Source organism: Clostridium sp. AM49-4BH (genome assembly GCF_003478335.1).
GTDB lineage: Bacteria > Bacillota > Clostridia > Lachnospirales > Lachnospiraceae > Butyribacter.
This window is the reverse complement of the sequence record NZ_QUFB01000013.1, coordinates 1-57671: the sequence shown is the minus strand read 5'-3', so window position 1 is coordinate 57671 and position 57671 is coordinate 1. Positions and strand designations below refer to the sequence as shown.

General features: G+C 42.2%; 57 protein-coding genes, 1 tRNA gene and 2 pseudogenes (1 of these 60 running past the window's edge). 5 read left to right on the top strand and 55 right to left on the bottom strand.

Annotated features, from left to right (window positions below):
• A protein-coding gene (locus tag DW981_RS05630; protein ID WP_022024925.1) for a hypothetical protein crosses the window boundary here: on the bottom strand, window positions 1-494 show its 5' portion. Its footprint begins 199 nt before the window's first position; 494 of the gene's 693 nt are visible here — the first part of the coding sequence; the start codon lies at window positions 492-494; its stop codon lies beyond the left edge, outside the window.
• 268 nt (window positions 495-762) lie between these two features.
• Between DW981_RS05630 and DW981_RS05625 the strand changes: the two genes are divergently transcribed.
• Window positions 763-1989 (top strand): UDPGP type 1 family protein, encoded by a 1227-nt coding sequence (locus tag DW981_RS05625; RefSeq protein WP_118507047.1) that lies wholly within the window; start codon window positions 763-765, stop codon window positions 1987-1989.
• Window positions 1990-2186: 197 nt separating this feature from the next.
• On the opposite strand, the gene DW981_RS05620 is transcribed toward DW981_RS05625, so the two are convergent.
• The 11 genes from DW981_RS05620 to DW981_RS05570 all read right to left on the bottom strand — a co-directional run bounded on the left by DW981_RS05620 (window position 2187) and on the right by DW981_RS05570 (window position 12138).
• A complete protein-coding gene (locus DW981_RS05620; protein WP_118507046.1) occupies window positions 2187-2429 on the bottom strand; it encodes a hypothetical protein in 243 nt (80 codons plus the stop codon).
• Entirely contained in the window at window positions 2426-3184 is a 759-nt protein-coding gene (locus DW981_RS05615) for a hypothetical protein (protein WP_118507045.1), read from the bottom strand. Before DW981_RS05615 ends, DW981_RS05620 begins: the two co-directional genes overlap by 4 nt.
• A gap of 203 nt (window positions 3185-3387) precedes the next feature.
• The gene (locus DW981_RS05610; protein WP_182434148.1) at window positions 3388-4287 is read right to left on the bottom strand and encodes a bifunctional riboflavin kinase/FAD synthetase; all 900 of its coding nucleotides are present in this window, start codon (window positions 4285-4287) and stop codon (window positions 3388-3390) included.
• A gap of 319 nt (window positions 4288-4606) precedes the next feature.
• Complete coding sequence (truB, locus tag DW981_RS05605; RefSeq protein ID WP_022025169.1) at window positions 4607-5521, bottom strand: tRNA pseudouridine(55) synthase TruB; 915 nt, start codon at window positions 5519-5521, stop codon at window positions 4607-4609.
• 96 nt (window positions 5522-5617) lie between these two features.
• Window positions 5618-5989, bottom strand: coding sequence for a 30S ribosome-binding factor RbfA (rbfA, locus tag DW981_RS05600; protein ID WP_022025168.1), 372 nt, complete (start codon window positions 5987-5989; stop codon window positions 5618-5620).
• Window positions 5990-6077: 88 nt separating this feature from the next.
• Window positions 6078-8981 (bottom strand): translation initiation factor IF-2, encoded by a 2904-nt coding sequence (infB, locus tag DW981_RS05595; RefSeq protein WP_118507043.1) that lies wholly within the window; start codon window positions 8979-8981, stop codon window positions 6078-6080.
• Window positions 8982-8996: 15 nt separating this feature from the next.
• Entirely contained in the window at window positions 8997-9299 is a 303-nt protein-coding gene (locus DW981_RS05590; protein WP_022025166.1) for a ribosomal L7Ae/L30e/S12e/Gadd45 family protein, read from the bottom strand.
• Window positions 9289-9579 (bottom strand): YlxR family protein, encoded by a 291-nt coding sequence (locus DW981_RS05585; protein WP_022025165.1) that lies wholly within the window; start codon window positions 9577-9579, stop codon window positions 9289-9291. Before DW981_RS05585 ends, DW981_RS05590 begins: the two co-directional genes overlap by 11 nt.
• Before the next feature lie 57 nt (window positions 9580-9636).
• Window positions 9637-10701, bottom strand: a complete 1065-nt coding sequence (gene nusA / locus DW981_RS05580) for a transcription termination factor NusA (RefSeq protein WP_022025164.1) — start codon at window positions 10699-10701, stop codon at window positions 9637-9639.
• A 17-nt stretch (window positions 10702-10718) separates the two neighbouring features.
• Entirely contained in the window at window positions 10719-11216 is a 498-nt protein-coding gene (gene rimP / locus DW981_RS05575) for a ribosome maturation factor RimP (protein ID WP_118507057.1), read from the bottom strand.
• 172 nt (window positions 11217-11388) lie between these two features.
• A complete protein-coding gene (locus tag DW981_RS05570) occupies window positions 11389-12138 on the bottom strand; it encodes an N-acetylmuramoyl-L-alanine amidase (RefSeq protein WP_347474510.1) in 750 nt (249 codons plus the stop codon).
• Between the two features lie 181 nt (window positions 12139-12319).
• Here DW981_RS05570 and DW981_RS05565 point away from each other — a divergent pair.
• Window positions 12320-13928, top strand: a pseudogene (locus DW981_RS05565) (peptide chain release factor 3).
• Window positions 13929-14040: 112 nt separating this feature from the next.
• On the opposite strand, the gene DW981_RS05560 reads toward DW981_RS05565, so the two are convergent.
• The 11 genes from DW981_RS05560 to DW981_RS05510 all read right to left on the bottom strand — a co-directional run bounded on the left by DW981_RS05560 (window position 14041) and on the right by DW981_RS05510 (window position 22455).
• Window positions 14041-14112, bottom strand: a tRNA-Glu gene (locus tag DW981_RS05560).
• 83 nt (window positions 14113-14195) lie between these two features.
• Window positions 14196-14501 (bottom strand): late competence development ComFB family protein, encoded by a 306-nt coding sequence (locus DW981_RS05555; protein ID WP_118507042.1) that lies wholly within the window; start codon window positions 14499-14501, stop codon window positions 14196-14198.
• Window positions 14502-14521: 20 nt separating this feature from the next.
• Window positions 14522-15139, bottom strand: a complete 618-nt coding sequence (locus DW981_RS05550) for an N-acetylmuramoyl-L-alanine amidase (RefSeq protein WP_243034664.1) — start codon at window positions 15137-15139, stop codon at window positions 14522-14524.
• Complete coding sequence (locus tag DW981_RS05545) at window positions 15130-15507, bottom strand: hypothetical protein (RefSeq protein ID WP_147352612.1); 378 nt, start codon at window positions 15505-15507, stop codon at window positions 15130-15132. The genes DW981_RS05550 and DW981_RS05545 overlap by 10 nt, the downstream gene beginning before the upstream one ends.
• The gene (gene lepB, locus DW981_RS05540; protein WP_243034663.1) at window positions 15504-16247 is read right to left on the bottom strand and encodes a signal peptidase I; all 744 of its coding nucleotides are present in this window, start codon (window positions 16245-16247) and stop codon (window positions 15504-15506) included. Before lepB (DW981_RS05540) ends, DW981_RS05545 begins: the two co-directional genes overlap by 4 nt.
• A 32-nt stretch (window positions 16248-16279) precedes the next feature.
• The gene (locus tag DW981_RS05535) at window positions 16280-16654 is read right to left on the bottom strand and encodes a DNA-directed RNA polymerase subunit omega (protein WP_022025157.1); all 375 of its coding nucleotides are present in this window, start codon (window positions 16652-16654) and stop codon (window positions 16280-16282) included.
• Between the two features lie 111 nt (window positions 16655-16765).
• Entirely contained in the window at window positions 16766-17386 is a 621-nt protein-coding gene (gene gmk / locus DW981_RS05530) for a guanylate kinase (protein ID WP_118507039.1), read from the bottom strand.
• Window positions 17379-17639: a DUF370 domain-containing protein gene (locus DW981_RS05525; RefSeq protein ID WP_022025155.1), complete on the bottom strand. Its 261-nt coding sequence runs from the start codon at window positions 17637-17639 to the stop codon at window positions 17379-17381. Before DW981_RS05525 ends, gmk begins: the two co-directional genes overlap by 8 nt.
• 34 nt (window positions 17640-17673) lie before the next feature.
• Window positions 17674-18552: a YicC/YloC family endoribonuclease gene (locus DW981_RS05520; RefSeq protein WP_022025154.1), complete on the bottom strand. Its 879-nt coding sequence runs from the start codon at window positions 18550-18552 to the stop codon at window positions 17674-17676.
• 120 nt (window positions 18553-18672) lie between these two features.
• Entirely contained in the window at window positions 18673-20160 is a 1488-nt protein-coding gene (locus DW981_RS05515; protein ID WP_182434147.1) for an AI-2E family transporter, read from the bottom strand.
• A gap of 186 nt (window positions 20161-20346) precedes the next feature.
• The gene (locus DW981_RS05510) at window positions 20347-22455 is read right to left on the bottom strand and encodes a glutamine synthetase III (RefSeq protein ID WP_118507037.1); all 2109 of its coding nucleotides are present in this window, start codon (window positions 22453-22455) and stop codon (window positions 20347-20349) included.
• A 609-nt stretch (window positions 22456-23064) separates the two neighbouring features.
• Here DW981_RS05510 and arcC point away from each other — a divergent pair.
• Window positions 23065-24000, top strand: a complete 936-nt coding sequence (arcC, locus tag DW981_RS05505) for a carbamate kinase (protein ID WP_118507036.1) — start codon at window positions 23065-23067, stop codon at window positions 23998-24000.
• Between the two features lie 216 nt (window positions 24001-24216).
• Here the strand turns inward: arcC and DW981_RS05500 are convergent, their stop codons facing one another.
• From DW981_RS05500 to DW981_RS05460, 9 genes are all read right to left on the bottom strand, one after another.
• The gene (locus DW981_RS05500; RefSeq protein WP_118507035.1) at window positions 24217-25554 is read right to left on the bottom strand and encodes a VanW family protein; all 1338 of its coding nucleotides are present in this window, start codon (window positions 25552-25554) and stop codon (window positions 24217-24219) included.
• Between the two features lie 243 nt (window positions 25555-25797).
• Window positions 25798-26145: a 50S ribosomal protein L19 gene (rplS, locus tag DW981_RS05495; protein ID WP_022025149.1), complete on the bottom strand. Its 348-nt coding sequence runs from the start codon at window positions 26143-26145 to the stop codon at window positions 25798-25800.
• A 128-nt stretch (window positions 26146-26273) separates the two neighbouring features.
• The gene (locus DW981_RS05490; protein ID WP_118507034.1) at window positions 26274-29474 is read right to left on the bottom strand and encodes a DEAD/DEAH box helicase; all 3201 of its coding nucleotides are present in this window, start codon (window positions 29472-29474) and stop codon (window positions 26274-26276) included.
• Between the two features lie 22 nt (window positions 29475-29496).
• Window positions 29497-31140 (bottom strand): polysaccharide biosynthesis protein, encoded by a 1644-nt coding sequence (locus DW981_RS05485; RefSeq protein ID WP_118507033.1) that lies wholly within the window; start codon window positions 31138-31140, stop codon window positions 29497-29499.
• An 18-nt stretch (window positions 31141-31158) separates the two neighbouring features.
• A complete protein-coding gene (gene ybeY / locus DW981_RS05480; protein WP_022025146.1) occupies window positions 31159-31665 on the bottom strand; it encodes an rRNA maturation RNase YbeY in 507 nt (168 codons plus the stop codon).
• Between the two features lie 76 nt (window positions 31666-31741).
• Window positions 31742-32962 carry an HDIG domain-containing metalloprotein gene (locus DW981_RS05475; protein WP_118507032.1) on the bottom strand — a complete coding sequence of 407 codons (1221 nt, stop codon included), beginning with the start codon at window positions 32960-32962 and terminating at the stop codon, window positions 31742-31744.
• 19 nt (window positions 32963-32981) lie between these two features.
• Window positions 32982-34010 carry a PhoH family protein gene (locus tag DW981_RS05470; RefSeq protein WP_022025144.1) on the bottom strand — a complete coding sequence of 343 codons (1029 nt, stop codon included), beginning with the start codon at window positions 34008-34010 and terminating at the stop codon, window positions 32982-32984.
• Window positions 33985-35253 (bottom strand): sporulation protein YqfD, encoded by a 1269-nt coding sequence (locus DW981_RS05465; protein ID WP_182434146.1) that lies wholly within the window; start codon window positions 35251-35253, stop codon window positions 33985-33987. The genes DW981_RS05470 and DW981_RS05465 overlap by 26 nt, the downstream gene beginning before the upstream one ends.
• Before the next feature lie 177 nt (window positions 35254-35430).
• A complete protein-coding gene (locus DW981_RS05460) occupies window positions 35431-35766 on the bottom strand; it encodes a YabP/YqfC family sporulation protein (protein ID WP_243034662.1) in 336 nt (111 codons plus the stop codon).
• Window positions 35767-35909: 143 nt separating this feature from the next.
• Here DW981_RS05460 and DW981_RS05455 point away from each other — a divergent pair, with 143 nt between their 5' ends.
• Window positions 35910-36533 carry a DUF1836 domain-containing protein gene (locus DW981_RS05455; RefSeq protein WP_022025141.1) on the top strand — a complete coding sequence of 208 codons (624 nt, stop codon included), beginning with the start codon at window positions 35910-35912 and terminating at the stop codon, window positions 36531-36533.
• A gap of 119 nt (window positions 36534-36652) precedes the next feature.
• On the opposite strand, the gene scpB is transcribed toward DW981_RS05455, so the two are convergent.
• From scpB to DW981_RS05370, 17 genes are all read right to left on the bottom strand, one after another.
• A complete protein-coding gene (scpB, locus tag DW981_RS05450; RefSeq protein ID WP_022025140.1) occupies window positions 36653-37222 on the bottom strand; it encodes an SMC-Scp complex subunit ScpB in 570 nt (189 codons plus the stop codon).
• Window positions 37223-37263: 41 nt separating this feature from the next.
• A complete protein-coding gene (locus tag DW981_RS05445; RefSeq protein WP_022025139.1) occupies window positions 37264-38055 on the bottom strand; it encodes a segregation/condensation protein A in 792 nt (263 codons plus the stop codon).
• A gap of 45 nt (window positions 38056-38100) precedes the next feature.
• Window positions 38101-39390, bottom strand: a complete 1290-nt coding sequence (gene obgE, locus DW981_RS05440) for a GTPase ObgE (protein WP_118507030.1) — start codon at window positions 39388-39390, stop codon at window positions 38101-38103.
• 175 nt (window positions 39391-39565) lie between these two features.
• Window positions 39566-39853 (bottom strand): 50S ribosomal protein L27, encoded by a 288-nt coding sequence (rpmA, locus tag DW981_RS05435; RefSeq protein ID WP_022025137.1) that lies wholly within the window; start codon window positions 39851-39853, stop codon window positions 39566-39568.
• Between the two features lie 4 nt (window positions 39854-39857).
• Window positions 39858-40193: a ribosomal-processing cysteine protease Prp gene (locus DW981_RS05430; RefSeq protein WP_118507029.1), complete on the bottom strand. Its 336-nt coding sequence runs from the start codon at window positions 40191-40193 to the stop codon at window positions 39858-39860.
• Between the two features lie 11 nt (window positions 40194-40204).
• Window positions 40205-40510, bottom strand: coding sequence for a 50S ribosomal protein L21 (gene rplU, locus DW981_RS05425; protein WP_022025135.1), 306 nt, complete (start codon window positions 40508-40510; stop codon window positions 40205-40207).
• 193 nt (window positions 40511-40703) lie between these two features.
• Complete coding sequence (locus tag DW981_RS05420; RefSeq protein ID WP_022025134.1) at window positions 40704-40973, bottom strand: hypothetical protein; 270 nt, start codon at window positions 40971-40973, stop codon at window positions 40704-40706.
• Window positions 40974-40991: 18 nt separating this feature from the next.
• Entirely contained in the window at window positions 40992-42038 is a 1047-nt protein-coding gene (locus DW981_RS05415; protein ID WP_022025133.1) for a nucleoid-associated protein, read from the bottom strand.
• A 19-nt stretch (window positions 42039-42057) separates the two neighbouring features.
• Window positions 42058-43149, bottom strand: a complete 1092-nt coding sequence (locus DW981_RS05410; protein WP_243034661.1) for an iron-containing alcohol dehydrogenase family protein — start codon at window positions 43147-43149, stop codon at window positions 42058-42060.
• Between the two features lies 1 nt (window position 43150).
• On the bottom strand, window positions 43151-44365 hold the full coding sequence (locus DW981_RS05405; protein ID WP_118507028.1) for a ribonuclease E/G: 1215 nt from the start codon (window positions 44363-44365) through the stop codon (window positions 43151-43153).
• 12 nt (window positions 44366-44377) lie between these two features.
• A complete protein-coding gene (locus DW981_RS05400; RefSeq protein ID WP_118507027.1) occupies window positions 44378-45181 on the bottom strand; it encodes a TIGR03936 family radical SAM-associated protein in 804 nt (267 codons plus the stop codon).
• A gap of 17 nt (window positions 45182-45198) precedes the next feature.
• A complete protein-coding gene (locus DW981_RS05395; protein WP_022025130.1) occupies window positions 45199-47064 on the bottom strand; it encodes a TIGR03960 family B12-binding radical SAM protein in 1866 nt (621 codons plus the stop codon).
• A gap of 68 nt (window positions 47065-47132) precedes the next feature.
• A complete protein-coding gene (locus tag DW981_RS05390; protein ID WP_147352610.1) occupies window positions 47133-47609 on the bottom strand; it encodes a hypothetical protein in 477 nt (158 codons plus the stop codon).
• A complete protein-coding gene (locus DW981_RS05385) occupies window positions 47575-48588 on the bottom strand; it encodes an NAD(P)H-dependent glycerol-3-phosphate dehydrogenase (RefSeq protein ID WP_022025128.1) in 1014 nt (337 codons plus the stop codon). The genes DW981_RS05390 and DW981_RS05385 overlap by 35 nt, the downstream gene beginning before the upstream one ends.
• Window positions 48581-49225 carry a glycerol-3-phosphate 1-O-acyltransferase PlsY gene (gene plsY, locus DW981_RS05380; protein WP_243034660.1) on the bottom strand — a complete coding sequence of 215 codons (645 nt, stop codon included), beginning with the start codon at window positions 49223-49225 and terminating at the stop codon, window positions 48581-48583. Before plsY ends, DW981_RS05385 begins: the two co-directional genes overlap by 8 nt.
• Before the next feature lie 22 nt (window positions 49226-49247).
• On the bottom strand, window positions 49248-50567 hold the full coding sequence (gene der, locus DW981_RS05375; protein WP_022025125.1) for a ribosome biogenesis GTPase Der: 1320 nt from the start codon (window positions 50565-50567) through the stop codon (window positions 49248-49250).
• A 76-nt stretch (window positions 50568-50643) separates the two neighbouring features.
• On the bottom strand, window positions 50644-51714 hold the full coding sequence (locus tag DW981_RS05370; protein WP_147352609.1) for an FKBP-type peptidyl-prolyl cis-trans isomerase: 1071 nt from the start codon (window positions 51712-51714) through the stop codon (window positions 50644-50646).
• Between the two features lie 274 nt (window positions 51715-51988).
• Between DW981_RS05370 and DW981_RS05365 the strand changes: the two genes are divergently transcribed.
• The gene (locus tag DW981_RS05365; protein WP_347474512.1) at window positions 51989-53176 is read left to right on the top strand and encodes a ribose-phosphate pyrophosphokinase; all 1188 of its coding nucleotides are present in this window, start codon (window positions 51989-51991) and stop codon (window positions 53174-53176) included.
• Here DW981_RS05365 and pgeF read toward each other — a convergent pair.
• The 6 genes and pseudogenes from pgeF to DW981_RS15030 form a co-directional block, all read right to left on the bottom strand.
• Window positions 53154-54092: a peptidoglycan editing factor PgeF gene (pgeF, locus tag DW981_RS05360; protein ID WP_118507024.1), complete on the bottom strand. Its 939-nt coding sequence runs from the start codon at window positions 54090-54092 to the stop codon at window positions 53154-53156. The two genes, DW981_RS05365 and pgeF, sit on opposite strands and share 23 nt — an antisense overlap.
• Window positions 54093-54106: 14 nt before the next feature.
• On the bottom strand, window positions 54107-54466 hold the full coding sequence (locus DW981_RS05355; protein ID WP_022025121.1) for a YraN family protein: 360 nt from the start codon (window positions 54464-54466) through the stop codon (window positions 54107-54109).
• 137 nt (window positions 54467-54603) lie between these two features.
• Window positions 54604-54942: an EscU/YscU/HrcU family type III secretion system export apparatus switch protein gene (locus DW981_RS05350; protein ID WP_022025120.1), complete on the bottom strand. Its 339-nt coding sequence runs from the start codon at window positions 54940-54942 to the stop codon at window positions 54604-54606.
• Between the two features lie 8 nt (window positions 54943-54950).
• Window positions 54951-55715, bottom strand: coding sequence for a ribonuclease HII (locus DW981_RS05345; protein WP_022025119.1), 765 nt, complete (start codon window positions 55713-55715; stop codon window positions 54951-54953).
• Window positions 55716-55736: 21 nt separating this feature from the next.
• Complete coding sequence (gene lepB, locus DW981_RS15570; RefSeq protein ID WP_243034659.1) at window positions 55737-57158, bottom strand: signal peptidase I; 1422 nt, start codon at window positions 57156-57158, stop codon at window positions 55737-55739.
• Window positions 57080-57671: pseudogene (locus DW981_RS15030) on the bottom strand (hypothetical protein); the annotation flags it as partial. The pseudogene DW981_RS15030 and the gene lepB (DW981_RS15570), both read right to left, overlap by 79 nt.

Sequence of the window (57671 nt, the reverse complement as noted above, 5' to 3'; positions counted from 1 at the left end):
GCCTCTGCCTGCTCGATCCGCTCTGTATTGTCAGATAGCTCTGTATAACATACCTGCATGCAGGCAATCAATAATTCATGATTTTTTGCTGCTATTTCTGCAGGAAATTGAAACTTATCTTCTTTTGCTTTGGCGATCTTATCATTGATTTCTTCGATCAACTGCTTATTCTTTTCTTGTTTGCGCACACGGATCGGGCTGTCAAACTCATGACCATCTGTCATATTATCAATAACATTCTGCATCAATACCTTCTTTGCCTTTTTGTAATCCAACAGATCATTGGCAGTCTGCCCCTGCTTTTCGATCAAACGGTTTAGTTCTTTTTCCAAGCGCTTAATCTCTCTTGTTTTGCGAAAATCCGGAAACAACGCATGCCATTTTGCATCTAACGTCAGCAATGGAATCTTCTTACCCTGCAATGCCTGCATATATCGTAAGGCTCGCTCTGCGTCTTCTGCCTGCGCCTTGCGTCTGCGTCTTCGATCTGCCATAATCTTCCCCCATTTCTGCGCTTGTAAAAAAGCAAAGCAAACGCTTTGCTTTGCAAGAATTGCTAAAGCAATTCTTGGTGGCATATCACCACACTACGAGCATTGTCTTATAAACTAAATAACGCCAAATTATCTGCTCTTTATTATAAAACTGCCTATCCAATAAGTCAAACTTGCCACCCCAATTTATTTCCTGTATAATTAAGTTAGATACTTTTGCTCAGATACGAGCATCAATACGAAAATAAGAAAGGTTAGGTATTCATTCATGACATTAGAATGTGCAAAGCAAAAATTACAGCAGTACGGTCAGGAACATCTTCTGAAATATTTTGACACATTATCTGAGACACAAAAAGAAGCTTTATTACAGCAAATTGAAGAAACTGATTTTTCAGTACTGAATAAGATTGGCAGCAACGAAGAAGAATCTTCTACCGGTACGATCACACCGATCCGTGCACTCAGACTGCAGGAAATCCATGCAAACGAGGACAAATACCGTGAAACCGGTCTGTCAGCGATCCGCTCCGGCAAAGTCGGTGCTGTTTTATTGGCTGGCGGCATGGGTACACGTCTCGGCTCTGATAATCCAAAGGGAATGTATGATATTGGCGTCACCAAGCCAATGTATATCTTTGAACGTCTTATCTGCAATCTGATGGATGTTGTTCGGGAAAGTGGTGAGTTTATCCATTTATTTGTAATGACCAGCGATAAAAACCATACAGCGACAACGACATTTTTTAAGGAACAGAACTTCTTTGGTTACAAAGAAGATTATATTCATTTCTTTAAGCAGGATATGGCACCTGCTGCTACGTATGATGGAAAGATCTTTTTGGAAGAGCCTTACAAATTAGCCACCTCTCCAAACGGCAACGGCGGCTGGTTCTCTTCCCTCAAAAATGCCGGATTATTAGATCTGATCCATGAAAATGGTATTGAATGGCTCAATGTATTTGCAGTGGATAACGTATTACAGCGCATTGCTGACCCATGTTTTGTCGGTGCAACGATCACAGAAAACCGCAGCGTTGGTGCTAAGGTAGTCTGCAAAAATCATCCGGATGAAAAAGTTGGCGTTATGTGCTTAAAAGACAATCATCCATCTATCGTTGAATATTATGAATTGACACCGGAACTTCGTGATGCTGTCGATGAAAACGGCGAGCCTGCATATAACTTTGGTGTCATCCTCAATTATTTGTTCAAGGAGTCTGAATTGGAAGATATTTGCGAAAATACGCTTCCGCTCCATATTGTCGAGAAAAAGATTCCATATATTGATGATGCCGGAACATTGATCAAACCGGAAGAACCAAACGGTTACAAATTCGAGACGTTGATCTTGGATATGATCCAGATGATGGACACCTGTCTTCCATTTGAGGTAGAGCGCGACAAAGAGTTTGCTCCGATCAAAAATAAGACCGGTATTGATTCTGTGGAATCAGCCCGTGCTCTATTAGCAAAAAATGGTGTTACTCTGTAATGCGATTCCATATATCGAATCATTGATCAAAAGAGCAAAACGCAACATAACAGCAATTTCCTATTCCTAAAAAAGATTCGACAGGATGTAAAGACATCCTGTCGAATCTTTTTCTGCACATATCGTAACTCAACAAATCGAGTCATTCTATTATCACATAATCATAATATAACAAATAATCACTAATTGCAATCCTTTTATTCGTCTAAAAATGTATCTGAATAGTATTTATCTGCCAAATATTCCAAAAAGGCAACTTCTTCATTTGGAAATTCATGAAGAAGACTCTGACGGATATGAGAAGTGATCGCAAGATCGTTTTCCATCTCTGTAACGCTGTCATCCGTCCATTTTTCGATAAATGCATCCGTAATGTTCTCAGAAAGCCATTGGGTGATTTTCTCCGTCTTTTCCTGCTCTTGCGGGATTAACAGTTTCATCTTAGATGCTTGGCACAATTCACAATTCCTAACAGTACAAATCCGGCAAATAAAGCACAGATCACGATAAATACAAATGTGTTGTACTTGATCGGGATAATGTCCAGTTTGCATAATGCCAAATACACTGCTCCTAATATTCCAAATACGATAAATGTAATGCCTGAATATTTTGTATCCTTATAAGCATCTTCTTTTGTCTCGTAATTGCCTTCACTGGCATAAAGCAGATCTTCCGGATTTTCATCAATATCTTCCTCTGACACAAGCTGCTCTGCCTCTTCAAATTCTTTTTCCGTCTCTTTGTACGGCGTCTGGTCGGCCTCATCCTCTTCATCATCCCAATCGTATTCCCGATTTTCGTTGTCTTCTTCGGATTGTGCTGCCACAGATTCTTCGTCTGCATTCTGTGCAGATTCTTCTGTTGGCTGTGCCACCTGTTTCGGCGCAATCTTTTCTTCTTCCTCTTCTTCCATTGCTAATAAAAAGCCACGGTATAATTTCTCTGCCTTTTTTTCCATCTTGGTAGGCACGGTGATGGAATAAGTTCCATCCTCATTTTCCTCCTGCTGCGCATCTGCAATCCCAGAATACTCTAAATATTCTAAAAATTTTGCTGCCGTCTTCTCTTCCTTAAACGTACTAAGATCAATACGGTCAAAATCTTCTGCGCTTCCTTCTACTAACGGTGTTCCACAATCAGCACATACTGTAATGCCATCGCGGTATTCCGTCTTACATTTTGGACACCACATAACGTTTCCTCCTAAGTTTTATAATCTACGCTTTTCTCGCGAATAAGAACCAATGGATCACTTTGAATCATAGGTTAATCTGTCCGCTCTATCCAGTATACCAATATATCCCACAAATTACAATTTTTTCACAAACTCTTCACAATATCCGATGCAGCTGTTTTATGCTGCAATACTATGACCAGCCCACTCTCTGCCCATAGTTATAACCGGGCACCCTTCAGATTGGTCTGCGCGGTCTTTTTATCGTGTTCCATCTGCGCACGCAATGCCTCAATGGAATCGAATTTCTGCTCTGCACGTTGAAATTCTAATAAATCGACACGCACTGTTTTTCCATAAATATTTTGATCGAAATCAAATAAAAAGCTTTCCAAACTGATCGCTTTGCCTCCAACCGTTGGTTTTTTACCAAGATTAGAAACGGCACCAAAACGTCTTCCACCAACGGTAACGACAGAAGTATACACACCTAATGGAGGAAGCACCTTTTCCGGTGGAGGTAATATATTGATCGTTGGCATCTGAATTGTCCGCCCCAGCGCTTGTCCATGTTTTACCGTACCCAAATAGAAAAAATTTCTACCGAGCAGCTTTGACGCTTCCTGCATTTGCCCTAAACGGATCAATTCGCGTATTCTGGTGCTGCTGATCACACCCTGTTCATCCTTCCGCTTTGGAAATACCCGCAGTGCACATCCATGTTTTTTACAAGCTCTCTCAAGCATTGCTACATCACCCGCACGTTTACAGCCAAACCGATAGTCTTCCCCCACACAGATCAACCTTGCGTCCAAAGAATCCCATAACATATTTTGTATGAAACTTTCCGGTGACATTATTTTCGTCTGGTCATTAAACGGAAATAATATTTCCCGCTCAATCCCCATCTGCTCTAACAAATATTGTTTTTCCGCTTCCGAATAGAGCAAACTTTCCGGCTCAGTCTTCATCCCTTCAAACGTAAATACTGTTGGGACCAGATCTTCTTGCTTTATAATCTCATTCATCAACAATTGATGTCCTAAATGAATTCCATCAAATTTACCAAGAGATACGGCACTCTTTTTTTGATGAAATGTAACTCCTCTAAGTATCTCCATACTCGACCTCATTCCTACCTGTATATATTTTTGCTGTATAATGCCCTACGCCATAACAAATATCTTATTCAAACTTCGCACATCCGAAGCTGCCACCTGGTCACATATTGCTTATTATGTCGATAGTTTAATTATATTTTGCAGCCACCATATTGTGGGTTCTGCCATGAAGAAACTATAGCAATTGCCTTGCCGCAATTAGTTTTCACAGTGATTTCTAGATTTTGTTGTCTCTGATTTATGATTTACATAATAAGCAATATGTGACAACATGGTAATTATTGATGTGCGAAGTTTGAGTATCTTATAAGTACATCTTCTAAAACATCTTTACAACACGATAATAGTTACCACGTAGTTCATATATAGCACGAAATTCGCCATTTTCATTATATACAAGTACGCGACTCTTATTCTGATATTTTTTTACTTCATTGAATGACTTCAATTTGCCAATCGTGATCGGATTCCCATTGCGGAGCATTTTAGCAGCCTCTTCATCTGCCACCTGCATTTTTGGATACTGTGTAAACAGCTGGTCTACCGGCAATACAAAACTGCGATCTTCTTGTTGAATTCGCTCCTCGATCTGTGCTAAAGTAAGCGCCTGATCAACCTCAAATATCGACACCTTTGTTCGAAGTAACTGATCCATTGCTGCGCCTACACCAAGCTTTTCGCCAATATCATGGCATAATGTACGGATATAGGTTCCTTTTGAGCAGGTAACATCCATCGTAAAGCTGCCATTTTCCAAATCTATGTCCTTGATATCAATTGCATAAATTGTGACCGGTCTTGGTTTCCGCTCAATTTCCTTTCCCTCGCGTGCCAGTTCGTATAACTTCCTGCCACCTACTTTGATCGCCGAATACATTGGTGGAATCTGCATGATATCGCCCACAAAGGATTGTATCGTATCAGACAACTCATCCTGTGTTACGCCGGATATATCCTTTGTTTGTAAAACTGTTCCTGTCGTATCCTGCGTGTCTGTTATAACTCCAAGTTTACATACTGCCCGATAACTTTTTTCTTTATCGGTAAGCAGTTCACACACCTTGGTCGCCTTGCCACAGCATACCGGAAGGACTCCCGTCGCTGCCGGATCCAATGTTCCTGTATGGCCGATCTTTTTTTGATGTAAAATGCCACGCAGCTTAGCCACTACGTCATGCGAAGTAAACCCGGCTTCTTTATATACATTTATAATTCCGTTGACTTCTTCTGCCATTGTTTGTAACTCCTTCCCACAGACGTAAGGCTGGTAGAAATGCCCCTTGCACTCACTACCAGCCCATTCCATTTATGCGTATTGGAAACGCATATATTATTCTTCTGTTTCTGATGTATGATGTGTCAACTCATCAATACGCTTCGACATATTTACACCATACTCAATCGAATCGTCAATGACAAAGTGAAGTTCCGGTGTATTGCGCAGGTTCAAGGATTTTGCCAATTGAGATCGAATATGTGAGGAAGCACTTGCAAGTCCCTCTCGTGTATTTTCACGATCCATCTCATCACCCAAAACGCTGACATACACCTTGGCAAATTTAAGATCCGGTGTAACTTCCACAGACACAACTGATGTCATCGGATGAATCCGTGGATCTTTGATCTCTCGGGAAATGATACGGCTAAGTTCTCGCTGTACCTCTCCATTTATTCTCGAATATTTTATACTGTTTTTTTTCATGTTTACCTCCATACTTCCAACTGCTTGTAATGAAGAAACCAGCCGGTGTCACATTACAAGACAGTTTGCATTTGCTGAATGGTTACGATCAAGTACGAGGAACTTCTACCATGATGTAGGCTTCAATCTGATCTTCTACCTGAATACCGTTAAAGTCTTCAAATACCAGACCACATTCATAACCGGCAGCTACTTCTTTTACATCATCCTTAAATCTCTTCAAAGATGCCAGTTTACCGTCGAAGATCTGCTCGCCCTCACGGGTAATACGAACCTTGCAGTCGCGAACAATCTTACCATCCAGTACATAGGAACCGGCGATGATACCAACACCGGATGCCTTGAACGTCTGACGAACTTCTGCGTGACCGGTTACTCTCTCTTCGTATTCCGGATCGAGCATACCCTTCATGGCAGCCTCTACATCTTCAATCGCATTGTAAATAACTTTATACAGACGAAGATCAACTTTCTCACGGTCTGCAATTTCTTTTGCAGTATTATCCGGTCTTACGTTGAAACCGATGATGATCGCATTCGATGCACTTGCAAGCGATACATCAGACTCGTTGATCGCACCAACACCACCATGAATGATGCGTACGGCAACCTCATCGTTGCTAAGCTTAACCAAACTCTGTTTTACTGCTTCTACAGAACCCTGTACATCCGCCTTAACAATGATATTTAATTCTTTGATATTACCTGCCTGGATCTGTGAGAACAGACCATCCAAAGTAAGTTTAGACTTCGTATCATCTAACAGTTTTTCACGGCTCTGATTAATATAAGTCTCGGCAATATTTCTTGCTTCTTTATCATTCTCGGTTGCCATAAAGATCTCTCCTGCATCCGGTACGGCATGCAGACCAAGAATCTCTACCGGTGTAGATGGTGTTGCCTCTTTTACGCGCTGACCCTTGTCATCCATCATAGCACGGATCTTACCGTAAGCAGCACCGATCGCAATGTTATCACCTACATGGAGTGTACCTTTCTGTACCAATACGGTTGCAACAGGTCCTCTTCCTTTATCAAGCTGTGCCTCAATAACAACACCACGTGCTTTACGATTTGGATTGGCTTTGTATTCATTCACTTCTGCAGTAAGAAGGATCATTTCTAAAAGCTGATCGATACCTTCCTTAGTATGTGCAGATACAGGAACAAAAATAGTATCTCCACCCCAGTCTTCTGCAACTAATTCATATTCTACCAATTCCTGTTTAACACGCTCTACATTAGCACTTGGTTTATCAATCTTATTCACTGCAACAATGATCTCCACGCCTGCTGCTTTCGCATGACTGATTGCCTCCACAGTCTGTGGCATAACACCATCATCTGCTGCGACTACGAGAATTGCAATATCGGTAGACTGTGCACCACGCATACGCATGGAAGTAAATGCCTCATGACCAGGTGTATCTAAGAATGTGATCTTCTCGCCATTTAACTCAGTAACATATGCACCGATATGCTGTGTAATTCCACCTGCCTCGCGCGAAGTAACATGTGTCTCGCGGATTGCATCCAACAGAGACGTTTTACCATGATCGACATGACCCATTACACAGACAACCGGAGGACGTTTCACCATTAAGGATTCATCTTCTTCATCCTCTTTGAGAAGCTCTGCAACAAGATCGACCTTCTCTTCCATCTCAGCGATACAGTTATACTCTAATGCAATCTCCTCTGCCTCTTCATAGGACAGCTCATGATTCATCGTAACAACATTACCCTTCATAAACTGTGCTTTGATCAATGTAGCCGGTGGAATCTTAATAATGTCTGCTAACTCTTTGACAGTCATCTTCTCCGGCAGTGTGATCGTTCTGATTCCATCTTCCGGCTCAGCAGGCTTTACAACCGGCTCCGGCTTGATAAATGCACCCTTACGGTTTGGATCTTTCTTCTTGCGTGCATTTTTGTTCTGGAACATATCGTCTTCATAATCATCACGATTTCTTTCCTTACCATAGCGCTGTTTTGCACTTCTGGAATCTTTATTGGCACGCTGCTGACGGGACTGCTTTACCTCTGGCTTCATTGTGTCCATTGGCTGTGCACTGCGTCCGCCACCAAAACCATTGCGATTGTTGCTACCACGATTATTATTCTGGCCATCTCTACGATTATTGTTGTCTCTACGATCGTTTCCACGGAAACCACCATCTCTACGGTCATTTCCGCGATTACCATTCTGACCATCTCTGCGGTTATTATCTCTTCGGTCATTTCCGCGGAATCCACCATCTCTTCGGTCATTTCCACGGTTACCGTTCTGACCATCTCTACGGTTATTATCTCTTCGGTCGTTTCCGCGATTTTGACCATCTCTACGATCACCACCACGGTTGCCATCTCTACGATCGCCGCCACGATTCTGTCCATCTTTACGGTTATTATCTCTACGATCATTTCCGCGTCTGTCATCTTTGCGATCATTTCCATGATTATTATTCTGTCCGTTTTTACGTTCCTGATCATGTGCTTTTGATGCTTTGTCCTCTGTTTTAACAGGCTCTTTTGTTTGTGCACTGTTATCTTCCTTGGTTTCTGCCGCAGCAACAGGTTTCGTTTCCTCAGTCTTCTTTACAGACTCTTCCGGCTTTTTCTCTACTTTATCTTTCTCAGAAACAGTCACTGATTCCTCTTTCTTCGTAGTTTCTTTCTTCGTAGTTTCTTCCTTCTTCGTTTCTTCTACTTTTTTCTCTTCTTCCTGTGCCTTTTTCTTTTCCTGATTCTTCTTCACATTAGATTCACGCTTCACAGGAACAGTATACGCCGGCTCCTCTTCTTTCTTAGGTTCCGGTTTGCCATTAAAGTGCTTCAGCAAAAAAGCGATCGCTGCATCTTCAATGCTGCTCTGTGGTGCCTTTACATCAAAATTATTTTCCTGCAAAAGCTTCACCAAATCTTTTCCCTTAATATCCGGATATCTTTCCTGTAAACTTCTTGCGAATTCATATATCTTCATTTTAGCCATATACTTACATGCCTCCTAGTCCATTTTCTTCATAATTGCTTGTGCTAATCCCTCATCATTAACTGCCAAAGATGCTCGAAATTCTTTTCCGATCGAATGTCCTAATACATCTTTGATGCCAAACTCATACATTGGGACTTCATAAAACTCACACATGTTGCGAAACTTCTTCTTCGTGTTGTCGGATGCATCTGTCGCGACAATAACCAATGCAGCCATCCCCGTTTTTACGGAGTTTTCTGTCATAAACTCACCGCTGGCAACTTTTCCGGCTTTTGCTGCCAGACCCAACATACGAAGGGCCGGATCAATCTGCATGATTCATCATCTCCTTTTCAAGTTGTTGATACACGTCTTCTGGAATTGTCATATTCAATGCCCGGTCAATTGCTTTTTTCTTTCTCGCCTTTGAAAGACAAGAGATCGAATCACAAAGATAGGCACCTCTTCCATTTTTCTTACCGGTAACATCTAATACAATCTCTTCATCCGGAGTCCGAATAATGCGTATCAAGTCCTTTTTCTCTTTCTTTTCGCCACATCCCATACATTGACGCATTGGGACTTTTTTAGGGCGAACACCTTTTGTTACTGCCAAATACCGACATCTCCCTTCACGAATAGTTTCGTTTTCACCTGCAATTACTTGTTAATCTTATTCGCACTTAATATCAATCTTGTATCCGGTCAATTTCGCTGCAAGACGGGCATTCTGTCCCTCTTTACCAATTGCCAGTGAAAGCTGATTTTCAGGTACGATCACTCGTGCTGTCTTTTCATACTCATCAATGCTGACATCCATAACCACCGCCGGACTAAGTGCATTTTCAATAAATATCTCCGGCATATCGCTCCAATTTACTATATCAATCTTCTCGCCTCGAAGCTCATTTACGATTGCATTAACACGACTTCCGTTCATACCTACACAAGCACCTACCGCATCTACATTAGGATCAACGGTGCTTACGGCAATCTTTGTACGAGATCCGGCCTCACGTGCAATGCTCTCAATCGTAACGATACCGTCCTGTATCTCTGTAACTTCTTCCTCGAACAGTCTCTTTACAAATTCCGGATGGGAACGTGAAACAGTAATTCGTGGTCCCTTTGGTGTATCCTTAACTTCTACGACATACAGCTTAATATGTTCTGTTGGTCGGAAATGCTCACCGCGAACCTGCTCACTCTCCATTAAGATGGCATCAACTCTGCCAAGATTAATGCAGACATTTTTGCCACTGTAACGCTGGACAATACCTGTGATCACTTCACGTTCTTTTTCCAAATACTGTACATACAACACTTTGCGTTCTTCCTCACGGATTTTCTGCACTACAACCTGTTTTGCTTTCTGTGCGGCAATACGACCAAAATTCTTTGGTGTTACCTCGGTGCTGACTTTCTCACCAACCTCAACATCATCACGGAAACGCAGTTTTGCTTCAGTAATTCCAATCTGAAGTGCATCGTCTTCTATCATGTCGTCTTCTACCACTTCATAGTCGGCAAACACTTTTACTTCGCCAGTCTCTCTGTCGATGTTGACACGTATATTTTCTGATTTACCAAACTGATTTTTGCACGCAGCCAATAAGGAGTTTTCAATCGCTTCCAAAATGATATCTTTGCTGATCTGTTTCTCCTTCTCGATCGCATTTAATGCTTCAATAAGCTCTGTGCGATCTGCCTTTGTACTCTTTGTTTTTCTTGCAGCCATTGCTCTTTCCTCCAAATCTAAAAATCAATCGTTAAGTTTACTTTGGAAACTTCGGACCGGTTCACCACATATTCCGGTGCGAAATCCGTTTGTATCGTTATCGTATCCGTCGTAAACGCTAAAAGCGTTCCCGTCAGATCCTTCACAGTGACTTCCTTGCCATTTTTCCCTCCGGGTATTTTCTGCCCTTTGTAAAAATGTAAGTCAATATCTTCTCCAATGCTTCTCTTGAAGTCCTTTTCCTTCTTGAGCTGTCTTCCCAACCCCGGGGAGCTAACCTCCAAAATGTAGGCATCCTCAATGAAATCATCCGCATCCATCATATCACTCCAGGCGCGGTTGACGAGTTCACAATCGTCCAGAGTAATTCCACCCTCTTTGTCTACGTAAGCACGCAGATACCAATTTCCGGCTTCCTTGACATACTCTACATCCACTAATTCAAATCCATGTTCTTCCATTAAAGGAGTAAGCATCTGCTCTGCCTTAGCTTCATATTCTTCCCTTCTTGTCAAAAACATAACCTCTTTTCTTCAAAATGAAAGAGTGGACTTTTTCGCAGTCCACTCTTCATTAACATCTATTACAAAGCATATTCTAACACTCTGCCGTCAAAAAAGCAAGAGTTTTTCGCTGTTTTTTCGCATATTTCGGGCATTTCATGCCTTTTTTTCGTATTTTGACCAATTATTGTTCTCCCACACAGGTGATTCTAGTCTCATATCCAGCCAAAAAAAGCTTTTCTTCCATTTCCCTGGCTCTTTCCTTATCCGCAAAAGCACCATGGCAGACAATAAAATAACTTCCCTGTGGTTCAATATAGCAGGATATGCCATCTTCCTGTAGATTCGCAGCTAATGTCTCTGCATTTTTCTTATGTCGAAACATTCCCATTTCGATACGGTACACGACCGCTTCGTTCGCCGTCACATCTGCTCCCTGCACAGTCTGCATAATACCATTTGCTATCGCCTGCGCCATTTCCGGAAATTTCAGATCAAAGATCTGATTATCCTGATCGGTATTAATAAATCCAACCTCTACTAATGCGGCCGGCATCCTAGTCCCCCGAAGGACAGCTAGATTTGGTCTTTCTTCTGTCCCTAGATTTGCAAATCCGATCCTTGCAAGCTCGTTGTTGATGTTTTGCGCAAATACTGCCGGTATTCCGCTGTCCCGATAGACCAACGTTTCTACTCCGGAATATGTGTTTGGATCCGGGCTGGAATTACGATGAATGGAAATAAAGTAATCCGCATCACTGCGATTCGCAATCCCCGCTTTTTCATTTGGACTCTGATAAACATCGGTAGTACGTGTGTATAACACATCGACACCATTATTTTCTAATATCGTTCCAACTGCCAGCACAAGACTTAGTGTATCGTTTTTTTTCGTATCGATCTCCATAAACAGCTCCGCTGTCATATCCCCCATGACCGGCATCTAACATTACTGTAGCCATCTACTTTCCTCCATTATTTTCACGCATGACTTACGCTATTGTATGCCGCCTGTATTTCATTTAGAACTTCTCGGTTGAAACCCCGCCCCTTTTCCCGTATAATAAAAAGATGGTCACGCATTGTTTTATCAATGCCGTGAACAAATTATGGAAATGGAGACGAATCATATGTCGGAAGAATTAACAAACGAAATCAAAAAAAGAAGAACATTTGCAATCATTTCCCACCCGGATGCCGGTAAAACCACATTGACTGAAAAGTTTCTGCTTTATGGTGGTGCGATCAATACAGCCGGCTCTGTCAAAGGAAAAGCAAATTCCAAATATGCAGTGTCAGACTGGATGGAAATCGAAAAAGAACGTGGTATTTCTGTTACCTCTTCGGTATTGCAATTTAATTATGATGATTTTTGCATCAACATCCTGGATACACCGGGACATCAGGACTTCTCAGAGGATACGTATCGTACCTTGATGGCTGCAGATTCCGCAGTCATGGTCATTGATGCTTCCAAAGGTGTCGAAGCTCAGACGATCAAATTGTTTAAGGTTTGCGTTATGCGCCATATTCCAATCTTTACGTTTATCAATAAAATGGACCGAGAGGCGAGGGATTCCTTCGAATTGCTGGATGATATCGAGTCCGTACTCGGCATCCGCACCTGTCCGGTAAACTGGCCAATTGGATCCGGAAAACGTTTTAAGGGCATTTATGACCGCCGTGCCAAAACCGTCCGCACTTTTGAATCAGTATCTACCGGTGGTGCAAAATCGGCTGCAGAGACAGATTATGACATCAACGATCCTGCACTCAAAGAGCTGGCAACCGAAGAACTCTACGATCAACTGATCGACGAGATCGAACTGTTAGACGGTGCGAGTGATCCATTGGATCTGGAACAGGTTCAAAAAGGTGAATTATCACCGGTATTTTTTGGCTCTGCACTGACTACCTTTGGAGTTGAAACCTTTTTGAAATACTTTTTGGAAATGACAACTTCTCCACTGCCTAGAATGTCTAACAAAGGCGAAATCGATCCACTGACCAATGATTTCTCAGCCTTTGTATTTAAGATTCAGGCCAACATGAATAAAGCACACCGTGACCGTATTGCTTTCCTCCGTATCTGCTCCGGTAAGTTTCAGGCAGACAAGGAGTATATCACGTACAGAGCGGTCGTAAGCTGCGTTTATCACAGCCACAGCAGATCATGGCTCAAGATCGCCAGGTTATCAGCGAAGCCTATGCCGGTGATGTGATCGGTGTCTTTGATCCAGGACTGTTTTCTATTGGTGATACGATCACAATGCCTGGCAGCAAATTTGAGTATGAAGGGATCCGACCTTTGCTCCTGAACATTTTGCACGTGTTATCCAGCTTAATTCGATGAAACGTAAACAGTTTGTCAAAGGAATCACACAGATTGCACAGGAAGGTGCTATTCAGATCTTTCAGGAATACACCGCCGGAATGTCGGAGATCATTGTCGGTGTTGTCGGTGTATTGCAATTTGATGTACTGAAATATCGATTAGAAAATGAATATGGCTGTGAAATCCGCTTAGAATCACTTCCTTACGGATTTATTCGCTGGGTTGGAGATCCAACTACCGATGTAACAAAATTAAAACGAATGAATAACGTCAAAGCAGTTAAAGATATGAAAGGAAATCCTCTCTTGCTCTTTGTCAACGACTGGATGATCCGCATGGTATTAGAAGATAATGAGGGCTTAGAGTTATTAGAATTCAAGAAAAACTAATACAAATGCCGAAGAACGCAAAATCCCTTTCAAAAAAGTTTATAGCAAATTAAAAGAACCTGTATTCTTACAGGTTCTTTTAACGGGTTGAGCTGTTTTACAAAAAACATAGCAGTCTGTAGGGGAATCGAACCCCTGTTTTCGCCGTGAGAGGGCGACGTCTTAGCCGCTTGACCAACAGACCTCATTGTGCGCATCTCATTGACGCGCCAACAAAAAATACTATACAACATATTCCAACAAAATGCAAGCATTTTTTTTATTTTTTTAATTTTTTTGATCAGAATCAGTATTCGAACTCTCAAAAACCTCATGATTTGGGCATTCTCCGACCATTTGAATCGCACGGTATACACATGCTGTAATCTCCGCATCCGACTGCGTGGTCAAGGAATCAAATTTATGTAACACCGCTCCTGCATTGGTTGTCACATACCGCGTTGGCAAATGGTTCAAAGAATAACAAGCTATATCCAATCTGCACCGATCGCACATACAATAATTTGTCTGTGGCCATAAGCTGTCAATTTTTTCCAACACAGTGTCTTCCATAAGATTTTTTAACATTTGCATCGAATTACTGCCCCCAATCTTTAGTATCCAAAATACGCATCAACGCCATTTGCCATTCCAACTGCCATTTTCTTTTGGAAACTTTTATTCTGCAGTTTTCGATCCTCAGACGGATTACTTAAAAATCCACACTCAATTAAAGTAACTGGAATTTTGCTCCAATTGGTTCCCGTTAGATCATCTCTTCCACTACAACCTCTTTTCTTGATTCCCGTCTTTTTGCAATAAGCATTTAATAATTTCTTAGATAAACGCTTTGAAGATCGACTCAGCCTTGATACATAAGGATTTCTAGCCGATGGATAAAAAATACTGGCACCTTTTACTCCTCTGGAACCACTACTGTCCCCATGTATACGAATATAAATATCTGCACCACTCTTATTAGCAAGCATTGCTCGTTTTTTGTTACTGATATTTACATTATTTTTGGTACGAACCATATATACCTCATAGCCGCGTTTCTTCAATTCTTTTTGAAGACGTTTGGCTACAGACAATGTAAATTTATACTCCGGAACTCTGCTTGCAACACCGGTTGCACCACCTGCAACGCGTGCTTTTCTTACAGAAGAACCAGGTCCTACCGGTTCTTTACGAGAATCACCACGAGACTGATGTCCGGCATCTAATGCAATTTTCTTTTTACCGGCAATATGGAGTTTTCGTTTGATCTTCTGACCTTGATAACTGCCACGATAGTTGCGTTACCAATCTTTTTGCCTGTCACGACTCCATTGTGATCAACAGATGCATAAGCATTAGCCGAAGCAAGATCTGCTGTTGCAGCATTTTTGCCTGCGACAGACCACTGAACCTTGGACGCCTCTACATTCACAGTAAGTGCGACACGTTTCTTAACCTTTACTTTTGTTATCGCACTATTCCATTTCAGTGTATCCTTTGCATCGGCTTTCACACCATTCTCATATAGCGTACTGCCCGCACCGGAAACCATCAAAACAGCCGCCATTATTACAGCTAACGCCTTAATCCTTCTTTTCATAATCTCTCATCCCTTCTGTTTGAACGATCTAAACTTGTATTATCGAAATGTACCAAACTTATCGAATGGATATATACGCAAAACTGCACGTCCTCGATATTTTTTCGTTTGACTTTACCCACCTCTTCATAACGGCTGTCCCGACTGATCTCACGATTATCACCAAGCACAAAGTATTCATCATCACCAAGCTTGATCGGCTTCTCTGCTATTCCTGCATAATCAATTGGATCTTTGCCGTAATTCTCCTTTAATGGTTTGCCATCAATATATATTGTGGATCCTTTAATCTGTACCGTCTCTCCGGGCAAACCGATCACTCGTTTAATATAATAAGCATCATTGTCTCTGCCATACGGATAAAATACAATAACATCAAATCTTTTAGGTTCTCCGAAACGATAAGAAACCTTTTCTGCTAATAAATTTTCTCCATCTTTGAGCGTATTCATCATCGACTTACCATCAACAATCGTTCGCTGAATAACATATCTTGGAACAAACACACCACAAACTATAATGATCGCCGCATATAAACACAATTCAGCTATAATGCCACGAATCTTTTTCTTTTTGGAGACTTCATCCTGTGCATCCTCTGTATCTTTATCAGATTCCTCTGTATTTTTTGCAGCCTGTTTTTCATCCTCTACAGCATCATAGTCCTCTAGGGCATCTGCCTGCTCCAATTCCGGAGTATCATCCTCATATACCTCTTCGCTATCAATTTCCTTGCTCATGACAACCTCACTTCCCTCATCCGTATTTTATATTATTCTTCCTCGGCGGACATCTCATCTGCAGTATCTGCTGCTTCCGCTTCTACATCATCTTCTTCATCCAAAGAAAAGACCATCTCATCCATTTCCTCTGCCTCTTTCTTTTTAGCTTCTCTGCGTGCATTGGCAGCAGCAGCTTCTTCTTCGCTCAAAATATGAATCTTAGATGAATTCAACTCATCAATGGCCACAGACAATGGCTTTGGACAAGACGGATGACTCATTGCCGGAACGCCATCAATCAACTGACGAGCTCGTTTTGATGTTGCTAACACAATAGAATAACGGCTATTTACAACCGGAGCCTCTCCGCTTTCAACCTCGCTATTTACCAACTGCATTAAATCTGTGTAAGATGGATGTAACATAATAAAAATCCCCTTTCTATCTTGCATATCATATCTATTGAAATCTCACTATTGAGATTGCAAACATTTCCATTGAAGCATTTATAACACTTCCGTTTACAGTATAACAAATTATGCCTTATTTGCAAATTCACCCTTCATCTTGGCAATTTGTCCCTGTTGATTTACGCATTTCCAATGAAGTGCCTGAATCAGGCCATGAATCTGTTCTACACATACATCAAGATCATCATTGATCACAATATAATCATATTGATCCATATATGCGCATTCCTGTGCTGCTCTGGCAAGCCGCTTTTCAATCACATCCTGCGTTTCTGTACCGCGTCCCTCCAAACGTTCGCGCAGCACTTTCGCATCAGGCGGTGTAATAAAGATCAGGGACACTTCCGGAAAACGTTCTTTTACCTTCAATGCACCCTGCATTTCTATCTCCAATATTACATCAATTCCCTGTTCCAGTTTCTGCATAACATAATCTTTGGGTGTTCCATAATAATTATCTACATAAGAAGCATATTCGATCAACGCACCATCAGCGATCATCTGCTCAAACTCTTCTTTTGTTTTGAAAAAATAATGAACCCCATCCTGCTCACCGGCACGCGGATCCCTCGTCGTTGCTGAAATGGATACCGCATATCCATAACGATCCACTAATTCACGAACAATGGTACCTTTACCTGCGCCCGAAAAACCAGAAATCACAGTAAGTATTCCTTTTTTAGTCATCTTCTTTTCCTCCTGCACTCGGATTATCTGTTACACGATTTTCAATTGTCTCCGGCTGCAACGCCGATAATACAATATGACCGCTATCCATGACTAACACGCACTTAGTCTTACGGCCACAAGTGGCATCTACTGCCATTCCTCCATCCCTGGCAACCTGAACCATCCTTTTTACAGGTGCTGCATCAGCACGGACAATGCTGATGACTTTGTCCATATTTACTACATTTCCAAAACCTATGTTAATTAACATACAAATCCTTCTTTATTATCCATGTCGCACAATATCACTCGATATTTTGAATCTGCTCACGGATCTTCTCAATCTCGGTCTTCAAGTTGATTGCAATACCGGAAAGCTCCTTATCATTCGCTTTAGAAAGAATCGTATTTGCCTCACGATTCATTTCCTGCGCAATAAAGTCAAGCTTTCGACCAATAGCCTCCTGCATATCCAGTGTTTCACTCATTGCATCAATATGACTGCGTAGTCTTACCGTCTCCTCATCTACACATACTTTATCCGCATAGACGATGAGCTCCGTTGCCAAAATTCCTTCATCAATCTTGCGATCACCCAACAGCTCCTGTACTTTCTCCAGTAATTTCTGTCGATGTTCCTGTAGCATCTGTGGTGAGCGCTCTTCAACCTGAGCAACTAATGTGAGCAAATACGCCAGCTTTCCTTTGATATCCTGATATAACTGTTCACCTTCCCGCTCTCTCGATGCAATAAACTGTTCGCCTGCCTTTTGCAAAGTCTGCGTCACTATTGGAAATACCGACTCCAGATCATTGCTCTCTTCTTCCAAGCTAATGACATCTGCAAATCCAAGGAGTCTTTCTGCAGACAGGGAATTATGCAATTCAAACTCTTCAGCTACCTGTGCCGCAACTTTCACATACTCTTTGGCAATCTGCGGATGATAGTGAACGTGCGTTCCTTTGCCTGCGTAATCCTCATAACTTACATATACATCTACCTTGCCACGCTCAGCAATTTCTTTCATCATCATACGAAGCGTATTTTCTATCTCGTTAAATTTCTTAGGCAGCTTAATATTCAGATCGCAATATCGATGATTGACCGATTTGATCTCTACTGCAATGCGGTATTCATCTGTAACAGTCTCATACCGCCCAAATCCTGTCATACTCTTAATCATGTTACTCTCCATTTCTGTAGACACCTTATATGTCATGCGATCATTACAGCAGCAATATTCTACTGTAACATATTTCGCAACACAACAATCATTTAATTATAGTATATTTCTTATATTTGGTCAAGAATCATTCTCATCCTTCGATGTGTTTACTGCCGTTTTATCTACCGTTTTTTTATCATCCAAAACTTTACCCGTAGATGTTTTGTCAGAATCACCCTTCTGCTTTTTTAATACAGAAACACTCTTCTCATTCCATATACGGCGCAGGTTTTTCATAAAATCACTCTCCTGCTTTTTTGCTTTGCCGGATAACTCATCCTCTGTATACTTGACGTAAACCATGCCATCTTCCTGTGCCACGATCTCCTTCAGATCCATATAATGATCTGTGATCGTTGACATCTTACGACGCTCCAGTCTGGCATTGACAATGTCCGAAATGATCTGATAGATCAAAGCAAACAACGGCACACCGACTAACATTCCAAGAATCCCCCATAAGCCACCAAACAAAAGGATTGCAAACAGCACCCAAAACGCACTAAGGCCAGTGGATTCTCCAAGGATTGCAGGTCCAATAACGTTACCATCCAATTGCTGCAACACAATGATCCAGATTGCAAAATAGATCGCCTGTACCGGATTTACGATCAAGATCAGCAGAACACTTGGTACTGCACCAATATAAGGACCAAATACCGGTATGACATTGGTCACGCCAACGATCAGACTGACTAACAACGCATATGGAAATTGAAAGATCGACATAAACAGGAAACAGATCACCCCGATAATTGTCGAATCAACAATCTTTCCAACAATAAACCCACTAAACATCTGATTTGCCAATTGCGTATAATGTGAGATCACATCTGCCTGATCTTTACGGAACATACTATACAGGATCTTCTTGGCCTGTCCCAAAAACTCCCGTTTGCTCCCAAGCAGATAAATAGCGACGATCAGACCAATAAACAGATTATATAAAACGCTGACAAAACTCATAACTCCACTTGCAAAATAACCGGCAAATGTGTTCACATTTGGAAGCAATTCCTTTTGAAGCCATGGATACAACTCGCTGTTCATCTTTGCGTCAAAGTAATCTGTCACCTGCAAAAGCATCTTCTGCATATGCCCGGCAAGATATGGATTGTCCGTCAGCCATTTGGTCAATTCCGTATAATAATGATTAACCTGCTCCGGCAGATTATCAACCATAGACAGGATACTTTTATATACTTCCGGAAATACCATCCATCCCAAAATAACGATGATCAAAATACCGCTGACAAGTCCCAAAATAATACTAAAACTATAGAATATTTTTTTAGTACGGTCAGACAGCTCTTTATCTTTCCCGGTACGACAAAGCAGCCGATAAAAACGCTTACATAACGGATTCACTAAATAAGCGATCACTGCACCATAAATAACCGGCATTAAAATCTTTATAAATCCAGCTGTAATTTTAAGAAAATAACTCATATTTCTGATCACAAAATACAAGATCACGACTGCTACTAATACCAAAAACAGACCGATCCAATTCAAAAAGGCCTCTTTGAGGGAAAATCTTTGCTTTACCTGTTCTGCATCTTTCACAAAAACACTCCTATCCAGTGAGAGAATATGTGTACTCTCCATCTACTTCCTTCAATATCTTATTTAGTATACTTGGTTTTGTCTTGTTTTGCAACCGAAGATTCTATTTAAAAGCAGAAGAACCTGCATTACGCAGGTTCCTCCACTTTTCATTTATTAATTGGGAATATTAATATGAAAGCACGCTTATACTTCAAACAATAACTCGCCATATGTAGGTACCGGCCAGAATTCCTCATCCACGATCATTTCCAACTCATCAATTGGTGCACGAAGTTCTGTCATTGCAGGGAATACTACCTCACGGAAGTACATAGCCTGCTCCTGTCCCTCACTCTTAGCAGCTGCAAGAGACTCTACATTTTCCAAGTTAGCCAATGCACTCTGTGCCTTTGCAAGCAATGCAGAACATCTCGTCAAAAGATCTTTCTGAACAGAAACATCTGCACTATCGCAAGCCGCTGTGATGCTATTGATCGAATCAGCCAAAGTTGTTACATAACTGATAACTGCCGGAATATACTGCTTACCAGCCATATCAATCATTGTCTTTGCCTCAATATTGATCGTCTTAGAATAAGTCTCATAATTGATCTCTGCACGAGACTCAAGCTCTGTCTTAGTCATGACGCCCTGTCTCTCAAACATAGAGATTGTCTTATCAGTAACAAGATATGGAATTGCCTCTACGAAAGACTTTACATTTGGAAGACCACGTTTCTCTGCTTCAGCAACCCACTCATCCGAGTATCCATCACCGTTAAAGATAACTCTCTGATGCTCGGTAACAGTTTTCTTGATCAATTCGTTGACTGCTGCATCGAAGTCATCCGCCTTTTCCAATTCGTCAGCGAACTGATTAAGTACATCTGCAACCATTGTATTCAAGATGAAATTCACACCTGCAATTGACATTGAAGAACCTAACATACGGAACTCAAATTTATTACCGGTGAAGGCAAATGGTGATGTACGGTTACGATCTGTCGCATCCTTACGAAGTACCGGAAGTACATGAACACCTGTATCCAGTTTAGTACCATGAATGGAAGAAGAAAGATCTCCACGCACGATCTGTTCGATAATATCTTCAAGCTGTTCTCCCAAGAAGATAGAAATAATAGCCGGTGGTGCCTCATTAGCACCAAGTCGATGATCATTGCCCGGATTAGAAGCAGACAGACGAAGCAATTCTGCGTTCTCATCTACTGCTTTAATAACTGCGGCTAAGAACAAAAGGAACTTAGTATTCTCATGAGGTTTCTTGCCCGGATCCAACAAGTTGATACCGGTATCCGTTACGATAGACCAGTTGTTATGCTTACCGGAACCATTTACTCCTGCAAACGGTTTCTCATGCAGCAGACACTCCATACCGTGTCTCTTCGCTACCTTTTTCATGATTTCCATAACTAACTGGTTATGGTCTGTCGAAATATTGGCAGTAGTGAAGATCGGTGCCATCTCGTGCTGTGCCGGAGCCACCTCATTATGCTGTGTCTTCGCAAGAATGCCGAGTTTCCATAACTCTTCATTCAAATCTTTCATAAAGGAAGCAATACGCTCTTTAATCGTACCAAAATAGTGGTCATCTAACTCCTGTCCCTTCGGTGCCGGTGCTCCAAATAAAGTACGTCCGCTAAAGATCAAATCCTTACGCTGCAGATATTTTTCTCTATCGACCAAAAAATACTCCTGCTCTGGTCCAACGGAACAAGATACTTTTTTGACATCGTCATAACCAAACAGCTTCATAATACGAACTGCCTGCTTGCTGATCGCCTCCATAGAACGAAGCAGTGGAGTTTTCTTATCAAGTGCCTCACCTGTATAAGAACAGAACGCTGTTGGAATGCATAAAGTCACTCCTGCTGCATCCTCTTTCAAGAATGCCGGTGAAGTACAATCCCAGGCTGTATATCCTCTAGCCTCAAATGTTGCACGAATACCACCGGATGGGAATGAAGATGCATCTGGCTCACCTTTGATTAACTCCTTACCTGAGAATTCCAATACCGGTCTGCTCTTAGATGCCGGACTAAGGAAAGAATCATGTTTCTCAGCAGTTACGCCTGTCATCGGCTGGAACCAATGTGTGTAATGTGTTGCACCGTGTTCAAGTGCCCATTCCTTCATTGCATGTGCAACGACATTGGCGATGTCTACATCCAGATCCTCACCATTCTCCAGCGTCTTCTTCCAGGATTTATACACATCCTTTGGAAGCTTTGCCTGCATCACTTCATCGTTGAACACGTTTTTCCCATAAACCTGCTCAAGTACGTTGTTTTCCATGTTACTACCTTCCTTTCATATTAATATGTAGTTTACAATAAGGTTTGTATATTTTATGATGTCTGCTCACTCACCATGCTGTCCGTCTTGTTGTCCATCACTGTTGTCATTTCCTGCTGTCAACGTGAACTGACACCGAAGCCACGTCTATGATGTCTCACAAACCTTATATACTTCGTTGAATCAACAGATTACCACTCCATTTTAGCATCTTTTCTTAAGATTCTAAAGTGTAATGCCAATTTCCAAAAAAAAAGACGCACCCAAATAAATTTGAGAACGCCGTTGTTCTTGTCTGTTATTTATTCAACTGCTGATACTATAGCACACTTTTTTTGGTTTGAAAAGTGTTTTTTTAATTTTTTTAGAAAATTAGTTTCAAACAGCCATTTCATTTATATTATTTAACAGTTTGTCAGCGCTAACTTATTTTGTGAAGCTGAACTCGCTGAATCGCCAGTCCTCCCTCTCCTTTTGATCAGTCCCCTTTTCATGGCTTTCTGTTGATTTTCATTAGACGCATGGTAAAATAAATACAGTTCTATCGGTATAAGCTACCGAAGATATCACATTATTAATGATAAATAAATATGAATGGAGATATTGCATATGAATAGTAAAAAAATTGTTGTTGCATTAGGTCACAGTGCCTTGGGAAAAACATTCCCGGAACAAAAAGAAGCTGTCAAAAACGCTGCTGCTGCAATTGCAGATCTGATCGAAGCAAAATATCAGGTTGTGATCACACACAGCAATGGTCCACAGGTCGGCATGATACACTCTGCAATGACAGAGTACAGCCGTTTGGAACCAAGCAACACCGTAGCACCTATGTCTATTTGCAGCGCAATGAGTCAAGGTTATATCGGCTATGATCTTCAAAATGAAATCCGCACGGAATTGCTTAACCGCGGCATCTACAAACCGGTATCTACTTTGATCACACAGGTTCGTGTAGATCCATTTGATGCAGCTTTTAGCTATCCATCAAAAGAAATCGGTCGTTTTATGACAGAAGCAGAGGCTAAAAAAGAAAAAGATAAAGGTAATCATGTAAAGGAAGTTCCTGGTAAAGGTTATCAGCGTGTCATCGCTGCCCCACGTCCGATTGAAATTTACGAGCTTGATGCAATCAAGGCATTAATGGATGCAGAGCAGATCGTCATCGCTGCCGGTGGCGGAGGCATTCCGGTACTGCAGCAGGGCACACGTCTAAAGGGCGCTAGCGCTGTTATCGAAAAGGATGTAACAAGCGCATGCTTAGCAGAAAGTCTGGATGCAGACATCTTATTGTTACTTACCGGTGTTGAAAAAGTCGCATTGAACTATGGCACTTCAACAGAAACACCATTAGATGCAATGAGCGTAGAAGATGCAACAAAATACATTAATGAGAATCAATTTTCTTCCGGTGCAATGCTGCCTAAGGTCGAAGCAGCCGTTTCTTTTGCTTCTTCCGGCAATGGTCGCAAATCGATCATTACAAGCATTGACACTGCATTGGCCGGTGTTCAAGGTAAAACCGGTACTGTGATCACCTGTTGATCCCACTTATAAACATGATCGGTCTCAGACTTCATACAGCCGACAAGCTGTCATCGAATTTTGAATGGGACGCAAAAAAACGCTATCGTACATAATACACGATAGCGTTTTCCTGTTTTAAATATAAGTTACTAACTCAAACTTCCCATACCTCAAATTCTTCACAACCACATATCGCTTATTATATCGAAGAATATTGAAAGGGACTTTGCAATCCTAGCTGTGCTGCTGATATTTATCAGTGTGCAGCAAAATGGATTTCACTTTTTTCTTTCCTTTATAGATATCCAGATAAGCTTTTGCGCTAACACTGGAAAGCTGTACTGCTCGCGGCTTATATTGATACCCTTTCAGTGCATTCTTATAAGATTTCACTTCAAAGATCAAACGATTTTTCTTCGTTTTCGCATAGATCATGATCGGTACATCCAGTGTATTGGTAATCTTTAAATCTTTAACACCTTCTGATATTGCCGCATCTAACCCCAATGGCACATAATGCACCGGCATGCTGTGCGGATAGCGCTTTGCCGGCAATATTCCGGCACGCAGGATCGCATTGTACGCTGTTGTAGATATTTGACAAATTCCACCGCCATCCGTTTGCACTACCTGTCCCCGCAAATACGAATTTGCTTTACGAAAAGCCTGGCCATCCGAGTTATCATGGATCCTCTCATCAAAGGAACAGCTTTCTCCCGGCAGCAAACAAATGCCATTGACACGAGATACTCCCACTTGAATATTATGCCCACGATCCGTCGTATGTACAAATGTCGTCTCAAACGAAGAAATCACGGTGTTAATCTTTTTAAGATCTTTTGGATACCAGCTCGGTTTCACAACACTCGTCGCATAACTATTTTCATAATCTTTCTGCTCACTACTATTTAAATAGGTTTTCAAATCTTTTTGGATAGCATCTAAATCTAATGTCTGACCATCCTTCGTACCTGTAATCTTGCCATTTGCCTTCATATGTGCATTAGTAACCGGGATCACATACTTGGATTGTAATGATGACCGTACTGCCTTCAGTCCCTTAGAAGAAGATTTACATTCAATTGTAATCTTTTCTGCAGAAGGTTTCATCTCCTGTTGAATGATCGCATACTGATCCAATACAGAAAGTTCCTTGTCCATTGCGATCAGCCTTTGAGCAAGTTTATCTTCCTCCCCCGGCTTAAACTTCGTACCATCACTGCAAACATAACGGATCTTTTCTTTACAGTCTTTCATAGAGTACGTCTGTGCTTCCCCATCTACTGTGATCGTCACTTTTCGTTCGCTATATTTCTGCATTACTGCTTTGAGTAGCGGTGTGATCTGCTCTGCCGTTTTACCGGACAGCTCCGTATCCAGTATCCATTTATTTCCATAGGTTTTATCTGCATGGGAAGTTACTTTATCGTTCATCAGTTTTTCCTGCTTTGCATGCTCTGCTGCAGCTTGATTCCTCTGATGCTCCGCATACATCGCTCTGCCTGCAAAACCTCCCCCAACAAGAGCCAAAGCAATAGCTGCTCCTATTACTATCTGATATCCCTTCTTCATAACAATCCTCTTCCTCCATATCTGATGTAATATAATACTTTCTACTAACGGATGTATATATTAGCATAAATATGTTACAAATATTCATCAAGAATGTTACATTTGTGTGATTTCTTATTTTGTTATGTCTCTGATGTATACATGCCTGAAGGATTGCCCCGGATGTCTGTGTTAAAAACAAAACAGACGTTATGCTATAACGCATAACGCCTGTCCAATACGTCCGTCCGTCTATGAAACTACTTATTTAACGATCTCTTTAACCTTAGCAGCTTTACCAACGCGGTCACGAAGATAGAACAATTTTGCTCTTCTAGCTTTACCTCTGCGTACTACCTCGATCTTATCAATAATCGGGGAATGCAATGGCCAAGTCTTCTCTACGCCTACACCGTTTGAAAGTTTTCTAACTGTAAATGTCTCGCGAGCTCCACCGTTCTGTCTCTTAAGAACAGTTCCCTCGTATACCTGGATACGCTCTCTGGAACCCTCAATAACCTTTGCGTATACCTTTACGGTATCACCTACATTAAAATCTGTGATGTCAGACTTTAACTGTTCGTTTTCAATCGCCTTAATAATATCGTTCATGTTGAACCTCCTTTTTGATGTTGACATTCTTAATACTTTTGTGCTTTTTGCAACCGTAACAGCGGAATATCTCTACTCACAACTTCAACAGAATACCACACTCTGCAATATATTGCAAGAAATATTTTTTATAAAAACAGTTCTTTGATTTCTTCCATCGTCAACTGTGTTACAAAACTCTCCCCTGCCTGGATCAACTGATCAGAAAGCTGTTTTTTGCGTTTCTGCAATTCATAGATCTTTTCCTCGATCGAATCTTTCATCACATATTTGATCACTTGTACTTTCTTCTTTTGTCCAATGCGGTATGCACGATCCGTTGCCTGATCCTCAACTGCCGGATTCCACCACGGATCAAAATGGATCACAGTATCAGCTCCTGTCAGATTCAAACCGGTTCCTCCCGCTTTCAAGGAGATCAAAAACACTTTGACTTCACCGCGGTTAAACTCCTTGACCTCGCGTTTACGCTCCTGCGCGCTGGTCGATCCCGCCAAATAGAAAAACGGAATATTTCTTTGTTTCAACTCGTGCGCAATAATTGAAAGCATTGAAGTAAATTGTGAAAAAACGATCACACTGTGACCACCCTCCAATATATCCGGTAATTGCTCCATAAGCAGATCCAGCTTGCCGCTTCCACCATGATAATTTGATGCAAACGTTGCCGGATGACAACAGATCTGACGAAGTCTGGTCAATGCCGCTAATACCTGCATACGATTGCCGCCAGGTGTATTCTCCTCATCTCCGGCCAACTCCATTTGAATGCGTGCCAAATACGATTCATAGATCTTACGCTGCTTGGCGCCCATTTCTGCCATACGTCTGGTTTCAATCTTATCCGGCAGTTCGGTAAGTACCTCTTTCTTCATACGCCGTAACACAAAAGGACGGATCTTACGTCGTAATTTTTGCATTTGAACAGAATCGTGATCGCGCAGTATCGGCTTCTCATAACATTCTTCAAATTGTCGATATCTGCCAAAAAATCCCGGCATAACAAAATCAAAGATTGACCATAATTCTGACAATGTATTCTCAATCGGTGTACCTGTCAATGCAAACCGATGCTTTGCCTGCACAGCCTTTACCGCCTTTGCGCCCAACGAGGTTGGATTTTTGATAAATTGTGCCTCATCAATAAAGCACGCATCAAAGATCTGCGCTTTGTAAAGATCAACATCCTTACGAATCAATGGATAGGTAGTGATCCATACCGGAACATCTGTACTCTGCTGCATCAGATCTGCACGTTCCTGTGGTGTTCCTGAAATGATCTGTGTGGCGATCTGCGGTGCAAATTTTGAAAACTCGTCCTGCCAATTGTACGCCAGCGAAGTCGGACATACGATCAAGGTACGGGTACCTGGATTCGCCAATACATAGGTAATTGTCTGCAATGTCTTACCAAGTCCCATATCATCTGCCAAAATCCCACCCATTCCATAATGAGCCAAGGAACACAACCAGCGATATCCCGTTATCTGATAAGGCCGCAGTATATCTTCCATACCGTTTGGCAGCTCCCAATTGGTTTTATCCGGATTTTTCAGATCTTCCAATAACTGTTTATACCCCGCATCTCTCGTAATTCGCTGGGTATGCGGAAGCAGCTCATCCACCTCCATCACAGCTGTCTGCGAGAAAGCAATCTTATTATCCTCCGTCACCTCTCCTATCGACAACAGATCCCGCAATTCATCAATCTGCTTATCTTCTGTCATCAGATTAACAAAAGCACCACTTTTCAAGCGATAATACTTCTTTTTTAATTTGAGCGAACGGAAGAAATCTCTTAGCTCTTCCTTAGGAATATGCCCATAGTCAACATCCATTTCCAACAAATTAATATCTGTGTTGAGTCGGATTCCTGCCGATAGCATTCCTACTTTCTTGATGGAATTCGCCTTATATTCTTTTGAATAAAAAACTTCAAACTGACGACATAGATCTTGCATCCCTTCCGTCATCAACTGAAATATCTCGTCTTCCTTCGTCAGAACAAACTGCTCTCTGCGCACCGAAAAATGCTTATCATACATCAACCGCAAAAGCTGTTCCTCTTCTTCACGATCACGTACTAAAATATAACTTCCTTTATGCTCATCTTGCAAAGGATTGACCTCATGCTCTCCATAAGCAAATATCATACGGGCCACTAAAACCGGTCTTTGTCTGCTTCGGTCTATATCAAAATACAATTTAGGCTGGAGCTGTTCCACAATATAATGATCCTTGATCTTCTCCGGCACTTGAATATTCATGGTTTTTTTGATCACCGGCAATACTTTTTCGATAAAGCTGCCCATATTTTCACCACGAAACTCTAATTCAGATTGTTTTTTGCCAAACAATGTTGTAAAAAATGGACGCAAATTGGCTAAAAACTCCATATCCGGCAGATAAATACCTCCCTGATAACAGAGGATCGAACCATCTTCACAAATAGAGATTATCGGCTCCTGTCCCATATCATGTAAAGACAACACTTCATCTTCCATCTGCAGTTCCATGGATAACTTTGGATTCGAACACATAATCTCCATATTTTCCATCTTTTTATCCCGAAGAATTATATCACAGTGTAATCCCTCTGCAAGACGTAACAGTTTGCAAAGCATATTTTGTGATACGACCAATTCCTGTCGATTAAATAGATTCGAATAATACGTCTTACCTAATGTCTCCTGAATCTCGTATATTTCTGTCAGATAAGCCAAAACCGCCGCCGATGTCGGTTCAAACTGACATTCTTCCGGTATATACCGAAATTCTTTGCCTAGTCGGATCTCTTTATGATTATAATAATCCTGAATAAACTTTTTGGTATTGGATACTTTATACATCTTGCTGCTGCCGGCGTACAGGCCAACAAATGCCTTGGACTGTCTGGACTTTAGCGGTTCATTGACCGTAACCTGCAGTGCCAGATGAAAATACTGCGGTGTCAGTTTGCGATATTCCCGTTTGCGGAAATATTCTATTATCTTGTATGCTGTTTGATCTTCCCAACCGAGATTTTCCAACGCATCTGCTCTCTGCTGATAATCTGCAATAAATAATAATGCAGCCACAACGTGTTTGCAGGCACCCGGATATTTTGCATGAGCCGGACAATTGCAGCTATGCGTGATCTGTTCATCTTCGCCAAATCCAATCGTAACACCATATATATTGCTGCCTTGCACAAATGCATGATACTGCTTGGTAGCTTCATTCCACGTCACATCAGACACTGCATGCGCCGCATAATAACGCATTCCGCGGTAGTAAACAGTCTCCGTCGTGGCAAGTCTTCTAATTGCCTCTCTTGTGATCTTATACATGCATTATACCCTCATTCCTATACTAATCGTTCAACAAATGAAATTTATCTGCAACGATTGACATTTTTCGTCCCATCGGGAACTCATAAAGCTCTGACCTGGAAAGTCCCTGCAACTTCAATACCAAAGCAAAGTAACTTGCAACCGCCACAACCAATGCAGGTACGATTGCAACATAAATACGATGGCTGACAATGAAAAACAACTCGTATACAACGAACGTCAGTATTCCCATTACCACCGAAGACAAAAACGGGACACAGAATGTTTTTACTACTTCCTGTTTGAATCCTAAATTTCTGCTGACGCTTCTGCCATTTAAGAAACAAACGACTAACGGATAAGTTACATTACCAAATACCAACGCATACGCTCCCATTCCGGTAAAACGAAGCAGTGTAAACACGACAACGACATGAATTGCTAATGATATCAAAGAATGGATGACCGGCAGATTCATCCGGTCAATACTCTGCAGCACCCCACTTGTCACAGTTGACAATGCATAGAAGATAATACACGTCGATCCTGTCATTAGCATCATTCCTCCTGTCACATAATCGGATGCCGGGAACAGCAGACGTATGATCGGCTGTGCCAATATTGCTAATCCAACTGCAGATGGAAATGCAATGATCATATTAAATTTAACCGCCATCGTCACTTTGTCTTTGATCGCACGACGATCCCCGGTCGTAACCGATGCCACCAAACTAGGAATCATAGAAGATGCGATTGCCGTTGATACTGCAATCGGTACACTGACTAACAAACGATACTTTGTACTGTAAATACCTTGCAAAGTACTAATTACGGTAGCATTCACACCTCTGGCTTCCATCGCAAAGTTAAATATTGTAACATCGATAATTCCACTAAGCTGATATACCGTCTGGCTGAGTATGATAGGAATGACCGTCCAAAGGATCAACTTATAATAATCTGCAGCAGATTCCCTAGGTGTAATTCGATCCCTACGCGCCTGTCTGCGAAGAACCGGGCGATACAAAGTATAGATCATACCTAAAAACAGTAAAGCAGACGCTGCACCGAGCAGAGTTCCTACCGTACCACCGGCAGCACCCCACGCTGACAAGTTTTTGGAAGCACTGTGATCACTCATCAAATAATATGCAGCCACAATACTAACCACTGCGTTGACAATCTGTTCTAATATCTGTGAAACTGCCGTAGGAAGCATTGTATTTTTTCCTTGAAACAGTCCACGCAGCGTACCCATTACAGCTACGACAAAAATTGTCGGTGCCAGCACACGCAGTGGAATAGATATTCCCTGAAAACTTGAGAAAAAAGTTCTCTCAATCCAACCGGCTCCAAAGAATACAAAAAGTGCCATTAATCCGCCGGAAAAAATCGAAAAGACCATGGAGTAACGAAATACCCGGTAAGCTCCTTTGTATTCTTTTTTGGTGCATTTTGCCGAAACCATCTTAGACACTGCCATCGGCATTCCGTAAGAGGAAATGATCAATAAAATATTGTATACCTCAAACGCTGCGGAATAGATTCCATTACCGGCATCTCCAATAATATTTGCGAGCGGGATACGGTAAAACATACCGATCAAACGAACTAAAATTGATGCGGCTGCAAGAATACTTCCCTGCTTCAAAAATCCTTCTGCTTTGTTTTGATTCGCTTCCATGTTTTTTACTTACTCCTCCTAATTTCTTGTAATTCCAAGGGTATCTAATACCTCTTTTTGTTTGGCCTCCATAACGAGTCGTTCCTCATCCTCCATGTGATCATATCCCAATAAATGTAACATACTGTGGGCTACCAAAAAGCAGATCTCACGACGCACGGAATGCCCATACTCTTTTGCCTGCTCATCCGCACGTTCTAACGATATGATAATGTCTCCTAACAATAATTCTCCGCTTTCCGGATTGAAGCAGGAGATCTGTGCCTCTTCTGTTTCCAAATAGTCATAATCTGCCGGTTCTTTATAATCCACCATCGGAAATGATAATACATCCGTCGGCACATCCAATTCACGAAACTCACGATTGATCATCCTTATCCCATCATTATCCGTAAACGTGATATTTACTTCGCATTCATATGGGCAATGTTCCAAAGACAGCGTCTGCTGTATCACCCGTTCTATATCCTCATTTAACTGTACAGGAAGATCACTCTCGACATCCTGCTCCATTAGTATTGTCATTCTTATCCTCCATTCCTTTCCAACATTGCAGAACCATCTGTGCTGCAGCACATTGATCTGCTTTACGCCAAATACATCAGCCATTAAAATACTGCTTTATATAAAAATGTTGTAATTTATCAATCTGTTGTTGTGACAATCCGGACTCTGATAAAGTTCCTTTCGATAAACGATTCTGAAAGATTCCTTCTACCAGCTTCTGTGTAGAAACACCTTCCTTCTGACCGCTTTTTTCCAAATATTCATTCGTTGACACAATACAGTCTGTAAACAGTACAATAGCCGCTTCCAAAGACTTTGGTTTTTCATGCCGCATACTGTGCTGTCTGATAATATCCGTCAATTCCTTCGGGAAATCATATTCCTCCGCAAGTTTAACACCTGCATCAATATAATTCGAAACTCCCATAATCCTGCCAATCTCATGATATAGGCCGCCAGCCTGCGCCAACAATACATTTCCTCCCATATGTCTGGCCGCTTGCGCTGACACACTGCTGATCGTCATCGAATGTATAAACAACTGTCCGGAAAATTCCTGCAGCCGCAATAACAATCCAAAATCAGCCTCTAATATAAGGCTCAATTTTTTGTTCAATTCCTGCTGCTTCGCTAACTCTGTTTCTGTCATCTTTCCAGAATGTTGGCGATAAAATACATACCACCACACAAACAGAAACAACAGGATTATGCTTCCATACTCCATTAAGATCTTTTGTGGAGTGTTCTTAAACTCTTGCAATATTGACGGCAGCATAAACTGATGCCGCAATATCTGTAATACACTTTCCAACACTAACATCAAAATACCAACATACGATAACACACGTCCGGTAAGCTCTTGTGATAAAAGCCATATGCAGACAAACCCGAAAAATGTAACGATCAACAGCTCTCTTGCGCTGAAAGACGCACTGTGCAGCAACAAATTTTGCGACAGCAGCGCAATAAAAAGAATAACAGACTGTTCAATACCACTTCCGATCGAAACCATAATGACCGGCAGCAGCCACAAATATCCCAACGACTGCCAGGCACTGCATGCTAACATGACATTGGACAGCGCAAACAAAAAGACCAGGATAAGCTTGTCCTGTAAGCTGTGACCTCTTACTTCTTGTATATAGCCGGAAAATTTGTGCCACAAAAAAACAATAAGCAGTGAAAACACAACATTTGCTGTCCAGACATAGATCGGTTGATGTTGAGTAAAGCCCTGCAACGCACTTCCAAATGCTATCGACAAATACATGCCTATCCAAAAAAGAAGTTTACGCTGGTATATTCTGCGCCACATGCTCTTCCATCCTCCTCATCTATCTGTGTCCGGTTTTTCTATGTTCAGCACCCCGGTTTTCTTTGAACTGATTTCTTTTACGCTGTTTTTCCATACGTTTATCGTAATCATCATATGCCTTAACGATCTGCTGAACCAGCGGATGACGTACTACATCCTGATTAGTCATATGTGCAATACCTATGTCCTCAACCTTGCCAAGTACATCTAACGCCTGATCCAGACCTGAAGTTGTTCCGCTCGGCAGATCCTTCTGAGTCAGATCACCGGTAATAATTACCTTCGAACCAAATCCAATACGTGTTAAAAACATTTTCATCTGCGCCGGCGTCGTGTTTTGCGCCTCATCAAGAATAATATAGGAATTATCCAGCGTTCTTCCTCGCATATATGCCAATGGCGCAACTTCGATCAAGCCCTTCTCTACATTGCGCAAATAACTGTCTGCACCCATGATCTGATGTAATGCATCATAAAGCGGACGAAGATAGGGATCAACTTTACTTTGCAGATCCCCCGGTAAAAAACCAAGTTTTTCTCCTGCTTCGATCGCCGGTCTGGTCAATATAATACGACTTACCTCATCACGCTTAAATGCCTCGATCGCCATCGCCATCGCCAAATATGTCTTACCGGTCCCGGCAGGGCCTATGCCAAATACGATCATTTTCTTGCGAATAAGATCAATATACGCCTTTTGTCCTGCTGTTTTCGGTTTCACCGGCTTTCCCTGAATCGTATGACAGATAATATCAGAATCTATTGATACCAAATCCGGTGTACGATGCTCAAGAATCATTCCAAGCGCATAGTTCACATTTTGTTCCGTCACTGTATTGCCACGTCTTGCAAGCTCTAACAGCTGCATCAGCACGCTCTCCGCCTGCTTGACATCCGCTGCCTCACCGATCAGTTTTAACGTACCGTCTCTTGCCACCATCGTAACATTAAGTGCACGTTCTATTTTCTTTAAGTGTTCATCCAGCTTACCAAATACATTAGCCTCGAGTGCAGCCGGAATCTCAATGAGCGTTTCCATAATTGCCATCTGTTTTTATTTCCTCTTTCTGTTTCTTCCTTTCGGAAACTGATATTTTATGGTATTTATGATGCGAAGACCGCCATATAACCGTATCTTTCAGTTTGTACCCGCTACCAAGGACCTGAAATTCCGGAGCTGTCTCCTGAATCTGATACCCGTCTTCCTCTTGACGGCGAATATATTCCCGATGCAGGTTCAACAGTTTCTTCTTCGCCTGTTTCCGCGTATACACCATTTTTTTGGAATACATCTCCTGATAAGATGCCTTCACCCAATAAAAAGGAGAACGCGGTATCACTTTTGAGCATAGTTGCCCACTCTCAGTAATTATAGCATATTTCCTATCACTTTCCAAACGATTTAACGGATTATGCAAAAAAAATCGATTTTGCTGATATCGAAGACAATACACATTCTTTTTGTGTTTCTCAAGGCCGTGCTTTTGGTATGTCTTGCTCAAATACTTGTTATATTCTTTCTTTCCCTCGATCACCACAGTTCCTTTCGCACGTACAAAACGAATATTCTGAATTACATCGCCATCTCCGATCACTTCTACCTTACCTGAAATTAAAACATCGCCTTTTTTTACTTTTGCTCCGGCATGTACCTGCGGCGTTCCCTCCCTAGTGACAATAGAGATTACTTTACCATCGTGTGCAGCGATAAGATCAGCCGCCGAAGAAGCATCTTTTTTTTCTTTCATTAACGTTACTTCCTGCAATCGAACAAACAAACAGCTTCCTTTTTTTTCAACAGAAACCCATCCAATATCCTGATATCTTCTTCGGATCTGTTTGGCAAGCTCTGTGCAGCTTAAACCTTTTGACGGCATTCCCATATACACACCGCTCTCATTTAGAAAACGCCGCAAACTTTCTTCGGTATGATATTGTTCTCCTTCAAATGATATGCCCCATATTCTGCCTGCCAAAAATATTATTCCGGCAAGAAACAAAATGAGCCCGGCAAAAAAACTTGCTCTTTTCTGTATGCTACTCAGCAAAAAAGGGCCGCCGTGACGCTTTACAACAATGGGTACTGCATGTGTTTTCCGAACGATCGGACGCAATCTCCAAAAATTTTTTAAGGATATATCTGCATATAGGTGTTTACGTTTTGTATCCCAATAAACATTCCAAAGCGGAATTTCTTTATACCTGCACATATTAACAAACCGCTCAATTTCTCCATCTCGAAGCCGTATTGTTACATAGCCCGCAAGCCATCCGATTACTTTATGTACCATGAAAGCCCTCATTTCCACACTGAAACCATCCAATTAATATCACAAAAAACGCCCCTTATACAACTTACAGCCATGCATTCAAACTTCTCACCTCAAAAACCATCATGTCATAATAAGCAATATGTGACCCGATAGCAGCTTTTGATGTGCGAAGTTTGGATTGTATATATAATGGGGCTAGTGATATTCTATGGTGCCGATTTCTCCTACAACACACATGCCGTCATCCCGAAAATATGCAATGACTAAATTTCTGCCAATAATATGGATCCGCCCTGTCTTTGTCTGAATCCGTATCAAGGAGTCCGTATACTCTATTATATTCCGATAATTTTCAATACATAACCTGCCTCTGCCATATCCCATTAATAATGGTGCTCCGGCAATAATATCTTCCGACATTTGAAACTTTCTGGAAATGGCAGACGCAATCTTTGGTTCTTCATCCGCAGGTTTAACATGTGCCTTCGGATGATGTTTATGCCTATTCCCACGTTTTCCAAGTGTTGTCACCTGTATTCTCCCATCCTGCTGCTTCCTCCTTATATTCTATGCAACAGTCCCAAATTGTTACCTCTGTTTGCATTGCGTAATCTTTTTAAATACGCTATACTTATATAGGCTTTTTGTATTTTAGCTGGGAAAGGACACGAATTATGCATGAGAAATATGACCGCGATATGATCGATCTGTTGCGAAGCATTCAGAATATTGATTATATTGAGCCGGATGAGATTCCGAACATTGATTTGTATATGGATCAGATCACAACTTTTATGGACGATCACTTAAAATCCTCCAAGCGATTTGAGGATGATAAGATCCTAACAAAGACAATGATCAATAATTACTCTAAGAACAATCTTCTCCCACCTTCGGAGAAGAAAAAATATTCTCCGGAGCATATGGTGTTACTGCTGTTTATCTATTACTTTAAGAACTTTTTGTCGATCAATGATATCCAAAGCATTTTGGCACCGATCACAAAACGTTTTTTTCACTCCGAAAATGGTCGTAACTTAAATACCGTTTATGAAGAGATTTTTCAACGACAATACGAAAATATTGACTTTGAAGTACGTGATATGATCCGCAAACTGCGCGACTCTAATAAGGCATTTGCGGATATTGAGGATGATGAAGAAAGGAAACTCCTGAGCAACTTTGCTTTTATCTGCTCACTATCTTTTGATATTTGGGTAAAGAAAAGCGTGATCGAATCGATCATTGATAAAGATATGATGGATCAAAAGAAATCGAACAGCAAAAAGAAAAACTAACATCTGATCATCACAAAAGACTCTGGGGAACAATGTTGAATCATTGTTCCCCAGAGTCTTTTTACAATTCATCAGAGACTTAACAAAGAAAGATGATGTGGTATGGGAAGTTTGAATCATTAAATATCAAGTTCTAATTGAACTTCTTCTTCTGCCTCCAGCTTAAAATCCTCAATCTTTTCCGGATTGACAACCGGAAGATCATCTAATGACTCAATACCAAAGTTCCGCAAAAATTCCTCAGTCGTCGCAAAAAGGATTGGTCGTCCCGGTGCATCCAGGCGACCTGCTTCGCAAACCAGATTATACTCCACTAATTTGTTGACCGAATGATCCGATTTCACACCTCGGATATGTTCGATCTCCACCTTTGTGATCGGCTGCTTATAAGCGATGATCGACAACGTTTCCAACAATACATCCGTTAAAACATGCTTTTTCGGAACATGGGCAATACGGACGATCGCCTCATACATATCTGCTTTCGTACACATCTGAAACGCACCATCCAGTTCTATGATCTGAATACCACGATCCTCTGCCGCATAATTATCCATCATGCTGCGGATCACCTTGCGGCATGTATCCTCATCCTGCTCTGTTGCCGCTGCGATCCTTTCCAATTCTACTGCCTCTCCCATTGTAAAGAGAATAGCCTCTATTTTAGCTTCTAGCTCCGAAAGTTTCACACCAAACGGACCTCCTTTCTCACTCTATCCGCTTACGATCACTACTCACTGGAAGGAATGATCTCTCCCTCGTATTTTACGGTATTGTCATAAGTTATATAAATATCATCAAAGATATTTTCCTGAACGATCTTTAATTTGCCGACTTTCATCAATTCCAAAATTCCCAAAAAGCTTACAATGATCATCGTCTTGCTTGGCTGGCTTTCTAGCATCTGGCGAAACGAAAATTTTTGATGAAGCATTGCATACTCTTCGATAAACAGCATACGATCCGCCAGTGTAACAGATTCTTTCTCAATCTTACCAAACTTACTTCGGATCGGATCGATCTTATCGACTTGTTTCTTCATCACAGAATGAAAAATTGTCTGCAATTTTGCCAATGTAACATCTGACAACAATTCTTCAACATTGACTTCTTCTTTGATGTCTGCAATTTCTGCGGGGATCGTAGATTCTTTGAACAGCAATCTTGCTGCATCCATCTGCTTATCCTTTAACTCATAAGACGCATACTTATATGTCTTGTACTCTAACAAGCGCTCTACCAATTCCGCACGGGGATCTTCCGGCTCACCCTCCTCGGTCACCTCTACCGGAAGAAGCATTTTGGACTTTATCTTTAACAGCGTTGCCGCCATCACCAAAAAATCGCTCATAACATCCATGTCCTTGCGATCCATTTGTGCGATGATCTCCAAATATTGCTCCGTGATCTGCACGATCGGAATGTCAAAAATATCTATTTTATTTTTTTCAATCAGATGCAGTAACAAGTCTAGCGGTCCGTCAAACGCATCTAACTTTACCGAAATCACACTGGAATCCATCGCCACTTCTATCTCCTTTGGTTTTAAAGTTATTGGGATCAATGATTACTTGTAATAATCAAACTGCAGATCATACATACGTACGGTATCTCCCTCTTCAATGCCAAGACGTTCCAGTTCCTCCAAAATACCACTGGTCTTAAGGAACTTCTGGAAAAACTGGAATCCCTTTTCAGAGTCCAGATTCGTATAGCCTAACATTCGCTCAATACGCGGGCCTTCTACAACATACATATTATCTTTTTCGTCATATTCTACGGTATATGGTTCATCCGCAAAATCCATCTCATCTAGAACAAACTCGCGCTCAAAGACCGTCGGTTCTTCATGAATATCATCTAACATCTTTTTCACATGATACAACAGTTCTTTGACACCCTTACCGCTAACTGCAGAAATCGGGAATACCGGTATTCCCTTTGGCTCAAATTCTTCACGAAGCAGGCTGATCACGGTATCTTCTTCAGTCCCATAAAATACGTCTGTTTTATTCGCTGCGATCACTTGTGGACGTGCCGCAAGCTCCTCGCTGTATTTCTTTAATTCCTGATTAATAATATTAATATCATTGAGCGGATCTCTTCCCTCAGTGGATGCAGCATCTACCATATGGATAAACACCTTCGTCCGTTCAATATGACGCAGAAATTCATGGCCTAAACCGATACCGTCTGCGGCACCCTCAATGAGACCCGGAATATCTGCGATCACAAAACCATCGGTACCTTCCAGATCAACGACACCAAGCATTGGCTGTAAGGTTGTAAAATGATAATTGGCAATCTTTGGCTTTGCATTGCTGACGCGTGACAGAAACGTTGATTTACCAACATTCGGAAATCCCACCAATCCAACATCTGCGATCGTTTTTAACTCTAATATAACATTTAGCTCTCGCCCCGGCTTACCAGGTTGTGCATACTTTGGCACCTGCATAGTCGGCGTCGCATAATTCATATTTCCCTTACCGCCGCGGCCACCTTTAAGGATAACCTCACGTTTACAGTCATGAGACATATCAACGATCACTTTTCCCGTCTCAGCTTCTTTTACAACTGTGCCTTCCGGTACCTTTACGACCAAATCTGCACCGTCTGCTCCATGGCATCGTCTTCTTCCACCGGGCTGTCCATCCCCCGCAACATACTTTCGGATATGTCGAAAATCATTTAATGTATTCATTCCCGGATCGACTTCAAAGATCAGATCTCCACCGCGGCCACCATCGCCGCCGTCAGGACCTCCTGCAGCCACATACAATTCTCTTCGGAAACTAACATGTCCATCTCCGCCCTTTCCGGAACGGATATATATTTTTGCACTATCTGCAAACATGGGCTCACCTTCCTTCTAGCAATAAAATAACAAATCTCTATCAATATATATTTTATGAAATATGATACAAGCGCTTTACAGTTTGACGCTGCATAACACCACTTCTATCTCTACGAAAAAGAGGCTGTACAATGACAGCCTCTTGTATCGGTAACCGGCTCTACCGGCTCAAAGACTATTTTGCTTCTACTGGATATACGGAAGCCTGCTTCTTGTCTCTACCTTTTCTCTCAAAACGAACAACACCGTCTACCAATGCAAACAATGTATCGTCACCACCACGTCCTACATTAACGCCTGGGTGAATCTTTGTTCCACGCTGTTTGTAAATGATGTTACCAGCGAGTACAAACTGTCCGTCTGCTCTCTTTGCTCCTAATCTCTTAGACTCGGAATCTCTACCGTTCTTAGTAGAACCCATTCCTTTTTTATGAGCAAATAACTGAAGGTTCATCTTTAACATGTTTCTACACCTCCTGCTTTCTCTTATACTTAATTTTCAGATATCGTTTGCCATATTCTGCTTGTATTCCCTGTAGTCCTAATACAAGCGAACGAAGTAACAATTCGGCTTCAGGGCTGATCTGTTCGGACGTTATTCTCATCTCCACAAGATCCGGCTGCATCGTTGTCGTGACGGTGTCACCTGTAAATTCCTCTATAGAATTGATCGTGTTGATCACCAATGCCGAAACACCGGCGCATACAATATCTTTTCCATATTTGGCATACCTTGCATGACCTTCCATTCGGAAGCCGTCATACACATCCTTTTGCCGTTGATAAATGGTTATATTTATCATTCTGTCACCTATTAAGCGTTGATCTTCTCGATCTTAACCTGTGTGTAAGCCTGTCTGTGACCGTTTTTCTTATGATAACCGGATTTTCTCTTGTATCTGTAAACGATTACTTTCTTAGCCTTACCCTCTTTTACGACAGATGCAGTAACAGTAGCGTTTGCTACGTCTGCGCCAGCCTTAAGGGAGCCATCACTTACAGCAACAATGTTATCAAATGTAACTGTCTCACCAGCTTCTACAGCAAGCTTCTCAACGTTGATCACGTCACCTTCGGAAACTTTATACTGCTTTCCACCTGTTGCAATAATTGCGTACATAGACCTGTTCCTCCTTCATTATTACTCGCTAACTACGGTGTCCGTCCCTGCAAATTCTTACAAAAACAGCACTTCAAGGTACCTCGTTAAGCGGCACACTTGATTAGCTTATCATCATGTCTTAAAAATGTCAATACATTTTGCACAAATATTTGCCATATGTAACAGGCTGTTATTATAGCCTGCTTATACACTAATCCTCTTCCAACATTTGGATCTCCAAATAATCAAAATCTATCTCATCAATAAAGGAGTCCTTTGTAAATCTTGTCTTGTCTCTCCGCTGAAAATCTTGTATATTGCTCTCCAACCAGATAGGCTTGCTCAGATCAAAGGTATAACACATCTCTTCGATCGCATCAAATACTTTGCGGGTACGATTTTTATCCGTAGCAGCATCGCAGATCGTAATATCTTGCAGCAAATGATTGTCTTTCCAAATCTTTCCCCAGATCCGAAACATGTTTGTCCTCCTTTTTCATTATTTTGTCATAATCTTATTAATGTTCTTGATCAGCACTGATATTGTTCCATCGGCGTTTGTGATAAACTCCACCTGATCAATATCTTGATATTGTTCCATTGGGATGTTGATCTCAATACCGGTGTCTGTTTTTAAATACTGTTTTTCAAATTTTTTCGTCGTCTGTTCGCTCTGTGGCTTTACCTCGGCCTTCTCCATATGGTATTTTTCCATTTTGGCATCAAACTCTTCTTTGATCTCCGGTGTACTGCCATACATTTTCTCGCTGATACGCTCAACCTGGATCGCACCATTTTCCTCGATCTCCTGTTTCAAAATGCTTTTCGTTTCCATCTGCTTTACAGGTTCCTCCGAAAAATGCTTTTTGTTGACCTGCTCAACTGCTCTGGTAACGACTGCTAATTTTGTCTTATCGGACATCGCTGCCTTACACTGCAGATACAGTTCGGATAAATAATTTACTTTTTCCCCATTCACTTCGTATTTCTTTTCCACAATGCGGACAGAGAAATCCTGCAAATTGATAATGACAGCCTCGGACAGTTTGGATCCGGATCCCGGCAAAGTTGCCTGATAACGGATAATACTATTTACATTACCGGCTTCCTCTGCATTCGTCATATGCACAAAACTTTCTTTGTAATTCATTTTAAGCAGCGCAAGATATTTCTGTCCGGCAACCTGAAAGGTTACAATTGCCAGATCCGCTGAGGGAATTGCAACATTTGCATTCATGATCCGGTACAATTCGTCTGTCAGACGTTTACTGTCCGCAACGAGATCATCTTCACTAAATTCTTTAACAATGTCATACACCGGAGAATCTTCTTCCTCCGGAAAATAACATTTTTTCATGTCATCTCCTGACATCAATTTAAAGATATGACTCCGAAAGAAATCGTTAATATCCGGCGTTAGATCCAGTTCCTGCTCCGAATAGACCGGATACCCGAGCGTCGCGTCCAAAATATGTACAATACCTCGCCGAATAATAATGTCCTCTTTTTGTTTGACTACTCCTGTTTCCTGAAAGGATATATCCATCTCTGCCTCCTATCCTTTGCTAGTTTGTGATCATTTCCGCGATCTGTTCTCTTGTCACCGGGATCGGTACTGCTGCCAGTTTACGTTCTGATGATGTGATCTCCTTCAAAATAGCTTCTTTTTCTGCATCCGTGATCTCCGGGGTCCCAAGACATTCACGGATCAATCCCTCAAACTGCTCCAAACTGCCAATGCCCAAACTTCTGAGGATCATCATCACCTCAACATCCATCTGTTCCGCAAACAGACGCAAATAACCGGGCAGAAAATATCCCACTGCCTTTCCATGCGGTATCCCCTTATGGTACGTCAGATAATAGCTCATGCCATGCGGAAGTGACGTACCGGTATGTGCGATTGCCATTCCTGCAAGACTGGAAGCTAACATCATATTTTCATAATCTTCCTCTTCCGGATCCATGCCGAGCAACACATTTTTACAGCCACCCCACACTTCAAATCCTGTCATGCAAAGCATACGGCTGTATTCACCGGCATGCGAATTAAAATAGCTTTCAATCAAATGTCCCAACGCATCGATACAAGTATTGGCAAGAACCTGCACAGATGCAGTCTTTAAGTATTTCGGATCGACCAAAGCAAGTTTCGGAAAAATCTTATGTGGAATGCTTTGTTTTGTCTGAATATCATCTCTTGTCAAAATTGCATACGGTGTCACCTCTGACCCTGTTCCACACGTTGTTGGAACTGCTACAACCGGCAATGCACGCAATGTGATTTTCTGATACAAAACTTCACTGGAAGTATCGCGGTTATGGATCATCATTGCAATGGCTTTTGCCGCATCTAACGGGGAGCCTCCCCCTACACCGATCACAAAATCTGCGCCCTGTTCCCTGCCGATCCCGGCTGCATCCATAACCGTTGCGATGGATGGATTTTCTTCAATCCGATCATAAACAATATATTCTGTACCGCATGTTTCCAAAGCGGCCATAACATCTGCAAGTGATCCATTTTGTTTGGAAGAATGGCGTCCGGTTACGATCAACGCCTTTTTACCAAAAGAAGCGATCTCCTCTGCATGATTCGCTACTGCATTCCATTCCTGATACACCTTCGTCGGCATATAAAAGTTCATTGCTGTCATATCAATCCTGTCCTTTCTTTAACTGTTCGTAGAAAGATTTGCGAACTTTTTTGCGAGTTACCTCTACCAGACCTAACGCTGTCATATCGACAACCGTTGTCTGAACGGGATCTTTCGCCGTCGCCCTTTCCAAAGCCTGAAGCACCTTTTCTTTGTGTTCAGGATCTTTCATATCAATAAAATCAATCAATATCATGCCGGAAAGATTTCGCAAACGCAACTGTCTGGCGATCTCCTCTACCGCTTCCATATTGACCTTCAAAAACGTCTTTTCCACATCTTTCTTTTTAGAAATTGCCTTGCCGGTATTCACATCAATAGCGATCAATGCCTCGGTTGGCTGAATGATCAGATAACCACCGCCCCGAAGCCAAACTTTAGGACGTAACACTTTCTCGATCGTCCGGCTGATATCATATACCGCATCCATTTTCCCATGATCCGGATCCCATAGTGTTAGCGGCATACTGTCCTGCAACCCACCGGCTTCCAAATATGTTTGGATCTGAGCATATAATTCTTCATCGTCGGTCAAAATGCCGGTTGACTGACCGCCCAAGCTATCCCTAATTTGGGACAGATAGCCATCTGCTGCACGGTACAACACACTATATACCGTTCGATGTATTCCCTGTTTTGTAATCTGTTCATACTGTTTTACCAGTCCTTCGATCTCGCCCCGAAACGTCATTTCCTCACAGGAGGCACTGTTGGTTCTCGCCACAAACCCATAAGATTCACCGGCATATTCCTGCAAAATGCAGCGTAAATTTTCCCGCTTGTCCTCATCTTGGATCTTTTTTGACACACTCGTTACAATACCATTTTTGCGGGTAAGAACCGCATATCTGCCAGGCAGCTCTATCGCACAGGATACCGTCGGTGGCTTTGTTTTCACTGCCTCCTTTGTCACCTGAACGATCAATTCATCACCGATCAATATACGGTCATCGTTTCTCGGTGTTCCATCGGTATGAATCGGTGCAATCTGTCCTGTCAGAGGAAGATAACCCATCTGTCCTTTGGCAAACTCGACAAAAGCCGCATTAATATTTTTTACTATATTGCGCACTTTGGCAACATAGATATTGCCCAAAATACCGCCATCCGAATCTTCTGCCTGTAATTGAACAATCTTTCCATCCTGCACTCTCGCAAAAAGGATCTTGTCCTCTCTGCGTGTCACTAACAACTCTTCTTTCACGCTATTAACCACGCCTTTCACCTTTTATGCTTTATCATATTCGGACAAAGGCAGCAAACGACATGGTGTTTCTGAAGAAAACGTATGCACCTCGCCTTTTTTGCCATCTGCATCACCATACATTTCCAGTCGATGGATCTGAACATCCAAAAACGAAAAGGTATCTCCGGCAAATGCCGCCATCGCCTCTAAGACCAGCTCCGGTTTTATATTTACCACACTGCCTGCTGTAAGCTGCATATAGAGCAGCGGGCGGTACGCAGACCCCTCCAGGCAGCTCTCTTCGTACTTCAAACCGGTATGCCCCTGCAATTGCTCCAAACCAGTTGATAAGTGATAGATATTATCCCGAATATCTACTTCTTTCTCCGAACGCTTGGTCTTTTTGAGGATCGTGATCGAAGACTGCTCCATAAAGCGGTGCACCAGCTCCTCCAGATCTACTCTCTCCAAAAAGGAAGTCTTGTCCGGTTTGGCCGCGATCATATAATCACAGGCCGCTAACATTGCCATCGACGGTCTTGCATCATCCTTTAAGATGGTAAGATTCCGAACCCGGATTTCCTCATTCATCTGCTCATTCATCTGCTCTACGATCCGGTCAGCATCTTCCACCTGATCCAGCGTCAGATCCATATACTCTCCGTCACTGCTTAATCCGATACCAAGCGGTGAAGAAAAAGACATCAACTGATGCGGTGAAAATCCCTGACTGTAACTGACCGGGATCTGCGCACGTCGAAAAGCCTTCTGAAAATAACGCATAACATCCAAATGTCCAACAAAACGCATCGATCCACACTTGGAAAACTTAATTCTGGTCTTCATCTATTTCCCGTTCCTTTCTAATTTCTCGCCTCAACGCAGACACCACAGCCAAATTTTGCAGCACCACAGCCGGCACATTTTGCGCGGCAGTTTGGTGTCACTTCTTCCGCCAGAGATCGTTTATATTCCCGCAGCATAAACTCCTTCGTTACTCCAATATCAATAAAATCCCACGGAAACAGCTCGTCCTCGTCACGCGTTCTTCCATTGTAAAATGCCATGGTGAGCCCATGATCTTCCATTGCTTTCTGCCAGCGGTCATAGTGGAAATACTCGCTCCACGCATCATAGAAACAGCCATCCTGATATGCTTGAAGGATCACATCATTCAGTCTGCGGTCTCCTCTGGCAAACACACCCTCCAACTCCGATACATCCGCATCATGACAGTTATACTTGATACTCTTTGCATTAAGCTGATTTTTGATCTTGTCCAACAAAAAGAAACGCTTTTCCTTCGCCTGCTCCTTTGTATTCATCGGTGCCCATTGGAACGGTGTAAAAGGCTTTGGTACAAAGATCGACGTACTCGTTACAATGTTTACTTTGCCGTTTCTCTGATCCTTCGGCAACGTATAATATTCTCTGGCAATCTTATCTGACAGCTCTGCGATCCCCGCAATGTCATCTTCCTGCTCTCCCGGAAGTCCTAACATGAAATACAGTTTTACTCGATTCCATCCACCGCGGAACGCATCCATAGCACCTTTTAAGATCACCTCTTCCGTCAAACCTTTGTTGATCACATTACGCATACGCTGTGATCCTGCCTCCGGTGCAAACGTCAGACTACTTTTGCGAATATCCTGTACTTTCGACATTACATCCAACGCAAACGCATCAATACGCAAAGACGGCAGCGAAATATTTACCCCTTTGTCCCGGTATTCATCGATCAGCCAATATACTAATTCCGGCAGTTCCTTGTAATCGCTGGAGCTGAGGGAACTTAAGGAGATCTCATCATACCCCGTGGATTCTAACATTTTTCTGGCATGATCTTTCAAAAATTCCAAGCTGCGCGGACGGATCGGTCGATACAGCATTCCCGCCTGACAAAATCGGCATCCGCGAATACAGCCGCGCTGAATCTCTAATACGACACGTTCCTGTGTTGCCTTGGTATAAGGTACAAGCGGTTTCTCCGGATAAAAGGTGTCTGACATCTTGTCCTCCACCTGCTTTATCACTTTCTTCGGTGCCTCTTCACAAATCGGATAAAAATCTGCCAATGTTCCATCCTCATTGTAACTCGCCTCATAAAACATCGGCACATAAATGCCCGGGATCTGTGCCGCACGTTTGAGAAATGCCACCCTGTCTTCACCGGTCTTTTTCCATTCTTTATACGCATCCATCAGATCAAAATATACCGTCTCTCCTTCTCCGATATAAAACATATCAAAAAAGTCTGCAATCGGTTCCGGATTATACGAGCATGGACCGCCACCGATCACAAAAGGATCCTCCATCGTTCTATCGACTGCTTTCAGCGGTATCTGTGAAAGATCTAACACCTGCAAAATATTGGTATAACACATTTCATACTGCAACGTGATCCCTAAAAAATCAAATTCTTTGATAGGATCCTGTGACTCTAATGCAAACAACGGGATCTTTTGCTCCCGCATGATCTTATCCAGATCCACCCATGGTGAATAGACACGCTCGCAGTATATATCCTCTCGCGTATTAAACATATCATATAATATTTGAATCCCAAGATGTGACATACCAATCTCATAAACATCCGGGAAACACATACAAAAACGTATATCAACTTTTGATGGATCCTTTTTTACCATATTGATCTCGCCGCCAATATATCTGGCCGGTTTTTCCACCGACAAAAGTACCTCATCGCTCAATGCCAGTTTTCTCATGTTCATCCTCATTTCTTGACAAAAAGACGTTCACCGGTAAAAATCCCGCCTCTTTGTATCCTATACTTTTATTTTGTAAATTGACTTATCCCCTGTGCAACAGCATCTGACACCTGTTCCCACAAGTGATTATCCATGAGACATTGCTCAATCCACTCCTTATCGTACCCAAAAACAGAACCATTTTGTAAGCAATAGCACACTGCTATACTAAAAAGCATCCCTGCCGTCACCAACCGGAGCAGACGACCGGGATGCTCAGAGCGTTTTGCCGTTTCATATGTCATATTTTCCCGGCCAAATGCTTGTCGAGCCATATGAAGACGTTCCTCCCGGCTTTCTACCGGTTCTATCCCCTCTAAAACAACCTTATTCTGTTTTTTATATTCCTGCTGTCTCATCACATATTCTCCAACACTGATCACTTTTGATAGTATATATGAGACAACCGGCACAGATATTCCTATTTCCACTGCAATACAACAGTTGGATACTGCGCACGTGTCAGATTTATTGCTGCCATGGATCGTTTGGATACTCTTCACAACGATCTCTCGTCAATAAATTTGCCAATGCGTCTTTTGCAGACAGATCACCAAACAGCACCTCGTTGATTTCCGATACGATCGGCATGCTAACCTGATATTTCTCGGCTAATTTCTTCGCCGCTTTCGCCGAATAAACACCCTCTACAACCTGTTTAACCTCATTCATCGCTTCGTCCATCGTATAGCCTTTACCGATCAACACACCTGCATTGTGATTGCGGCTGTGTTTGCTCGTACAGGTCACGATCAGATCACCGATACCAGATAATCCTGCAAACGTTTCCAAACGTCCTCCCATCGCAATCCCAAGTCTGGCAATTTCGGTAATTCCCCTAGTGATCAACGCTGCCATGGTATTATCACCACAGCCAAGTCCCACACTGATGCCCGCCGCTAAGGCAATGACATTTTTGATCGAGCCACCAAGTTCGATGCCGATCATGTCAGAGCTGGTATATACTCGAAAACGATCGTTCATAAAAACTTCTTGCAGATAGCAGGCGAACTCTTTCGTCTTCGCTCCTACCACAACGGTTGTCGGCATTCCAATCGAAACTTCCTCTGCATGGCTTGGTCCGGACAAAACAGCAACTTCTGCACACGGAATTTCCTGCTTGATAATATCACACAATGTCATCAACGTATCTTCCTCAATGCCTTTTGCCACATTAACAATACGCTGTCCCTCCGGAATATAAGCTGCTGCCTCTTTTGCCGTTGCGCGAACGAACGGAGATGCTACCGAAAAGACAATCAGATCATTGCCCTCGCAGGCCTGTTTTAAGTCTGAAGTGACAACAATAGAATCCGGTAGTTTCACACCCGGCAAACGATGAATATGTTCTCTGTGCTGCTGCAGCATATCCACCTCAGCCTGCACTTTTGACCAAAGAGTAACGTCATGTCCGTTTTGTGCTAACATAATCGCCAGAGCAGTACCCCAGCTGCCTGCCCCCAAAAAGCTTACTTTACTCATTTACCTTCTCCTCCTTTTTTGCCCCAATCTTATTCTCCGTACCATGAAACAGCCTGACAATATTCTGTCTGTGCTGCACATAAGCCAACACGGTAAATAATAAACTTAAGATCATCATATGTAAAAACAACGGATTCTTTCCATCCAGCCAATGAAATACCAATGTATTCACCGGGATATACCAGGCTACAAATAATGATCCCACTGATACATACCGTGTTATAGCGACTGCAATAATAAAAATCGCAAGACCGATCGGTATCATGATCGGATTGGCTGCCGATAATACAACGGCCGCCGTAACTGCAATTCCTTTACCGCCTTTAAATCTTAAATAGAATGGAAAATTGTGTCCTAAAACAACGCCTAAACCAAGGTATAAGCATAATAAATAGGCTTCTTCACCTTGAAACAGACAGCGGATGATCACAATGGGAACAATTGCTTTTGCCAAATCGCCGACAAATGTAATAAGTGCCGGAAGCTTACCGAGTGTTCGAAGCACATTCGTTGTTCCTGCATTACCGCTTCCCTTTGTTCGAATATCCATATGATACAGTTTGCCAACGAAATAACCGCTGGATATACATCCGCAAAAATAACCAATCACCAGACAAATGATACGGTACAACATCATCTTTTACCTCTCCTAATCACTTTTATTTTTTACTGCGCTCGCGAATCAGAAATCGCAGTGGCGTTCCTGCAAAGCCAAACGCTTCTCGTATTTTATTCTCCAAATAACGGGTATACGAAAAATGCATTAGCCGTTTATCATTTACAAAGACAACAAAAGTCGGTGGTTTCACACTCACCTGCGTCATATAGTAAATCTTCAAACGGCGTCCTTTGTCTGAAGGTGGCTGCTGCATCGCAACTGCCTCCATCAAGATCTCATTGACCACTCCGGTAGCAATACGCAGCGAATGATTCTGGATTACCGTCTCTAATGCATCAAACAACTTTGGAATACGCTGCCCGGTCTTGGCCGAGATAAATAAGATCTCCGCATACGGCATAAACGATAATGTATTGCGGATTTCATTGGTAAATTTCTTAACCGAATGATTGTCTTTCTCAATGGCATCCCATTTATTAACCGCAATGATCATACCGCGTCCGCGGTCATGTGCAATACCTGCAATCTTGGCATCCTGCTCCGTAATGCCTTCCTCGGCATCGATCATCAGCACGACCACATCAGCACGTTCTACCGCCGATACCGTTCGCAAAATACTATATCGCTCAATTTCTTCCTTGATCTTATTTTTGCGTCTGAGTCCCGCTGTATCAATAAACACATAGTCTTTACCTTCCCAGCAGATGTCAGTATCGATCGCATCACGAGTCGTACCGGCTACATCCGATACGATCACACGGTTCTCTCCTAACAGTTTATTGATCAAAGAGGATTTACCAACATTGGGCTTACCAACGATTGCGATACGCGGTCTCTCATCCTCTTCCTCTTCCAGATCTTTTGGGAACAATGCTGTTACTTCATCCAGCATATCACCCAGTCCCATCTTATTCAGAGAGGAGATAGGATGTGGATCCCCAATTCCCAGATTATAAAACTCATAGACATCCGGGAGCATCTTGTCGTAATTATCTACCTTGTTAACGACCAATACGATATCTTTGTGCGCCTTGCGCAGCATATCAGCCACCTTATAATCCGCATCCAGAACACCCTGCTGCACATCTACGACAAACATGACGACATCAGCCATTTCAATCGCCATTTCCGCCTGTTCTCGCATGCTGCGCAGCATCTGATTGCTTGTCTCCGGCTCAATACCACCGGTATCCATCAATGTAAAATTATGATTCAGCCAGCTAACTTCCGCATAAATACGATCTCTTGTTACACCTGGCGTATCTTTGACAATTGCGATCCGCTCTCCGGCGATCATATTAAACAGCGTTGACTTACCAACATTTGGTCTTCCAACGATAGCCACAATTGGTTTACTCATATCTTTCCTCATTTCTGCACACATTTTCCATGCATTACAACCCCTGTGTCAAGTGTGCTCCGACACAATCACTGCACTATTGCTCAACAACATTCTTTACGAGATAAGAGAGTACTTTCTCACGTAAAAGATCTTTCTTTACAATTGTTTTCGCATCAAATCCATAATAAGACTTAAATGTCTTATTCAATTCTTTCTCATTCTTACTTCCGGTATTCGTTAAAAGCTTGTCCAACTCGCTTTTATACTCTTTGTTCGTAATTTCCAGGTTCTCTTTTTCAGCAATTGCATTGTAAACAACTTCTTCACCGGCTGCATCCTTAGCAGTTTGCTCTTTTTGTGATTCATAGCTGTCTTTTGTCATATTCTGTGCTGAAATATAATCATCTAATGTCGTATTCTGCTGTTTCAGATACGTATTTAAAGCGGTTTCCAGACGAGTCTTGTTATCCTCGATCAACTGCTTTGGATAATTGGAAATCTTGGAATCCGATACAACTTTGTCCCATGCCATATCTTTTACAACATCCTCGCGAAGTTTTGCCTGATACTCCTTGGCTGTATTATAACCGGACACATTGTTCTTTACAAATGTATCATCAAACTTTGGCACATTTGCCTTACCACGCTTAGAATTGATCGTTACCGTAAATACTACCGGCTTTCCTGCAAGATCCGAATTGACCGAATACTTCTCCGGGAAAGTAAGCTTAATGTCACAGGTTGAACCAATCTTCTTACCGATCAATGCCTTTTCGAAACCGTCAATAAACGTATTAGAACCGATCGTAAGATCGTAACCGGATGGGTTGGTATCTTTTGTCAAAGATCCGCCGTCAAATGCTTTACCGTCTACTTTTCCTACATAGAAAATATTGACCGTATCTCCATTTGCTACCGTTCCTTTCTTCACAGCCTCATACGTTTTATTCTGATCCAACAACTGATCGATCTGCGTCTTGAGCTTTGACTCAATATCTGTTTTTTTGAGCGTAACTTTTTTGTATTCTGTCAAGGTAACCGCTTTCTGATAATCAATATTCTCCACCTTCTGCTCTGTCGTCTTTTTCTTGCCACATCCTGCTAATGTTGTTACACACAATGCAACGCACAGTGCAGTTGCAAAATACTTCTTTAAATTTCTCACAATATTCCTCCTTATTTTGGCCTTTACCAATCCACGATTTATCTCTCAAACCGTATATTTTCCTGTTATTTTAGAACAAAATTCGATCCAAAAAACACTTTGTCACAATATACAACACTCTACGTTATACCATAAAACGACCAAAAAAGAAAGTCTATTGACTGAAAAACTAAAACACGGTATATTTTTATAGGACAATTCTTTGTTCTCTCCAGACAGGATCGTGAGCAGAACATTAGAATAAAATCGGTTATTTACAGAATGGAGAAATAAGATCATGGCAAACAGAAAATTACAGGATGCAATGCCTCTCGCTCCACTTAAGATCGTGGCAATGGGTGGCTGTAGTGAAATCGGTAAACGAGTAAATGAGATCATCATTGCAAGACGTAAAGAAGCTCTTGCAGCTTCAAACAAACCGGATTTTATGACATCAGATTATTCCATCGACAACTATTTGGTTGACTTTGAATGTCTTCGCTTCGGGACCGGAGAAGGACGTGCTGTCGTCAACGAATCGATCCGAGGAAGCGATCTGTTCATTATATCGGATACTGTCAACTATCATGAGACGTATGATATGCATGGCAATAAGACGCATATGTCACCCGATGATCATTTTATGGATCTAAAGCGTGTCATCATGGCCTGCAGCGGACATCCAAGACGAATCACTGTGATCATGCCATATTTGTATGAAGGCAGACAGCACGTGCGTCTGATCAATGAATCCTTAGACTGTGCACAGGCAATGCAGGAACTGATCCGCATGGGCGTTGAAACGATCATTACTTTTGACGCGCATGACAATCGCGTCCAGAATGCCATCCCTAACAACGGATTTGATAATTTCTTCACATCATATCAATTTATCTCGACAATCCTAAATGATATGCCGGATCTTATTGTGGATAATGAACATTTAATGACGATCAGCCCGGATGAGGGCGGTATGCGCCGTGCGGTATTTTATTCCAACCAGCTTGGTGTCGATATGGGTATGTTTTTCAAGCGCCGCAACTATTCTACACTGGTGAATGGAGAGCATCCTGTGATCTCCATGGAATTCCTTGGTAATGATGTTTCCGGCAAAGATGTGATCATTGTGGACGATATGATCGCTTCCGGCAAAACAGTACTGGAAGTTGCCAAAGAGCTCAAAAAAAGAAACGCTGCACGCGTTATTATCTGTGCAACGTTTGGTTTATTCAATGACGGACTGGAGGAACTTGATCAGGCATACAAAGAAAAGGTATTTGATCATATTTACACAACAAACCTTTGCTACTGCCCTTCCGCTCTAAAGGAACGTCCTTATTATCATAACGTAGATCTGAGCCGTTACATTGCACTGATCATTGATACTCTTAATCACGACACATCTGTCAATGACATTATGAATGCAACAAAGCGTATTCAGGAATTGTTAGAAGAACGTTCTAAGAACATTTCTTCCAAATAAATCCGTTCAAATTGCCACGTTTGCCGGCAGTTGCACGGTGTGAAAATAACAGATCTTTATGACAGCAGGTGCACACTCCGGATACCTGGATCGACTTCGGAGGAACACCTGCTTCTTTTAATGTTTCATAACAGGCTGCCCAGAGATCTAACTGATATTTGCCCGGTTCTCTACCCGGTTCAGCAATCTGGCGCATCTGATCTTCTGCATATACGCAGCTTAGTGCACTCACTACATCTTCACTTACTTCATAACATTGTTGACAGATCGATGGTCCAATGACACAAGCCATATCCTTCGGATCTGAACCATATTTCTGAACCATCATTTCTATTGTTTTGCGGCCAATCTGACCAACTGTTCCCCGCCAGCCGGAATGAGACGCGGCTACAATGCGGTGCTTCGGATCCACAATGAATAATGGAACACAGTCTGCATAAGATGTTGCAAGAACAACATTTTCTTCTGCCGTAATAAGACCATCTATTCCCTGAAGTTTCCTGTGTAATTCCGGTCCTGCCGTATGCTCTTTCGTAACACTTACTACCTTTGTATCATGCACCTGATCCGAAAATACATAGTCATCTGCGCTGACACCGATCGCCCCGGCAAACAAACGGTAATTTTCTTTTACATTTTCCAGGTCATCTCCCTGTTTCCAGCCAAAATTCATACTGGATAAATACCCTTCGCTAACGCCACCTAACCGTGTCGAAAACGCTGCCCCCATCCAGTCTTTCCAAGGATCAAAACAAGAAAATCGCAGCACTGGGATGCCATTTTGTATTTCCATATATGTCGAGTACTGCGATGACATACGTTCGTATTCCTTAGCCTCCGGTGTATTTTTATTTTGACTCCATTCTACACTACCAAACTTTTTCTCAAAAGCTTCTCTGCTCCATTTTTTTCGCATTATTTTCCTCCTTTTTAGCCGCAATAATCAAATGCATCTTGTATATGCGTTACCGCACTCCCCTGCACTGTGATCACATCAAAACGACAAGGTCTTTGTTCCTCATAGCCATGATAGGCATAATAATACATTGCAGATTTACTGATTCTCCATTGTTTGCGATGATCTACCGCATCCGTAGCTGCACCATAACGACGGTTGCTGCGATATTTAATCTCCACGAAAACCAGCACTTCATCCTGCTGTGCTATAATATCAATTTCTCCATAGGGGGTATAATAATTACGTTCTACAATGCAATATCCCTGCTTTTTCAAATAATCCGCTGCAAGCTGCTCATATTTTGATCCTATCTGACGATTATTCTTTCCCATTAAATCCACCCATGACCTTACTTCTTCAAATGACAAACATCTCTTTTACTGGTGCACTTTCTGCCTCAAATGATATACATCCCTTTGACTGATGCACCTGCTTCTTCAAATGACAAACATCTCTTTTACTGGTGACCTTACTTCTTCAAGCGATCAACATCCCATTTACCCTTGATCTTATCCATAGAATCTACAAATACCAACACTTCCGCTACCACTTGATATAGCTCAGGCGGTATAAACTCACCGATCTCAACATTCTCCAGACTCTTCGTCAGCCCTGCATCCTGATGTACCGGGATATCATGCTCTCTGGCAGTATCTAAAATACGCTCTGCCACGTGCCCGCGTCCACTGGCAACCACTTTTGGCGCACGATCTTTTTCCGGTTCGTATTCCAATGCAACAGCCGAACGTTTTCGCACCTGTTTCATGACATCACGCCCGTAAATTTTCCCCTGATGCTTTTGTTCCATAAGCCATCTCACTCCATAAAATTCTTAATAAATGTTCTGCGATGGATCGGGCAGGGTCCATACTTTTTGATCGCTTCAATATGTTTTGCTGCCCCATATCCCTTATGACCTGCAAATCCATACTCTGGATATAATGCATCCATTTCCATCATCATATGATCTCTTGTTACTTTTGCGATGATACTTGCCGCCGCAATAGAAACACTTTTGGCATCTCCTTTGATGATGCCCACCTGTTTCGTCTCAACCTCCGGAATGTGCACGGCATCTACTAACAACAGATCAGGTGCCGGCATCAAAGCTGCTATGGCATCCCGCATCGCCTCATATGTTGCCTGTAATATGTTGATCTGATCGATCCGCTCTGGCGATGCAATCCCTACGCCATAACAAATCGCCTTTTCCTTGATCTCCTCATACAATTCTTCCCTGCGCGCAGCCGATAATTTTTTAGAATCATTCAGATATAAAATTTCCACATCTTCCGGCAGGATCACTGCTCCAGCTACTACCGGACCGGCAAGCGGACCTCTGCCCGCCTCATCGATCCCGCAAATCGCATGATATTCACTGTATTTATGTTCAAAAAAACGCATTGTCTCTAAGCGTTCCCGCTCTTTCACAAGTTTTTGCGCTTCTTTTTGATATTTTGTAATAAGATTTTGAACCCCTTTCCGGGAATCTCCGGCATATTGCACATAAAGAGCCTCTTTGTCGTCACCTGACTGTTCAAACTCCTGCTTGATCTGTGCGATCGACTTTATATCACTCATAAGCTCCTCCTTACTGTTGTCTTACCCGGCAATGCCTCCCATTTTTGAGAGTGGAAAAATACGTGCACAAGCCTTTCCGATAATGCTTTTACGCCTTATCAGCCCTACATAACTGCTTCGACTGTCCGTACTCATATTACGGTTATCTCCCAATACAAAATACTCATCATCCGCTAATGTGATCGGCTCCACCGCATCTCCCGGATCATCGATCACTTTATCTTTTCCATAAGTGTCATCTTTTAATTCTTTGCCATTAATATATACTTTTCCCTCTATGATCTGCACTGTCTCTCCAGGCAGTCCAATAACACGCTTAATGTATTTGGTATCCGAATTGTAGTAAGGCACCGGAAATACGACGACATCATACCGTTTGGGATCTCCAAAATAATAACTCATTTTCTGGATCAATACTGTATCCCCATTGGTCAACGTAGATTCCATTGATTCGCCTTCTACTTTCGTTGGATTTACAACGAAAGAGGTCACAACTGATGCAACACAATATGCAATAAATACACAGATGGCAATGACTAAAAGATTTCCAAATAAACGTGAAGCTTTCGTCTTTTGTTCCTGTAACTCTGGATCTTCGGACTTTTCTTTCACCGTATGGAACACATCCGATAGAATATCGACCGCTTTGTCCTTACCAACCTTTACCATATCAAGTACACGCTCTACCGGTGGTTTCACACCATTCTCTGCACGTTCCTGACGAATTCTGGCATTTTCTTTATCTGCCTGCCGCTGAATCAATGCATTTCTTTTTGCACGTGATTCTTTACGCTCTTTCTCTAATCCTTGAGCAAAGATTTCATTGATCTGTTTCTCAGATAATTTCTGCTTACTGACACCACCTGCCGCAGTCTGCGTCTGTCCCGGATAGCCAGATGCACTGGTTCCTGTATACATCTGCTGCGCTGTATTTTGTGTACGAGGGTCAGTATATACCGGTTGCTGTGTCCTGTTCTGTGTATGTGGATCAATATACACCGGCTGCTGTGTCCTGTTCTGTGCAAGCGGATCAGTATATACCGGCTGTTGTGTCGCACTCTGTGTACCATAACTTGCAGCATACTCTCCTCTGGCTCTCGCAGATTCCTGCTCAAGCTGATGAATACGCGCTTCCAAGGCTGCAACTTCTGCCTGACGTTTCAGCTCCTCTGCACGCTCCTGTAGTATTCTTGCTTCAGCTTCTGCCTCCATCGCTGCACGCTGACGCTCTGCTGCCAAAGAGCTATTGCTCTGTATAAAGGTTTCACGTGCAGCACTTTCTGCCTCACGCTGTTTTTGTATTCTCTGCTGCTGTTCCTGTTCTATACGCAGTTGTTCCTGCTCCGTCTGCTGTTTTTGTGCTTCTATGCGCAATCGTAGCTGTTCTGCCTGATCTGCCTGTTTCCGACTCTGCACTTCCATCTGCTGACGTGCCTGTTCCATTGCTGCAGCATGCGCTCTCGCCTCTTCCTCACGCTGAAGCTGCTCCTGTTTCGCCGCAAGCTGTCTTGCTTGCTTCTCCTGCTCCCGAGCCGCATTGCCTCCTGCCTTGCCTGAACCTCTCTCTGTCTTTCCAATTCCTGTCTTCGGATTGATTCCTGCTTTGCAAGCTCCTGTTGACGTAATGTTTCTTGTTGTTTTGCAAGCTCCTGTTGTCGCTGCTGCTGTAGTTTAGCACGAGTTCTGGCAACTGCCTCTCGTTGTGCCTGTGCAATACGTTGTGCTTCCGCTTCTTCCAACTGTTGTTGTTTTCTTGCTAACGCTTCTGTCTCTGCCCGCTGCTGCTGTAATTTATTCTGCAGCTCCAACTCATGTCGGTGCTGCTCTAAAGCAGCCTCTTTTGCTGCTTTTCTTTCCTGTTCTGCCTTAAGTCTGGCTGCTTCTTCTGCTGCCTTTCTTTCCTGTTCTGCCTTAAGTCTGGCTGCTTCTTCTGCTGCCTTTCTTTCCTGTTCTGCC

What these genes read in the sequence shown, in the direction of transcription:
- rbfA (WP_022025168.1), bottom strand. Translation starts at nt 5,989, where the DNA reads ATGAAAAAAAACAGTATAAAATATTCGAGAATAAATGGAGAGGTACAG.
- DW981_RS05355 (WP_022025121.1), bottom strand. Translation starts at nt 54,466, where the DNA reads ATGGGAAAGAATAATCGTCAGATAGGATCAAAATATGAGCAGCTTGCA.
- DW981_RS05490 (WP_118507034.1), bottom strand. Translation starts at nt 29,474, where the DNA reads ATGTATAAGATCACAAGAGAGGCAATTAGAAGACTTGCCACGACGGAG.
- DW981_RS05465 (WP_182434146.1), bottom strand. Translation starts at nt 35,253, where the DNA reads ATGGTACATAAAGTAATCGGATGGCTTGCGGGCTATGTAACAATACGG.
- DW981_RS05420 (WP_022025134.1), bottom strand. Translation starts at nt 40,973, where the DNA reads ATGTTTCGGATCTGGGGAAAGATTTGGAAAGACAATCATTTGCTGCAA.
- DW981_RS05410 (WP_243034661.1), bottom strand. Translation starts at nt 43,149, where the DNA reads ATGACAGCAATGAACTTTTATATGCCGACGAAGGTGTATCAGGAATGG.
- DW981_RS05500 (WP_118507035.1), bottom strand. Translation starts at nt 25,554, where the DNA reads ATGAAGAAGGGATATCAGATAGTAATAGGAGCAGCTATTGCTTTGGCT.
- gmk (WP_118507039.1), bottom strand. Translation starts at nt 17,386, where the DNA reads ATGACTAAAAAAGGAATACTTACTGTGATTTCTGGTTTTTCGGGCGCA.
- DW981_RS05615 (WP_118507045.1), bottom strand. Translation starts at nt 3,184, where the DNA reads ATGTGGTGTCCAAAATGTAAGACGGAATACCGCGATGGCATTACAGTA.
- DW981_RS05555 (WP_118507042.1), bottom strand. Translation starts at nt 14,501, where the DNA reads ATGCAAATGTTAAAAAATCTTATGGAAGACACTGTGTTGGAAAAAATT.
- DW981_RS05620 (WP_118507046.1), bottom strand. Translation starts at nt 2,429, where the DNA reads ATGAAACTGTTAATCCCGCAAGAGCAGGAAAAGACGGAGAAAATCACC.
- pgeF (WP_118507024.1), bottom strand. Translation starts at nt 54,092, where the DNA reads ATGCGAAAAAAATGGAGCAGAGAAGCTTTTGAGAAAAAGTTTGGTAGT.
- DW981_RS05475 (WP_118507032.1), bottom strand. Translation starts at nt 32,962, where the DNA reads ATGTGGCGCAGAATATACCAGCGTAAACTTCTTTTTTGGATAGGCATG.
- DW981_RS05610 (WP_182434148.1), bottom strand. Translation starts at nt 4,287, where the DNA reads ATGGAGATACTTAGAGGAGTTACATTTCATCAAAAAAAGAGTGCCGTA.
- DW981_RS05415 (WP_022025133.1), bottom strand. Translation starts at nt 42,038, where the DNA reads ATGGATATATCCTTTCAGGAAACAGGAGTAGTCAAACAAAAAGAGGAC.
- DW981_RS05385 (WP_022025128.1), bottom strand. Translation starts at nt 48,588, where the DNA reads ATGAGTAAAGTAAGCTTTTTGGGGGCAGGCAGCTGGGGTACTGCTCTG.
- infB (WP_118507043.1), bottom strand. Translation starts at nt 8,981, where the DNA reads ATGGCTAAAATGAAGATATATGAATTCGCAAGAAGTTTACAGGAAAGA.
- obgE (WP_118507030.1), bottom strand. Translation starts at nt 39,390, where the DNA reads ATGTTTGCAGATAGTGCAAAAATATATATCCGTTCCGGAAAGGGCGGA.
- DW981_RS05350 (WP_022025120.1), bottom strand. Translation starts at nt 54,942, where the DNA reads ATGGAACAAAAGCATCAGGGGAAAATTTACGGGCGTGATGTCATGAAA.
- nusA (WP_022025164.1), bottom strand. Translation starts at nt 10,701, where the DNA reads ATGGCTGCAAGAAAAACAAAGAGTACAAAGGCAGATCGCACAGAGCTT.
- DW981_RS05400 (WP_118507027.1), bottom strand. Translation starts at nt 45,181, where the DNA reads ATGAAGACCAGAATTAAGTTTTCCAAGTGTGGATCGATGCGTTTTGTT.
- DW981_RS05525 (WP_022025155.1), bottom strand. Translation starts at nt 17,639, where the DNA reads ATGTTAATTAACATAGGTTTTGGAAATGTAGTAAATATGGACAAAGTC.
- DW981_RS05485 (WP_118507033.1), bottom strand. Translation starts at nt 31,140, where the DNA reads ATGGAAGCGAATCAAAACAAAGCAGAAGGATTTTTGAAGCAGGGAAGT.
- DW981_RS05445 (WP_022025139.1), bottom strand. Translation starts at nt 38,055, where the DNA reads ATGGATTCCAGTGTGATTTCGGTAAAGTTAGATGCGTTTGACGGACCG.
- lepB (WP_243034663.1), bottom strand. Translation starts at nt 16,247, where the DNA reads ATGAGCAAGGAAATTGATAGCGAAGAGGTATATGAGGATGATACTCCG.
- DW981_RS05590 (WP_022025166.1), bottom strand. Translation starts at nt 9,299, where the DNA reads ATGCAGATTGATCCGGCCCTTCGTATGTTGGGTCTGGCAGCAAAAGCC.
- lepB (WP_243034659.1), bottom strand. Translation starts at nt 57,158, where the DNA reads ATGGAACAGGCACGTCAGCAGATGGAAGTGCAGAGTCGGAAACAGGCA.
- DW981_RS05545 (WP_147352612.1), bottom strand. Translation starts at nt 15,507, where the DNA reads ATGAAAAGAAGGATTAAGGCGTTAGCTGTAATAATGGCGGCTGTTTTG.
- rpmA (WP_022025137.1), bottom strand. Translation starts at nt 39,853, where the DNA reads ATGTTAAAGATGAACCTTCAGTTATTTGCTCATAAAAAAGGAATGGGT.
- rplS (WP_022025149.1), bottom strand. Translation starts at nt 26,145, where the DNA reads ATGAACGATATTATTAAGGCGATTGAAAACGAACAGTTAAAGTCTGAC.
- plsY (WP_243034660.1), bottom strand. Translation starts at nt 49,225, where the DNA reads ATGATGTTGTACCGTATCATTTGTCTGGTGATTGGTTATTTTTGCGGA.
- DW981_RS05455 (WP_022025141.1), top strand. Translation starts at nt 35,910, where the DNA reads ATGCATGAGAAATATGACCGCGATATGATCGATCTGTTGCGAAGCATT.
- der (WP_022025125.1), bottom strand. Translation starts at nt 50,567, where the DNA reads ATGAGTAAACCAATTGTGGCTATCGTTGGAAGACCAAATGTTGGTAAG.
- truB (WP_022025169.1), bottom strand. Translation starts at nt 5,521, where the DNA reads ATGGCAGAAGAAGTCAACGGAATTATAAATGTATATAAAGAAGCCGGG.
- DW981_RS05520 (WP_022025154.1), bottom strand. Translation starts at nt 18,552, where the DNA reads ATGATTAAGAGTATGACAGGATTTGGGCGGTATGAGACTGTTACAGAT.
- arcC (WP_118507036.1), top strand. Translation starts at nt 23,065, where the DNA reads ATGAATAGTAAAAAAATTGTTGTTGCATTAGGTCACAGTGCCTTGGGA.
- rplU (WP_022025135.1), bottom strand. Translation starts at nt 40,510, where the DNA reads ATGTACGCAATTATTGCAACAGGTGGAAAGCAGTATAAAGTTTCCGAA.
- DW981_RS05395 (WP_022025130.1), bottom strand. Translation starts at nt 47,064, where the DNA reads ATGAGAAAACTGGCATTGAGCGATGAGGTACTTTTGTCGGTGGAAAAA.
- DW981_RS05470 (WP_022025144.1), bottom strand. Translation starts at nt 34,010, where the DNA reads ATGGCAATTATGGAAACGCTCATTGAGATTCCGGCTGCACTCGAGGCT.
- DW981_RS05510 (WP_118507037.1), bottom strand. Translation starts at nt 22,455, where the DNA reads ATGGAAAACAACGTACTTGAGCAGGTTTATGGGAAAAACGTGTTCAAC.
- DW981_RS05430 (WP_118507029.1), bottom strand. Translation starts at nt 40,193, where the DNA reads ATGATAAATATAACCATTTATCAACGGCAAAAGGATGTGTATGACGGC.
- DW981_RS05625 (WP_118507047.1), top strand. Translation starts at nt 763, where the DNA reads ATGACATTAGAATGTGCAAAGCAAAAATTACAGCAGTACGGTCAGGAA.
- DW981_RS05570 (WP_347474510.1), bottom strand. Translation starts at nt 12,138, where the DNA reads ATGGGGGATATGACAGCGGAGCTGTTTATGGAGATCGATACGAAAAAA.
- DW981_RS05535 (WP_022025157.1), bottom strand. Translation starts at nt 16,654, where the DNA reads ATGTTACATCCATCTTACACAGATTTAATGCAGTTGGTAAATAGCGAG.
- ybeY (WP_022025146.1), bottom strand. Translation starts at nt 31,665, where the DNA reads ATGACAATACTAATGGAGCAGGATGTCGAGAGTGATCTTCCTGTACAG.
- DW981_RS05345 (WP_022025119.1), bottom strand. Translation starts at nt 55,715, where the DNA reads ATGAGTGATATAAAGTCGATCGCACAGATCAAGCAGGAGTTTGAACAG.